Origin of the sequence: Mesorhizobium sp. AR02, assembly GCF_024746835.1 — a bacterium.
Lineage (GTDB): Bacteria > Pseudomonadota > Alphaproteobacteria > Rhizobiales > Rhizobiaceae > Mesorhizobium.
The window spans coordinates 2,286,568-2,342,235 of sequence record NZ_CP080531.1; the positions used below are offsets into that span (position 1 = coordinate 2,286,568).

The following is a 55,668-nucleotide window of genomic DNA, read 5'->3' on the forward strand; positions in this document are numbered from 1 at the left end:
TGCGGGGGAGATGCCCGGCAGGGCAGAGGGGGGTGTCTCGCGCTCACTCACGCGGTCACGCCCCTGATCGCCGGATACAGCGCCCGGTAACGGTGATAGGCATCCGCATACGCCCCAGCGAGCGCAGCGTCCGGTTCAACGGTAGCATCCGTCCTGGGCGCCGTGCACACGGCCAGCGGATCAGCACCGGTCGCCGCGATCAGGCCGAGCCGGGCCGCGCCAAAGGCCGCGCCGAAATCGCCGTCGGCGGGAATGTCCACCGGCACCTGCAGCGCGGTGGCGATGGCTTTCAGCCAGTAGCGCGAGCGCGAGCCGCCGCCGATGGCCGTCACCCGCGTCAATGTCGTGCCGGCCGTCTTCAAGGCTTCGAGGCTGTCGCGGAAGGCGAAGGCGACGCCTTCGAGCACCGCTTGCGTCAGCACCGCGCGGCTCGATTCATGCGCCAACCCGGTGAAGGACCCGCGAATGGCCGAATCATTGTGCGGCGTGCGCTCGCCCGAGAGATAGGGCAGGAAGGACACGCCGGTCGGCGCCTTCAGCGTGTCGCCGAGCTCCGAAGTCAGCTCACCGGCGCCTTTGCCTGTGATCTCCGACAGCCAGTTGAGCGAATCGGTCGCCGACAGGATGACGCCCATCTGGTGCCAGGTGTCGGGCAGCGCATGGCAGAAGGTGTGGACAGCACTTGCCGGGTTGGGCAGATAGGACGCATTGGCGGCAAACAGCACGCCCGACGTGCCGAGCGAGACAAAGGCATGGCCGGCACCGACCGTGCCCATGCCGCAAGCCGACGCCGCATTGTCGCCGGCGCCACCGGCGATCGGGATGCCAGCCTCGATGCCCCATTTCGACGCCAATTCGCCGCGCAGCCCGCCGGCCTTCTGCGTGCCCTCGACCAGAAACGGCATTTGGCTCTCGTCAAGCGAGGTGGCGGCGAGCAGGTCCAGCGACCAGCGGCGCTTGCCGACATCGAGCCAGGAGGTGCCGGCCGAATCAGACATTTCCGAAATGTGCTCGCCGGTCGCCCAAAGCCGCAAAAAGTCCTTCGGCAGCAGCACCTTCGCCACTTTGGCGAAGATAGCGGGCTCGTTGTTCTTCACCCAGGCGAGCTTTGGCGCGGTGAAGCCGGGAAAGACGATGTTGCCGGTCAGCGCGCGGAAGCGCGGATCGGCGTCCAGCGCGGCCGCCTCGATATGGCTGCGCGTGTCGTTCCACAGGATGCACGGGCGCAGCACATGATCGGCCGCATCCAGCAAGGTGGCGCCATGCATCTGGCCCGACAGGCCGATGCCTTTTACGGCCGCGAACTGCCTGGGATGGGAGGCCTTGAGTTCGGCGATCGCGTCTTCGCAGGCGCGTATCCAGTGGGACGGGTCCTGTTCGGACCAGCCGGGATGCGGCCGCGAGACGTCAAGTGCGCCATGGCCGGAGCCGACGACGGTCTGTCCGGCATCGATCAGCAGCGCCTTGACGCCCGACGTGCCCAGGTCGAGGCCGAGATACATGTTTTCCTCCCACGTCCTTATTTTTTTCGGATCCCGAAAAAATCTGGCCGAGCCAGTTTTTAAGGCAAGATCCGCTTGCGGTCAATTCTCTGACAAATCGGCCGCACGTCGTGCAAGCAGCGCCGACAGCGGGCTGTCGGGCCGCGCCATCGAACGCTCGGCCGTGAGCGCCCTGGCGAGCGCGCCGTCACCGGCCCGCAGAGCGGCTTCGATCAGCGTCAGGTCGATGACATCGCGCTGCGCGTGGCTGCCGCCGAAGCGGTGCGCAATCGCCCGGATCGGCCGGATCAGGCGCATGGCCTCGGTGTAGTTGCCCTCGCCGAAGGCCTTGATGGCCAGCGTCAAGGGATGGCCGACATCCTGGGTGAAAGCTGCATTGTCGTCACTGCCGCGCATGGCCTCACGCTGTGCTTCAAGCAAGGTCCGAGCGGGTGCATCGAGGCCGGCGCCGACGAAGGCCATCATCGCGTGCGCATCGTTGAAGGCATAGTCGCCGGCGCCGGCCTTGGGCCAATTGGCGGCGAGCGCTGTCCAGCGGTCGCCGCCATCGACGCCACCGAGATAGAGCCGCCACAGGATTGCCGACGCATCGACCATGTTGAGCGCCATCGTCGATGGTGTGCCGTAGATCGGTCCGTCATAGAGCGCCAGCACCTCATCGGTCTCGCCAAGATCATAGTGAAACAGCGCCAGGTGCCACCAATTGTGCACCTGCAGGAAGCTTTCCTTTGTCCACGCTTCGGGATTGGCGCGCATCCAGGCAATGCCATCCCTTTGCCGGCTTTGCATTTCCATGACATGCGCCACGGCGTGTTGCGCCCAGCCGTCACGAGGCTCGATCTCGACCGCCGTGCGGCCGAGCTTTTCGGCCCTGATATAGTCACCCATCTCCTCCAGCCCGAAGGCCTGCATGCCGAGGATGGCGTGGTAACCCGGCATATCGCTCTGCCATGACGGCAAGGCGCGGGCGATGCGGTCGCGCAGCATGCGGGCATTGCCGGTGAAGAAGTCGATCTGGTGCCCGACCTGCAGTGCCACCGCGTCGAGCGGGGTCTCGATGGCGATATCCTCGAGGATCCCAGCAGCGTCATGCCAGCGCCCATTGGCGAGGTGGCCGAGGGCCAAGACATGCGCCTGCTCGCGTGTTGTCGCGGCAAGCGGCAGGGCGGCCTCATGGCAGGCCCTGGCCACCGCCGTCGCCTCCCGCTCGGTGGCAAGGCCAAAGAGGTAGCCCTTGAAGACATGCGCCATGACAAAACCGGGATTTTCCACGATGGCGCGGTCGACGGAGCCGACGGGATCGCCGACGAAGCACTGCAATTGGCGCACCGCCTGGCTGTAGGGCGTGAACCCCGCTTCCGTCGCACCCGAAAATGCCAGGCCGAATGTGTCCTTGATTGGCATGCAATGTCCCTTGACCGGCGCGTTGCGGGCACGATGCCCTCGGTCCAAGGCGATCTTAAAGCATGGGCCACAGACGCGCCAACCATGCAGCGCACGCGTCTACTTCAGTAGATTTTGCAGTTCATCAACCATGACGGGCAGATTAGGCTTTGTAAAATCGAACGAATTGTGGCTTCATTGCGGCGCGGCGAGGGGCTTGTAATCGCGATCTGAGAGGGGACGCGATGCGGCATTTTGAAATACAGCTTCCGAACAGCCGTTCGGAATACGCTGACGAGGCGATTTCTTTGTTGCGGCGAAAGCCGCGGCAAATCCATCCATGGTTTATTAGCTTACTTGCAACTACAGCGCTAGTGTTGCTGCCCGGTTCCACGGCCTTGGCGGCCTGCGTGCTGGTTCCATCAGCGGGAAATACCACCTTCACCTGCGATAGTGGCGATTCGGGCGGCAGCCTCACCGATACCAGCGGCGACAACACGCTGAATTTTCCCGCTGGCGGCACCGGGCGGGTGAGCGGCAACGTCACTTTCGGCGCCGGCACGGACCGCATCAACATGCAGTCCGGCACCATCACCGGCGCGGTCGACCAGGGTGACGGCACGGATTTCTTCACCATCAGCGGCGGCACCGTCGCCGGCAATGTCCAGCAGGGTGCCGGCATCGACGATTTCAACATGAGCGGCGGCCAGATCGGGTCGCTCAACCAGGGCGACGGGCTCGACACCTTCACCATGACGGGCGGGCGCATCGTCGATTTCTTCGACGATGGCGATCATGCCGTGATGACGGGCGGCCGCATCGGCCGGGTCAACATGAAGCTCGACAAGAACTATTTCAACATGTCCGGCGGCACCATCGACCGCAACCTCGTCACCGGCTTCGACCAGGACACCATTATCCTCTCCGGCGGCACGATCGGCGGCAACATCAGCGTCAGCGGCGGCAATGACAGCGTGACAATCACCGGCGGCACGGTCGGTGGCGATGTGCTGATGAGCTTCGGTTCCGACAGTTTCGTCTGGAATGGCGGCGGCATCATCTATGGCGCGGTCGATCTCGGCGCCGACAACGACACCGCCAAGCTCAGCAACCTCACCAACGCCAATCTCGGCGGCACGGACGCCCTGAATGGCGGCCTTGGCACCGACGCGCTGACCTTCGACAACGTCAAGCTCGACGGGATCGCCAGAGTCCAGAACTGGGAAACGGTCGACGCCACCAACGACACCCAACTGACGCTCGACGGCACTCTCAAGCTCGGCGACAGCGGCACCGGCACGGGTTCGCTCAGCGTCGATGCTTCGAGCACGCTCTATGGCGGCGGCTTCAACGCGGCGATCCAGGCCTTCACGGCTGGCCAGCTGGCTCAGGTCACCAATGCCGGACGCATCGACCTGACCAACGGCACCACGGGCGCGACCGACCGGCTGACGATCTCGGGCAATTATGTCGGTGCCGGCGGCCTGCTGCTTGTCCAGACCGAACTCGGTGACGATTCCTCCGCCTCCGACAGGCTGGTGCTTTCGGGCGGCACGGCTTCGGGCTCGACCGGCATTTCCGTGGTCAATGTCGGCGGCGCGGGTGCCGCGACCACGCAGGACGGCATCATGGTCGTCCAGGCGGTCAACGGCGCCACTTCAGGCGCCACCACATTCGCACTCGACGCCCCGGTCGCCGCTGGCGCCTTCGAATATTATCTGTTCAAGGGCGGCGTCAGCGCCGGCAGCAACGAAAACTGGTATCTGCGCTCGACGCTGACCACACCGGCGACGCCGGCACCAGCCCCGCCGGCGCTCGAACCCACGCCACCGCCGGAACCCGAACCGCCCGCGGCCGAACCACCACCCCCGCCGGCATCCGAACTTCCACCGACGCCGCCACCGACCGAGGGCGATATCAACACCCCGCCGGTCGACCCGACACCGCCGGTGCAGGCCAGCGACCCGGAACCCGAACCGCCGCCGCCGCCACCGCCGCCGCCACCCGCGGATCCGCCGCCACCCCCGCCGGTGGTGCCGACAGAAGCGCCTGTGCTTCCAGTGCCGACGCTGCCGGGCCCGCCGCCGGTCCAGCCGACGCCGCCGACACCTGGGGCGACCGCGGTGCAGGCAGCCGTGATCCCGCTCTATCGCATCGAGGTGCCGGTCTATTCGGCCCTGCCGCCGGTCGCCGAGCACCTGGCGATGACGACGCTCGGCACCTTTCACGAACGGCGGGGTGAGCAAAGCCTGTTGTCGGATCTGGAACTGTCGCCGGTCTGGGGCCGCATTTTTGGTCAGGACACTGAGATGGGCTGGTCGGGAACGGTGTCGCCCTCCTTTGACGGCACGCTGTTCGGCCTTCAGGCAGGCTTCGACGTGTTCGGCCGCGAGACCGCCTCAGGCGGAATCGATCGCGCCGGCCTGTTCGTCGCCTATGCCAGCATGAAGGGTGACGTGCGCGGCCAGGCGCTGGGATGGAACGATCTGTCCGTCGGCAGCCTCGACGTCAGCGGCACCAGCGTTGGCGGCTACTGGACCCGCATCGGCCAAAGCGGCTGGTACCTTGACGGCGTCCTCATGGCCACCTTCTTCGGTGGCGACGCGACATCGTCGCGCGATATCGGCATCGATATTGGCGGAACCGGCGTCACCGCTTCGCTGGAAGGCGGCTATCCCATAGCGCTGGCGCAGGGCTGGACGCTCGAACCGCAGGCGCAACTGGTCTGGCAGCATCTGTCGCTCAACGACACCAACGACCGCTTCTCGTCGGTTTCCTTCGGCACCGACGACAGCGTCAGCGGCCGGCTGGGTGTGCGGCTGCAGGGCGAGACCACGATCAACGGCATCGCGCTGCAGCCCTACCTCAAGGCCAACATCTGGCATGATTTCGGCGGCATCAGCCATGTCAATTTCGACACCACCGACATCTCGACCGAGGGCCGATCGACCTCCTTCGAGTTCGGTGGCGGCGTGGTCGCCAGAGTGACCGACAAGGTCAGCATCTTCGCCACCGGCGACTACACCACCAATCTCGGCGGCGACAAGCGCCGCATCCTCGAGGGCAATCTGGGTATCAGCGTGAAGTGGTGAACCAGACCATCCGAAACCGGAAACCGGTTTCGGATGGTCTAATAAAAGAGGCCGCCTAATTGCCCGAGCGCATCGCCACCGTGGCGATGCCGGCGCCGACCAGCAGCGTGCCGCCGGTGCGGTTGAAGATGCGGATCGCCTTGGGATTGCGCACGACGTTGCGGGCGCGCGCCGCGATCAGCGCATAGCCGAAGGCATTGGCGAATGCGAGCGCCAGGAAAGTCGTCTCGAAGATCATCATCTGCGTCCAGAAATTGGCATGCCGGTCGAGGAACTGCGGCAGGAAGGCGACGAAGAAGGTGATGCTTTTCGGGTTGAGCGCGGTGACCAGCCAGGCATGCGCCGTCATCTTGGCGGGCGACACCACATCGGTTCGCGGCTCGGCCTTCAGCGCGCCGCCGGCGCGGAACAGCTTTACGCCGAGATAGATCAGATAGCCGGCGCCAATCAGCTTCAGGATGGTGAAGACAGTCGCCGAAGCGGCGAGCAGCGCGCCGATGCCGAGCATCGACAAGGTCATGGCGGTGAAGTCGCCGAGCGCCACGCCAACCGCCATCGGCAAGGCGGTGCGCCAGCCCTGGCCCAGCGCATAGGACACGACCAGCAGGATGGTCGGGCCCGGAATGATGAGGAGGATGGTCGAAGCGGCGGCGAAAGCGGCCCAGTTTTCGAAGGACATGTCTGTTCTCCCTTGGGTTAAGGAAAAGGATAAATCCTGAACCCCGGGAGAATGTAAAGAGGCCTGATTTTTGTTTTTTGCGCAATTGCGGGCGGAAGATCGCCACGCACTTTTTCCTGGAATTGCCGCTATCAATTGCGCCAAAGGCAGGTCGGCGTCAGTTCGCGCCGATCAGCGTGCTCAATATATCGGCGAGGCTGACATTGGCACCGAGAACCAATGCGGCCGCGACAATGGCAGCGGCAAAAAGCTTGATGTCGGTTTTTAACGTCTTGCACATGGAGGCCCCTCGCTGATCGCCTGATGGGTAGGAAAGGCCGGTGCCGGGATTATGACCCGAGCTGGGTCTTTTTGTGCAGGAGCGCTCGATTGGCGGTCAGCCAGCACCGCCTGATGCCGCCAGGAACCGCGCAAATGCAGGTAACGCAAGACATTCACGCTTTATCAACCATGAATGATGAAAATGCCCATTATCCGGCCGGACCGTGCTTCCCGCCGACAGCGTAGGGTTTGGGTATATGCGTGAGTTGCCGCAAGGTCTGACGCCGCCACGAAACGGCGACGCAATCGAAACCGATCATCATCCTTCCCGCCGCGCCATCCTGTCCGGGGCAGGTGCGCTGGCGCTGCTCAGCGCCGCCGGCTGTTCGACCTCGGGCGACGGCGGTATGCCGATGCTGCAGCTCGACAATACGGTCACTGGTTCAGTGCCGCCGATACGGCCGGCGATCAGCGTCGACAAGAACATCACCAGCGCCGATGTCATGTATGCCGCTTTGACCGACAACGGCTTCAACGTGCCGGAAGTGCCCTATCTCAAGGTCAAGCCAGAATTCCGCCGCCAGATCGTCGTCGACACCACCGGCGAAGCGCCCGGCACCATCGTCGTCCATCTCAAGGAGCGCATGCTCTATCTCGTCCAGCCAGGCGGCGACGCCATCCGCTACGGCGTCGGCATCGGCAAGGACGGCTTCCGCTGGTCCGGCCGCGCCAACATCCAGTATGGACGGGAATGGCCGACCTGGACGCCGCCGCCGGAGATGATCCAGCGCAAGCCCGAACTGGTGAAGTGGCAAGGCGGCCAGCCTGGCGGCCTCACCAACCCGCTCGGCGCGCGTGCCCTCTACATCTACCAGGACGGCAAGGACACCGGCTACCGCATCCATGGCTCGCCCGAATGGTGGAGCATCGGCCAGGCGATGTCGTCGGGCTGCGTGCGCCTGATCGACCAGGACATCATCGACCTCTACAGCCGCGTCTCGAAGAAAAACCCTGTCGTCGTCATGTGATCGTTTGGGCGGCCACCGTGGCCGCTTTTATCGTCCCGTTCGGGCAGGATCTTTGCCGAAACCGGTTTCCACCCTCGGGTCAGACCCGAGGGCATGCTTTTCGGGATCACGCCCGACTCCCCCGTTGCGCGATGCGGCAAGACAGGCCAAGGTGCCTTGAAAACCATCGCCTCGGGAGACGTCAGGAATGGCCGGAACTTTTGTCATCGCGCAGGGCGGCGGCCCGACCGCCGTCATCAACCAGACCGTGGTCGGCGCCACGCTGGAGATCCGCAAACGGCATCCCGGCGCCAAGGTGCTGGGTTCCATCCACGGCGTGCGCGGCATTCGTGACGGCAATTATGTCGACCTCTCCGCCATCCCCGAAGACCGGTTGCGACTGATTGCGGGAACGCCGAGTGCCGCACTCGGCTCGACGCGTGACAAACCGGATGCGGCGTATTGCGATGTCATCCTCAATGGGTTGAAAAAGGCCGGGGCCGATGCCTTCATCTATATTGGCGGCAACGACACGTCGGGCACGCAGCAGATCCTGACCGATGCCGCCGGCGGCAGCATCGCTTTTGTTCATGCGCCAAAAACCATCGACAACGATCTTGAGGAGAACGACCACACGCCGGGCTTTATCTCGGCCGCCGAATTCGTCGCCGGCGCCTTCCTGTCCGTCGATCTCGATTTTCGCGCCTTGCCCGGCATCTATGTCGGCATCGTCATGGGTAGGCACGCCGGCTTCCTGACGGCCGCGGCCGCGGCCTGGCAACTCGACTCCGACAGCGGCCCGCACCTGGTCTACGTGCCGGAACGGCCATTCTCGGCGGCCGGCTTCATCGATGATGTCCGCGCCACGCTCGACCGCCACAAGCGCTGCATCGTCGCCGTTTCGGAAGGGGTGAGCACCGCCGACGGCAAGGCGCTGGTCGAAAGCCTGGTGCCGCCGGACAAGCTCGAGCGCGACGCGCATGGCAACGTCAAGCTGTCGGGCAGCGACCTGCCGGCTGCACTTGAGCGCGCATTGGCCGAGGGGCTGCCGGGCAAGCGGGCGCGTGTCGACGCGCTCGGCTACATGCCGCGCGGTTATATCGGCGCCATCAGCGCGGTCGACGCGCAGGAGGCCCTCGATGCCGGCGCCTTCGCCGTCTCCGTCGCCGAACAGGGCGGCGGCTCGGTGGCGCTGCAGTATGATGGCACCAAGACGGTGCTGAAGAAGGTGCCGCTGAAGAATGTCGCCGGCAAGACCCGCCACATGCCCGACGACTTCATGAAGCCCGACGTCAACCAGCTGTCCGAGGCTGGCATGGCCTATCTCAAGCGGCTGGTGCCGGAAAAGTACAAGGTCGGGAAGCCGTTCGTCTGATGCGGGTTCAGCCATAATGCGGGGCTGGTTCAGCAAGAGCATCGTCGACGACAAGACGACGATGCTCACCGAGCCATTCGTGCATGACTATGTGCGCGCCAACATCTGGCATCTGCGCGGCCGCGACGCCGACCTTTTGGTCGACACCGGCATGGGCATCTGTCCGCTGGCTCCGGAGATCGAGACGCCTGACGGAAAGCCGCTGCTGGTCGTCGCCACGCATATCCATCTCGACCATGTCGGCTCGCTGCACGAATTTTCGTGGCGGGCGGGGCCGAGGATGAGTGCGGCACAGTTCGAGAGCATGGATGAGGCGGCGACCTACGCCTACATGTTCCACGATCTCGAAGGTGCCGTTTCGAAATTGCCGGCGCCGGGCTGGAAGTCGGCCGACTACAAGATCCCGCCGGCACCGCTGACACGGACTCTCGATGAGGGCGACGTTGTCGATCTCGGTGACCGGCAATTCCGCGTCCTGCATCTGCCCGGGCATTCGCCGGATTCGATCGCGCTGTTCGACGAGGCCGATGGCCTGTTTTTCAGCGGCGACGCCATCTACGACGACACGCTGATCGACTCGCTGCCGGATTCCGACCGGGCCGCCTATGTCAGCACCATGAAGCGGCTGCTCGAGCTGCCGATCCGCATTGGCCATGGCGGCCACGGACCGAGCTTCGACGGCAAGCGTATGCGTGAGATTGCAACGGCTTACATCAGGCAAGCCGGCGATATCTGAGCTTCACCAGCACTGCCAGCTGGCAGGAAAGGCTGGGAGCCAGCTACATTACCAATCCTCTGCAAAGAATTAAATCTTTGTAATATAACCGAAAAAACCTAATTCGCCCGCATCCGCGTCCTAGATCCCGGTTTCATCGACCTGAACGGCCGCCGCATGAAGCGAGACAGGCAGCCGCGATGGCCGGTACGCCGAATGGGCCGCACCCGTCCCGAGGCCACGGCGCCGAACCCAATGTCTCGCACGGACAACGACCATGTCATCCCTTAACATTCTTCGCAGACATCGCGTCGCCGCATTGCTGGGCGCCGCCCTCTTCATCTCTCCCTTCGTCGTCTCGTTTGCCCAAAGTGCCGGCAATACAGGCGTGAGCAACGTTGGCGCGACGACCCAGACCCCTGTCGCCGGTATCACCGCCCCCAACGGCTCGTTCGCGCCGATCGTGGCGGCCGACAAGCCGGCAGTGGTGACGGTCACCACCATCATGAAGGCACAGCCGGCAAGCGCCGATGACGGCATGCCTCTCGGCAACTCGCCATTCGACCAGTATTTCCGCCAGTTCTTCGGCGACCAGGGCATCCCCGCTCCGCAGACGCCGCCGCAACAGGCGCAACGCGCCGAGGCGCTCGGCTCCGGCTTCATCGTCAATGCCGACGGCACCATCGTCACCAACAATCACGTCGTCGACGGCGCGTCTTCGATCAAGGTGACGCTCGATGACGGCACTGAGCTTCCCGCCAAGCTTGTCGGCCGCGACGCCAAGAACGACCTTGCCGTGCTCAAGATCAAAGCCGACAAGCCCCTGCCGACAGTCAAATGGGGCGATTCCGACAGGTTGATGACCGGTGACCAGGTGCTGGCGATCGGCAATCCGTTCGGCATCGGCACCACGGTCACCGCCGGCATCGTTTCGGCGCGCGGCCGCGACCTGCATAGCGGCCCGTTCGACGATTTCATCCAGATCGACGCGCCGATCAACCATGGCAATTCCGGCGGTCCGCTGGTGGATGTGAACGGCAATGTCGTCGGCATCAACACGGCGATCTATTCGCCCAATGGCGGCAGCGTCGGCGTCGGCTTCGCTATTCCGTCCGACCAGGCGCAAAAGGTCGTCGCCAAGCTGATGAAGGACGGCTCGATCCAGTATGGCTATCTCGGCGTCGAGATTCAGCCGGTGACCCCGGATGTGGCGAGCGCCATCGGGCTCGATCATGCCGGCGGCGCGCTGGTTTCGAAGGTCAATGACAGCTCGCCTGCCGCCAGCGCCGGCGTCGAGACCGGCGACGTCATCACCAGCTTCGCCGGACAGGACGTTAAGGACCCCAAGGATCTGTCGCGGGCCGTCGCCGATGTCGCGCCGGGCGCCAAGGAAACGCTGGATGTCTGGCGCAAGGGTAAGGCCATGCAGATTTCCGTCGATGTCGGGCAAAAACAGCGACGATGTGAAGACGGCATCGACGGACAACTCCGGCGCGCCGAGCGCCGAGCAGGGCTCGCGCGCACCGGCGATCGGCCTCGGCCTGATGGACATCACATCAGACATTCGCCAGCAGATGAACCTCGCCGACAACGAGCATGGCGCGGTGGTTGCGCGCGTCAATCCCGACAAGGCGGCGGCCGCCGCCGGCGTCCAGCCGGGCGATATCATCGCCGCCGTCAACCAGGTTCCGGTGAAGAGCGCCAAGCAGGTCACGCAGGCGATCGCCCAGGCCAGCAAGTCGGGCCGCAAATCGGTGCTGCTGCTGGTTGAACGTGACGGCGGCCAAATCTATGTCGCCGTGCCGTTCGCCAACGGCTGAGACGCTGCGCGGACATGAAATGCGGATGCGGCCGGTCTGTTGCCAAGCGGTGACGGACCGGCCGCTCCGGAAGCGCTTTATTCGCGAGCGGCAATATCGGCGCGAATGAACACCGTCACCGACCGGTCCTGATACAAAATGCGGTAGCCGCGCAGCACCTCCGCGATCCCAGGCGCGTCGTGCAGCGGCGGCATGGTTTGCTGGTTCTTCAGGTTCAGCAGCACCGGCGCGCGCGGTCCTGATGTTCCGTCGTCGACGATGATATCAGGCCGTTTCGAAGCAAGTTCGCCCGCGATCGACGCCGTATATCTTTCCCTGAGGGCGGCCAGATCCTGGCGTCGCGCGGGGTCCTGTTCCATCCCCATCAATATTCCCGCGTCATTGACCATCCAGCCCGATTGCTGCCGTGCCACGAAGCGGGCGCCGGTCATGCGGGCGAGCGGGTTGCTGAACTGCAATTGCGACGCGATCGACATCATGGTCGGATGAGCGACCGCGCGCACGATCGCCGCTGTCGCGGCATCCAGGTCGCGGCGCGACTGGGTGAAGGCCATGCCTTGCTGCAGCGCCGTCAAAAGCACGATCGAAAACAGGCCGAGCGCAGCACCCGCCTTGACCGGCAGCGGCAGGCTTCTGAGCGGTTTCAGCCTGACATATTGCAGCATCAGCGCCAGGACGCCGAGCGTCAGGAAGGGCAATGCCTGATAGGTCCAGCCCTTGCCCATGATGACGAAAGCCGGAACATAGGCGGCCCCCGCCAGCAGCATTGTCCTGGCATCGCGATCGGGCCGGCCGGGAGAGGCCATCGCCAGTGTGGCGACCGCCATGGCCACGAACATCGTGACCTGCCACAGCATCAGCACATCAATCACAGGCATGCGCATCGGCAGATAGACCTGGCGCAGCAAGGGCATGACGTCGGTGAAGAAGGGCTGCATGAAGACGGCCAGCGCAATCAAATAGGCGACGGTGAGCGTGGCGCCGATCACATTCTCCGTCGTCCAAAGCGGATGCAGCGAGCGCCGCTGCAGCGCGATGACCAGGGCCGGCACCGCCAGGGCGAGGACGCTGTAGGGCGGTTTGATCATGACGAAGATACCGGCGCCGACGCCCGCGACGATCCGCTCGGCGACGCTGCCGGCCTTGAAATCGACAGTCCTGTCGCGCGCTGAAAACAGGGCCAGCCACGGCAGCAGGACGATGACGGCTATCTGTTCGCGCTGGCCGAAATCGATCGGAAACAGGAACAGCAGAATAAAGCGGCCGGCACCATCCAGAGATGCCGTTTCAGCGTTTCGTCCGCCCGCGCGGCAATACGGGCTGAAAACCAGACCGATGCTATCGCCAGCGTGGTCACGCCGATGCTCACCCAGAGTTCCGCCGAAAGCCCGGTCAGCCGCTCGAGCAGCACGAAAGGCAGATAGAGCCAGGCGGAAAAGGCCGGATTGACCTCGATGATGTCAACCGAAAGGCGCTCGCCGTCGAGCACACGTTCGCCGATCACCAGCAGCCAGGACACGTCGACATTGCCGGGCATGACAAGCAACGAGACAATGATCGCATAGGCGGCAATCAGCAGCGTCGCGGCCACCGGCCAGCCGAGCCGAACGGCGGCTGCGGCCGTGACGGAACGCAACCCGGCCGGTTGGTCGGAAGCAACGAATGGCGCGTCCATGCCAGCTATCCTCACCACCAAAGCAGCAATCGAGCAGGATATCTAGCAAACAGGCAGTTAAGGGCGTTCTAACTGGCAGTTGAATGCGGCCTGAGCCTCAGAGCTTGCGCAGTGCTACTTCCTCGATCAAGTGGTCGGCGCCCTTGCGCAGGATCAAGTCGGCGCGGGCACGCGTCGGCAGGATGTTCTCGCGCAAATTCTTCAGGTTGATGTTGGTCCACAGGCCTTCGGCAATAGCGCGCGCCGAATCCTCCGACAGCTGCGAATAGCGATGGAAGAAGGAGTCCGGATTGCGGAAGGCTGTTTCGCGCAGCCGCATGAAGCGCGAGATATACCACTCGTGGATCAGCTTCTCGTCGGCATCGATGTAGATGGCGAAATCGAAGAAGTCGGACAGGAAAGGCACAATCTTGCCGTCCTGCGGCAGCTTGCCCGGCTGCAGGACATTGATGCCTTCGAAGATCAGGATATCGGGCCGGTCGATGGTGACGAACTCGCCGGGAATGACGTCATAGGTGAGGTGCGAATAGACCGGGGCGCGGACATCGGGCAGCGCCGACTTGATGCCCGAGAGGAAGCGCAGCAGCGCGCCGACATCGTAGCTGTCGGGAAAGCCCTTGCGTTCCATCAGGTTTTCACGGCGCAGCACCTCATTGGGCAGCAGGAAACCGTCGGTGGTGATGAGATCGACCTTGGGGCTCGACGGCCAGCGCGCCAGAAGTTCCTTCAGCACGCGCGCGGTGGTCGACTTGCCGACCGCGACGGAACCGGCGATGCCGATGATGAACGGCGTCTTGACCACGTCGACGGCATTGAAGAAGGCCTGGCGCTGCCTGAACAGCAATTGGCTCGCCTCGACGTGGGCGGACAGAAGGCGCGACAGCGACAGATAGATGCGCTTGACCTCTTCGAGGTCGACCGGGTCGTTGAGCGAACGCAGGCGGCGGAATTCGTCATCGCTCAGCGTCAGTGGCGTGTCGGCGCGGAATCGCGACCATTGCTCGGCCGAAAAGAAACGAAAGGGGGAATATTTCTCGGTTGGCGCGAGCTGATCCATCGAGATACCTGCCCTCCCTCGCGGTCAGCCCTTGGGCCGTGACGCCTTCTCGGTGATGCCCGAACGCCCGGTGCGGCTTTCGAGCTCCTTGAGCACATCACTCAACGGGACACCCGAGAGGCCGAGAACGACGAGCCAATGATATATAAGATCGGCACTTTCGGAAACGAGGCCCTGCCTGTCGCCCTTGACGGCGGCAATTACCGTCTCGACGGCCTCCTCGCCAAGCTTCTGGGCCGCCTTGTCGATGCCGCGGGCGAACAGTTTCGCTGTCCAGGAGTCGGGATCACCGGAATGGGCGCGCTCATGGACGATTTTTTCCAGATCGGACAGCGAAAATTCAGCCATGGCGCCTGAGAGCCTTTTTCTTAGCCGGACAGCCTCTAGGGCCGAACGCCTGAGGAGTCCAGCCGCATCGGCAGGCCGGCCTCAGCCATATACGCCTTGGCCTGCGCTATGGTGTAGGTGCCGAAATGGAAGATCGAGGCCGCCAGCACGGCGCCGGCATGGCCGTCGCGAATGCCTTCGACCAGATGATCCAGCGTGCCGACGCCGCCCGAAGCGATGACCGGGGCGCGCACCGCATCAGCGATCGCACGCGTCAGCGCGATGTCGTAGCCGGCCTTGGTGCCGTCGCGGTCCATCGAGGTCAACAGGATCTCGCCGGCGCCGCGATCGACCATCTTTCGGGCGAATTCGATCGCATCGATGCCGGTCTTCTCGCGCCCGCCATGGGTGAAAATCTCCCAGCGGTCGGCCTCGCCGGCGCCGGACACCTTCTTGGCGTCGATGGCGACGACGATGCATTGGTTGCCGAACTTGTCGGCCGCCTCGGCGACGAAATCCGGGTTCTTCACCGCCGCGGTGTTGATCGACACCTTATCGGCGCCGGCCAAAAGCAATTTCCTGATATCGGCGACCTGGCGCACGCCGCCGCCGACGGTCAGCGGCATGAAGCATTGTTCGGCGGTGCGGGCAATGACATCGAAGATGGTTTCACGGTTGTCGGACGAGGCCGTGATGTCGAGGAAGCAAAGCTCGTCGGCACCGGCGGCGTCATAGGCCTTGGCCACCTCGACCGGATCGCCTGCATCGATGAGGTCGACGAAGTTGACGCCCTTGACGACACGGCCGTCCTTGACGTCGAGACAGGGGATGACGCGGGCTTTCAGCATCAGCGGCCCTCTATCGTGGCGATGAGATCGTTGAGCAGCTGGCCGACCAGCGGCGGAACGTCGGCCTGGGCGTCGAAGGCCGGATCGTAAGCGGAAACGGTGATGCCGACGATCGGCACCGCAAGCGCCATGGCGCAGGCCGCGTCGCGCAATTGTTCGGGGCTCGGCCCGCCTGACGTGACATAGCGGTTGGCCTGCAACTCCTTGGGGTCGTGCACGTCGAGATCGAGATGCATGTGCACGCTTTTGGCGCCTACGGCTTTCAGCTTTTCGGTTGCCGGTCCCACACCGGGACATTCCGTGCGGATCACCGGCAAGGTCTTGAGAAGCTGTTCCTCGGCCGGATCGAGATCGCGGGCGTTGACGAGCACGCAACGCGACGGATCGATCGGCTTGAAGCCTGGAATGGCCCCTGCCATCGGGCGCCAGCACAGGCCGAGCACGGTCGCCAGCGCCATGCCGTCGAGAAAGCCATATACCGATGTCTCGGGCGTGTTGAGATCGCCATGCTGGTCGGCCCAGATGATCGCATCGGCGCCCTCGCCGGCGACCGCGCCGGCTGATGTCAGGCAGTTTCCGGCCAGCACGATGGGAAACCGTCCCCTGTCGATGGCAATGCGGACCTCGCCTGAGACGGCGTTGCAGACGGCAAAGCCGGTGGCGATCTCGCGCTCCTGATCGTCGCCAACCCTGCCGATGTCCTCGACCGCGACGTCGTGGCCAGCCATGGTCAGGGCGTCGACGAGACCGCCGGCAATCAGCGCATCCGGACCTTGGCCCATGCCGCCGTGATAGTGGCCGCTGTCATAGGAGGCCAGGATGATGGTGATTTTCACGATTTGGCCTCCACCGGCCGGCCTTGCAGGATCGCCAGCGCTTCGGCCGGATCGATGCGGCCGTCATAGAGCGCGCGGCCCGAGATGGCGCCTTCGAGCTTTTGTGCGTCGGGCATAGTCATGCGCACGATGTCGGCGATCGAGGCAAGGCCGCCCGAAGCGATGACCGGGATCGATACGGCGTCGGCGAGGTCGATGGTGGCATCCCAGTTGATGCCGGTCAGCACGCCGTCGCGATCGATGTCGGTGTAGATGATGGCGGCCACACCGGCACCCTCGAATTTCCTCGCCAGTTCGATGACACCGAGGCTCGACGCCTCGGCCCAGCCCTCGACCGCCACCTTGCCGCCCTTGGCATCGATGCCGACAGCCACCTTGCCCGGGAAAGCCTTGCAGGCCTGCCTGACCAGATCAGGATCGCGCACCGCCACCGTGCCGAGGATGACGCGGGCGAGGCCGCGGTCGAGCCAGTCCTCGATCTGTTCCAGCGTGCGGATGCCGCCGCCGAGCTGCACGGGGTTCTTCGTCGCCTTGAGGATCGCGCCGACCGCCGCGCTGTTGACGCTTTGGCCCTTGAAGGCACCGTTGAGGTCGACAACATGCAGCCATTCGAAGCCCTGGTCCTCGAAGGCTTTTGCCTGTGCGGCGGGGTCATCGTTGTAGATGGTCGCGGTCGCCATGTCGCCGTGCTTCAGGCGCACGCATTTGCCGTCCTTGAGGTCGATGGCAGGAAACAGGATCACGATTCAGGCGCCCTCAACGAAAACCGGTGTCCACTTTTCGGGATCATGCTCTAGGGCCTCCAGCGCAGGAAATTGGTGATCAGCGCCAGCCCCAGCGCCTGGCTTTTCTCCGGATGGAACTGCGTACCGACAAGATTGTCGCGGGCGACGGTGGCCGTCACCGGGCCGCCATAGTCGGCCACCGCCACAACCTCGTCCGGCTTCCTCGCGTCGAGGTGGTAGGAATGGACGAAATAGGCGTGCAACCCATCCGGCCCGGTTGGAATGCCGGCAAACAGCGGATGCTGGCGCCGAAGCTCGATCGTGTTCCAGCCGATCTGCGGGATTTTCAGCGCCGGATCGGTGGGCGCGATCTCCTTGACGTCGCCCGATATCCAGCCAAAGCCGTTGGTGACGGTCTTTTCCAAGCCGCGCTCGGACATCAGCTGCATGCCGACGCAGATGCCGAGGAAAGGCCGGCCCTTGGCAATCGCGACATCCTCGACCGCTTCCCACATGCCGTCGACGGCACGCAGGCCGGCCGCGCAGTCGGCATAGGCGCCGACGCCGGGCAGGACGATGCGATCGGCCGTACGCACCCGGTCGGCATCGGCCGTCAGGTCGATCTCAGCCGATATGCCGGCTTCGCGTGCGGCACGCTCGAAGGCCTTGGTGGCCGAGCGCAGATTGCCCGAGCCATAATCGATGATTGCTACCCGCATTTCAGGGTCTTCCAGGGATGTGAGTCAGGCCCAGCGCGATGCCGGGCTGCGCCGGGCGGGCCAGGGCTGCATCGGGGACGATGCGCGGCGCGGGCGGCGCTTCCTCTGCCTGCCCCTCGACCTCGTGGGCATAGCGTATGTCGGCGTCGTCGAGCCGGCCGGCCTGAACCACGCCCCATTCGTGCCAGCCGCGCCGCCGAAGCGCCGCGATGCGCAACCCCTGCCCTTCCAGGCCGACATAGAGCGAAACCAGCAGCGACAGCAGCGAACCGGCCAATCCAAGGCCAAGGTTTTGGCCAAGCATCGAAAGCGCGCCCATGACGACGAAGGCGATCCCGGCTTCGATCCACAGCCGATGCCAGGCGAGCCATAGCGGCGGCACCAGCAGGCCGATCCAGGTGAAGCCGTCGCGGACAAAGGTCGTTGTGTCGACCTTTTCGCTGCGGCCGGGCGGTTCCATCACGACATAGGCGGCCATGGCGTTACCCCTTCAGCGAACCCTTGGTGGAGGGAACCGCGTCGAGCTGGCGCGGGTCTTGCTCCAATGCCGCGCGCAGCGCGCGCGCCACCGCCTTGAAGCAGGTCTCGGCGATGTGGTGGTTGTTGGCGCCATAGTGGTTGGTGACATGCAGCGTGATGCCGGCATTTTGGGCCAGCGCCTGGAAGAATTCCCGTACCAGTTCGGTGTCGAAGGTGCCGATCTTGGGCGACGAGAAGGGAACGTTCCAGACCAGGAACGGCCTGCCGGACACGTCGATCGCGGCGCGTGTCAGCGTCTCGTCCATGGCAAGGTCGATCGAGGCATAGCGCATGATGCCGCGCCGCTCGCCCAGCGCCTTGGTCAGCGCCTGGCCAAGCGCGATGCCAGTGTCCTCGACCGTGTGGTGGTCGTCTATGTGCAGGTCGCCCTTCGCCTTGACCGTCATGTCGATCAGGGAATGACGCGAAAGTTGGTCCAGCATGTGGTCGAAGAAACCGACGCCCGTGGCGATATCGGATTTGCCCGAACCGTCGACATGGACCGACACCGAGATGTCGGTTTCCTTGGTCTTGCGGCTGGCTTCGGCGGAACGGGGCGCCATGACCTTGTCCTTGTCTCAGGGTTCAAAGCTCGAGAGACGAGCTTCAAGCATTCACCGGCTTGAAAACGAAAGCCTTCTAGCAGCATGATCCGGCGATTGCCAGTTGCCATCCCGGCCGCTATCGAGCGGTTTGCAATCATTGGTCCCGTGCATACATATGGCCGATCAAAGTTACTCGTACCGCGCCAATCGCCTCTTTGGGATCGCGCGAATCGGAGCCAGGAATGTCAAATGAACTGACCATGCACGCCACGACCATCGTGACGGTGCGCAAGGGCAACAAGGTGGTGATCGCCGGCGACGGCCAGGTCAGCCTTGGCCAGACCATCATGAAGGGCAATGCCCGCAAAGTCCGCCGCATCGGCAAGGGCGGCAATGTGATCGCCGGTTTCGCCGGCGCCACGGCGGACGCTTTCACGCTGCTGGAACGGCTGGAAGCCAAGCTCGAACAATATCCCGACCAGTTGACCCGCGCCTGCGTCGAGCTCGCCAAGGACTGGCGCACCGACCGCTATCTGCGCCGGCTGGAAGCGATGATGCTGGTTGCCGACAAGTCGATCTCGCTGGCGCTGACCGGCACCGGCGACGTGCTCGAACCCGAATTTGGCGTCATGGCCATCGGTTCCGGCGGCAATTACGCGCTGGCGGCGGCGCGCGCGCTGATGGACACCGACAAGGATGCCGAGGAGATCGCCCGCAAGGCGATGCAGATCGCCTCCGATATCTGCGTCTACACCAACAACAATTTCGTTGTCGAAGCGCTCGATGCCGCCTGAGCCAGTGGTGCTCTATGATTTCCGGCCGGTGACTGAAAAGGACCTGCCGATGATCGCCGGCTGGCTCGCCGAGCCGCATGTGGCCGAATGGTGGGACGATCCGGAGACGGAAATCGCCGAGATTCGCGATCATATCGACTCGATTTCGGTCGAGCCGCTGATCGTCGAACTCGACGGCAAGCCGATCGCCTATCTGCAGAGCTACGACCCGCATCTGGAAGATGACCATCCCTATGCCGACCAGCCGTTCGGCACGCTCGGCATCGATTTGTCGATCGGCCGGCCGGAGCTGGTCGGCATCGGCCACGGTTCGGCAATCGTGCGCCAATTCGTCGAGCAATTGTTCGAGGAAGGTGTGCCGCGCGTCATCATCGATCCCGACCCAGCCAATCTCAGGGCCATCCGCGCCTATGAAAAAGCCGGATTCCGGGTCGTTGATCGCAGGCAATCGGTCTATGGCGACGTTGTGCTGATGGCGATCGATGCCGAAGACGGGGAAGAGGGGCAATAGAGCATGGACGCATCCGGCGAGGACAGAGACCTCTCTGCCTATGAAAACAGCTGGCGGATGGGGCTGCTGATCGTTGCCGGCCTGATCATCGTCCAGGCCGTGACGCTCTATTTGATGGGCCGGACGCCGATCTGCACCTGCGGTTATGTCAAACTCTGGCATGGCGTGGTGAACAGTTCCGAGAATTCCCAGCACATTTCCGACTGGTACACCTTCTCGCACATCATCCACGGCTTCCTGTTCTATGCCTTGGCGAGGTTTCTGTTCCCGCGTTCGCCGATCGGCTTGCGGTTGGCCTTCGCCGTCTTCATCGAGGGCGGCTGGGAATTGCTCGAGAACAGCCCGTTCATTATCGACCGCTACCGGGCCGGAACCATTTCGCTCGATTATTACGGCGACAGCATCATCAATTCGGTGTCCGATACACTGGCCATGGTGCTGGGATTTGTGATGGCGCGAAGGCTACCTATATGGGTGATCGTCAGCCTCGCCATCCTTTTCGAACTGGGTACCGGCTATCTCATCCGGGACAATCTGACACTCAACGTGATCATGCTGCTGCATCCGTTCGAGGCCATCAAGCAGTGGCAAAGTGGAATTTAGTGATATGAGCACATTTTCTCCCCGCGAAATCGTTTCGGAACTCGACCGCTTCATCATCGGCCAGAAGGACGCCAAGCGCGCCGTGGCCATCGCCTTGCGCAACCGCTGGCGCCGCCAGCAGTTGGAAGGCCAGATGCGCGAAGAGGTGATGCCGAAGAACATCCTGATGATCGGGCCGACGGGCGTCGGCAAGACCGAGATCTCGCGCCGCCTGGCGCGTCTGGCCGGTGCGCCTTTCGTCAAGGTCGAGGCGACCAAGTTCACCGAGGTCGGTTATGTCGGTCGCGACGTCGAGCAGATCATCCGCGATCTCGTCGAGATCGCCATCGGCCTGGTGCGCGAAAAGATGCGCGAGGACGTCAAGGCGCGCGCCCACCTCAACGCCGAGGAACGCGTGCTGGAGGCGCTGGTCGGCAAGACGGCGAGCCCGGCCACGCGCGATAGTTTCCGCAAGAAGCTGCGCGATGGCGAGCTCGACGACAAGGAGATCGAGATCGAGGTCGCCGACACCGGCACCGGCGGCATGCCCGGCTTCGAGATCCCCGGCATGCCGGGCGCCAATATCGGCGTGCTCAACATCAACGACATGCTGTCGAAGGCGATGGGTGGCAAGAAGATCAAGTCGCGCAAGACCACCGTCAAGGAGTCCTACGCGCTGCTGGTCAACGACGAGTCCGACAAGTTGCTCGACCAGGACGAGGTGGTGCGCCGGGCGCTGGATGCGACGGAGAATGACGGCATCGTCTTCCTTGACGAGATCGACAAGATCGCGTCGCGCGAAGGCGGCATGGGCGCCGGCGTTTCTCGCGAAGGTGTTCAGCGCGACCTGCTACCGTTGATCGAAGGCACCACGGTGGCGACCAAGTACGGGTCGTTGAAGACAGACCACATCCTGTTCATCGCCTCGGGTGCCTTCCATGTCTCGAAGCCGTCCGACCTGCTGCCGGAATTGCAGGGTCGCCTGCCGATCCGCGTCGAGCTGCGCGCGCTGGAGAAGGACGATTTCGTCCGCATCCTGACCGAGACCGAAGCCAGCCTGATCAAGCAGTATATCGCGCTGATGAAGACCGAAGGCGTCGACCTGACGTTTACAGATGACGCCATCGATTCGCTGGCCGACATCGCCGTCGATCTCAATGCCAGCGTCGAGAATATCGGCGCCAGGCGGCTGCAGACGGTGATGGAGCGGGTGCTCGACGAGATCTCCTACGACGCACCGGACCGCAACGGCACATCAGTCACCATCGATGCCGCCTATGTGGAAAAGCATGTCGGCGACCTCTCCAGAAACACAGATTTGTCGCGATTTATCCTTTAAAGAACGGCGCCGGCTGGTCCGGCGCCGGTTCAGGCAACACGTTCCGGCAGCAGAATCATGTGTGGCCAGATGGTACCATCTGGCCACCTTTCGTCTTGCCGGGTGAAGGGGCGCTCTCGACTCAACCCAGAGCACTACCCTAGTTTGCCCGCAAGGATTAGCAGGCGGCGGCGCATGAAAAAACTCATCCCAATCATTTTCGGGTCAGTCATTCTCGGCTTGACGCTGGCGGCGACGCTGTTCGCGGCTGAAGCAGCGACACTCGTGCCGCCGGGAAACCGCAATGCCGAGCAGCCCGACATTCCGGGCGCCTCGAGCCGGCGCACGCAAGCGACCAACACCACCTTCCAGGCGAAGTACCGCAAGGTCTACGCCTTGCTGCAGAACGACCCTGATCTGCGTGCCAAGATCAAGAAGGCCGCTTCCGCATACGGCATCGATCCGATGCACATTGTCGGCGCCATTGTCGGCGAGCATACCTACAATGTCGACGCCTACGACCGGCTGCAGACCTATTATGTCAAGGCGATCTCCTATCTCTCCAGCAAGCTGTCCTTCGCCTATGACGGCGAGGACATCACCGATTTCGTGCAGCGGCCGGAATTCAAGAAATGCGCCGCAATGTCCGACAGCTATGACCTGTGGGAATGCCGCGAACAGGTGTGGAACCATTCGTTCCGCGGCAAGAATGTTGGCGGCGAGGATTTTCCCGATGACCGCTTCGGCGCCACCTTCTTCCAGCCTTACTATGCCGGCCAGACCTTCGGCCTTGGCCAGCTCAACCCTTTGACGGCGCTGCAGATGAGCGATCTCGTGCACAAGGTGTCGGGCCTGCCGAAGCTCGACGTCAGCGACCCCAATTCGGTCTACAAGACCATCATGGATCCGGACCTGACGCTGCCTTATGTCGCGGCGACGATCAGGAAATCGATCGATGCCTACAAGAGCATTGCCGGCTTCGACATCTCGGGCAATCCGGGGCTGACCGCCACGCTCTACAATGTTGGCAATCCGGAGCAGCGCGCCTATGCGCTGAAGGCAGAGAACGACAAGCGCCGCGCCGCCGGCGAGCCGGAAAAACTGCCGGAGGAGAATTATTACGGCTGGCTGGTCAATGACAAACTGCCGGAGCTCAAGGCGCTGTTTTAGATCGTTTACGGAACCACAGAACCGCTCCATCTACGTTTGCCTGTCGCCGTCTTCGATTTTGGCAAATGCATTCAGGTGCGCTTCGCTGATCTCCGCGCCGTTCGAGCGGTTGAGTCCACGCCCCGGAAGGGTCGCACATACAACTTTAGATCGGACGCCATCGCTCTCTGGGCGAGCACGCTTGGATCGGATTGGGCTGTCGACAGCAGCGAGGACAAATCTCCTTCTGGGTCACCGGCTTTGGCCCTGCGTGCGAGGCGACCGGCTGATCAAATAGTCGTGATCCTCTGTGAACGTCACGGATTGGTCAACGAGGCAACGATAACTGTGCGGGTGCAAGAAAATTAGCTCTTGCTTAATTTAGGAGGACACTATGATTCGCAAGGTTCTGGTTACAGCTTCGCTTGTTGCGCTCGTCAGCATGCCGGCGTTTGCCGCCACCCAGTATTGGGCAGCGAAGGACGCCACGACCAAGAAATGCTCCGTGGTCACCACGAAGCCGGACGGCAAGAAGGTGACCGATGCGGGCACCAAGGTCTACGATTCCCAAGCCAATGCCGAAAAGGCATTGAAGCTGTTGAAGGACTGTAAGTAGTCGGCGTCTGCCAAAAGCAGCCCGCTCGGCTTTCGGTCGAGCGGGACTTGCCTGTGGCATCCCCGAAAGTCAGGATTGCTCTCCGATCTGTCAAACTCGCTGTGGTGGTCCGGAATGGTCGCAAGAACGACGGCCCGCAACAAACTCGCCGCCAACTATCTCGCCTTCATCAAGCTTGCATCCAGCCGGCTATGGCTGCGCGCTTATGAGTCGACGCCTTAGCACGGCTCAAGCCGCCAGTAGCGATTTCAGCTTCACGGCCTGTGATCCCAGCGCCTCCGGCGCGGGCTTGGCCCGCTTGCCGATCAGCATTTCGGCCAGGCGGATATCGCGAGCGACCGCATTGCCTGGACCGATGCCGCTGGCCGCCACCAGCCTGCCGTCCTCAGCCAGATGGAAGAGGATGAAGGCGCCGTCACCGAGATCGCGGCGCACGGTGCTGCGGCCTTCGTCCGAGAGTCCGGCGATCTGCAGCGACAGGCCATACTGATCCGACCAGAACCACGGCACCGCCGCATGCGCCTCGCCGGTATCAAGCATGTTCCTGGCCGCCAATGCGCCCTGTTCCTGCGCATTGCGCCAGGCTTCGAGCCGCACGCGGCGGCCGCCATAGACGGCAAGCGGAAACGAACAGCAGTCGCCGGCGGCAAAGATGTCGGGATCGCTGCTGCGCAGCTCGGCATCGACAGCGATGCCATTGTCGATGGTCAGGCCGGCTTCGGCCGCCAGCCCGGTCACCGGCACGGCGCCGATGCCGATAATGGCGAGATCGGCTGATATTTCGCGTCCGCCGGCAAGCGCCATGCGCACTTGCCTGCCGTCGTCGGTTATGGACGCGATGCCCTCGCCGCACACTATGTCGACGCCTTCGGCGACATGCGCCTGATGGATGATTTCGGCGATCTCGGCCGGGACGCCGCGCATTAGGATGCGCGGCTGTGCCTCGATGACGGTGACGGCAGCGCCGAGCTTGCGGGCCGCGGCGGCGAGTTCGAGGCCGATGAAGCCGCCGCCGATGACGGCAATGCGGTTGCCGGTGCTGAGATGGGCGCGGATGGCCAGCGCATCGGCAAAGGTTCTGAGATAGACGCAGCGCGCGCCAAGGCCAGGCATCGGCAGCTTGCGCGGGGTCGAGCCGGTGGCCAGCAGGAGCTTGTTGTAGCCAAGCACCGAACCGTCCGACAGGCGCACCGTATGCGCCGCGCGATCGATCGCCACGGCCTGGACGGAATGGATATGCCGGATCGATTTCTCGGCCAGGATCGCGTCGCTGGCGATCGCCTTGATTGCCGGCGCGTCGCTGGCCATCGCCTCCTTGGACAAAGGCGGCCGTTCGTAGGGCAGATGCGGCTCGTCGCCGACCAGCGTCACCGGCCCGTCATAGCCGAGATCGCGCAGCGCAAGTGCCGCCCGCCCGCCGCACTCTCCGGCTCCGATGATGACCATTCCCCGCGCCATATCCATCACCCGATCTGAACGAGGACTTTGCCGGCATCGACCTTGACCGGATAGGTTTTCAGGTTGACGCAGACCGGCGCGCCGCGGGCGTCACCCGTCTTGTAGTTGAAGCGGCCATTGTGCTTGGGGCATTCGATGATGTCGTCCATCACCAGGCCGTCAGCGAGATGCACCTTCTCATGCGTGCAGAGCCCGTCGGTGGCGAAGTATTCGTCATCGGGGCTGCGATAGATGGCGAAGGTGCGCCCGCCATGGTCGAAGCGCATCACATCCTCTTCGTCGATATCGCCGGCGGCACAGGCCTCAACCCAGTCGCTCATTCAGTCCTCCCCAAAAGCAATTCCAGGAAAAGTGCGTAGCGGTTTTCCCGGGAAAAGCGCGTAGCGCTTTCCCCAGGGAATTGCGCCAAAACAAAGAGTCTAGATCGGATCGCCAAGATCATTCCGCCGCGGCGGCGACGGCGTCGTTGTGGAATTCCTCGCGGTATGGCCTGGCGGTCGGCGGCAGTTCGCGCTTGAGGAAGTAATCCTCGTTGCGCAGCTGGCGCAGGAAGACCGGGATCATCTCGCGGTAGCCGGCCAGGATCGATCGCGTCGGCGCCGGCAAATCGTGCTTGATCAGTTCGTGCAGCTTGGGCAGTGCATGGTAGGGCACCATCGGGAACATGTGATGCTCGACATGATAGTTCATGTTCCAGTAGATGAAGCGGCTGATCGGGTTCATGTAGACGGTGCGGCTGTTCAGCCGATGGTCGATGACATTGTCGGCCAGGCCGCCATGCTGCAGCAGGCCGACCATGACGTGATGCCAGGCGCCATAGAGCCGGGGCAGGCCGACCAGCATGAGCGGCAGGAACGAACCGGTGTAGAGCGCCAGAGCGATGGTTGTGGCGTAGATCGCGGTCCAGATGCGGGCAATGCGGATCGCTTTCTTCTGTTCCTGCTCGGGAATGAAGGTCTTTTCGGCCGCGCTGATGTTGCCGGCGGCGTTGCGCAGCATGTCCGACATCGCATGCCAGGCATCGAGCACGCCGACAAAACCGAGGATGGCGCGCACCAGGTCCGGCGGCCGCATGACCGAAATTTCCGGGTCGCGGCCGACGATGATGGTGTCGGTGTGATGGCGCGTGTGGCTCCAGCGCCAGGTCACCGGATTGCGCATGATCATGAAGCAGGCGATCTGATAGACCGCATCATTCATCCACTGCGTCCGGAACGCCGTGCCGTGGCCGCATTCGTGCCAGCGTGAATCGGTGGATGAGCCGTAGAGGACGCCATAGACGAAGAAGAACGGCGCGCACCACCAGCTGCCCCACAACAAGGCGCCGCCGGCGCCGCTGACGACCAGCGCAGCGAGCCAGATCGCGGTATCGCGGATCGCTGGCCCGTCGGAGCGCTGCATCAGCTCCTTCATCTGCTTGCGGGGAATGTCGGTGTGATACCACTCGGCCGCCGACAGGCCGTTCTCGACGGCGAGCTTGGCGTCGCGACCGATCAGACTGTAGTCACGCCGGGACGGCGCAGTGGTCATGGTTGCCTCCCTCGGCAAGGGCATCAGCCAGAGCGAATGCCCGCTAGCCCTTCACCTTGAGGCTGAAAAATAGCGCGAGCGAATGATAGACTCAACATCACAAAGATAGTTTCTATCATTTCCTATCAGAATGATGTAGGAAGGCTCGACCACTGCATTGAGGCGAGCATGGCGAAACGGCCGACCATATCAGATCTGGCGCGCATCTCCGGCGTCAGTGTTGCCACGGTGGACCGCGTTCTCAACAGCCGCCTGCCGGTCCGCGAGGACACGGCGCGCCGCGTCTACGAGGCAGCGACCGAGATCGGCTACCACGCAGCCGGCCTGATCAAGCAGCGGATGCGCCATGAATTGCCCGAGTACCGGCTCGGCTTCCTGCTGCTGAGGGGCAATTATGTCTTCTACAGCGAGTTCGCGCGCGAGCTTGAACTGGCCATGTCGCGATCGCCGCGTTTTCGCGGCGTCGCCATCATCGACTTTGCCGACTCGCTGGCGCCCGACGAGATCGTCGAGCGCGCGCGCAAACTGGCGACCAAGTGCCGGGCCGTGGCACTGGTCGGGCCGGATCACCCGACACTGACGGTCGCGGTCGAGGAGATGAAGGCAAAGGGATTGCCGGTGTTTTCCCTGCTGTCCGATTTCGCGGCCGGCATTCGCGAGGGCTATGTCGGCCTCGACAACCGCAAGGTCGGCCGCACCGCGGCCTGGATGATTTCGAAGGCAGCAAAGCGGCCGGGCAAGGTCGCGCTTTTTGTCGGCAGCCACCGCTTCCACGGGCATGAGCTGCGCGAGATCGGCTTCCGCTCCTTCTTCCGCGAACAGGCGCCGGACTTCACCTTGCTCGAAACGCTGGTCAATCTGGAAGCCAACCAGATCACGCAGGACACGCTGCTCGAGCTTCTCGGCCGCCACCCGGATCTGGTCGGCTGTTACGTCGCCGGCGGCGGCATGGAAGGCGCGGTCGCGGCACTGAGGCAAGCCAGGCCGGCCGAAATGCCGGCGGTCATCTGCAACGAGATCACGGCGGTCTCGCGTTCGGCGCTGGCGGACGGCATCCTGACGATGGTGATCTCCACGCCGCTGCCGGCACTTTGCCGCGAGCTCATGGACCTGATGGCACATGCCATCGAGACGGGTGCCGCGAACGCGCCGGGACAGACCTTTCTGCCGTTCGAAATCTACCTGCCCGAGAATATCTAACGCTGCTTTGCACCTTCAGGCGCATTGCGCCCGCAACCGAACCGCCACGCGCATCAAATTGACGCAGAATGTGGTGGTCCATATACATGCCTGATGAGTGCGGACAGGTTTGGGTACATCGCGTTTGGCAAGGATGAGCTCTATGCGCGCGGGGCGCTGTTCAGCGCCCTTCGACTGTTGCACTACGCGCCCGGAGCCAGAATTTCGGTCCTGACCGACCGGCCAAACGTTTTCAACGGCTATCCAATCGAAGCGATCGAGCTTACCGCCAAAGAAATGACCGAGATGTCTTTTGGCGATCGGTACCTGTTCGGCATCAAGGCTGCCGGCATCATCGCGCTGCTGCGGGGTTGCGATCGCCTGTTTTTCATGGATACCGACATTTACCCTGTCGGCAACATATCGAGATGCTTCGGCAAAATCTCTCCCTCGCACTCGATCATGAGAAAATGCGAAGGGACACCAAAGGCAGCCGCCTATCGGGTAATCGCGGATAAAGGATTCTTGCTTGGGGATCAGCGGCTGTCCGGGCGCGAGCCGATGTGGAATAGCGGCGTCTTGGGCGTCCACAGTTCCAATCTTCCAGCGCTGACCGACGCTTACCAGGCCATCGAGCAAATGATTGGCGTCGTTAGAGCGCACACGGCCGAACAGTTCTGCATTGGCGTGGCGCTATCCCAACGCGGCCGCTCCATAAGCGGACATTGGCTACCCCTTCGAAACTACAACACCAGGGGTCGAAAGCTATTTGCCAGGCAGCGCATCGAAGCCTTTTTCGAGCGCGTCAGCCATCTAGGCGCGGATGAGCAGATAGAGTTGGCGGCAAAGTACAGGGTTTGGCGGGCTCCGCTGGACCTGTTGATGCAGCGGGATATCTGGCATTTCTAGGCCGGGCTCTCAGGCCCATCGCTGACATTCCCAGACTTGCCGCGGCTTGGGGTCAGCCCTCGCACAACGCACGTTCGCCCATCCGCTTCGACGCCACTTCCCCGCATCGGCCAAAATCGCGCATCCGGTTTTGGAATCGCCCTTGACGCCTCGTGGCGAAATGGAATAAATATTTCACTAGCTGTACATTTTGGTTCTTTCGTTCCGGAACGTCTGTTTCAAACAAAGGAGTTGGCGTTCCAGCCGAAGCAGGGAATGCGGAACGAAACGATATCAGGGAGAGATTCCCCGGGGAGATCGGGGATTCCGGATAGATCGGTGCAACCGGACACCAAAAGTGGAGGAGAGATACAATGAAGAAACTGCTTTTGGGCGTCGCCTTCGCGGCGCTGATGAGTTCATCGGCCATGGCCGCCAAGATCGGCGTATCGATGGCCAAGTTCGACGACAACTTCCTCACCGTGCTGCGCAACGGCATGATCGCGCAGGCCAAGGGCATGAGCGGCGTTGAGCTGCAGGTCGAGGACGCGCAGAACGACGTCGCCAAGCAACTGGACCAGATCAAGAACTTCGCCGCTTCGGGCGTCGACGCGATCATCGTCAACCCGGTCGACACCTCGGCCACGCAGGCCATGTCCGACGCTGCCGCCGCAGCGAAAATCCCGCTGGTCTATGTCAATCGCGAGCCGGTCAATGTCGACACGCTACCGGCCAATCAAGCTTTCGTCGCCTCGAACGAGTCCGACTCCGGCACGCTCGAAACCAAGGAAGTCTGCCGCCTGTTCAAGGCAGCCGGCAAGAAGGAGGCCCATGTCTATGTGATCATGGGCGAGCTGTCGAACCAGGCCGCGGTGCAGCGCACCAAGGACATCGACAACGTGATCGCTACCCCGGATTGCAGCTTCATCAAGATCATCGACAAACAGACCTCGAACTGGGATCGCGACCAGGCGCAGAACCTGATGACCAATTGGCTGTCGACCGGCAAGAAGTTTGACGGCGTGATCGCCAACAATGACGAAAGCGCCATCGGCGCCATCCAGGCGATGAAGGCTGCCAATATCGACATGAAAACTGTTATCGTTGGTGGCGTCGACGCCACCCAGGACGCGCTTGTGGCGATGAAGGCGGGTGACCTTGCCGCGACCGTGTTCCAGGATGCGGCAGGCCAGGGCGCAGGCGCCTTGGACGCGGCTTTGAAGCTGGCCAAGGGCGAGAAGGTCGAACGGAAGGTCTACATCCCCTTCCAGCTGGTCACGCCGGCCAACATCGACAAGTTCATGAAGAAGAACTGAGGCAGGCGCTTCGCTAGACGGAGCGGCGCATCCAGCCAGAACAACAGCGCCGCTCCCATTTTCCTCACCGCCCGAACGGGCGGAGGGGGAGGTGTGGCTCGACGGAGGACAAGATATGGCACAGACATCTCACGGCGTCGGCGGGCTCACCTATGATGCGAAGAAACGGGCTTGGCCGGCCGAATTCAATGTTTTCCTGGCGCTCGTCATCCTCGTTGTCATCTTCGAAGCGATCGGCCGCATCTTTCTCGGCGACAGCTTCCTGTTCAACACCCGCAGCGACGTCTCAGGCATCTTCAACGAGGCGCGCCTGCAGATCATCATCCTGCAGGTGTCGATCGTCGGCATCATCGCCATTGGCGTCACGCAAGTCATCATTTGCGGCGGCATCGACCTGTCCTCGGGTTCGATCGTTGGCGCGACCGCGATGATCGCCATGAGTTTCGCCCAGGTGGCGACGGTCAACGGCAATCCCAATCCCAAGGCGATGTTCCTGGCGCAAGGGTGGACCGACCTGCCCGTTCTCGTACCGGTGCTAGTGGCGATCGGCTGCGGGCTGCTCGCCGGCCTGGTCAATGGCTCGTTGATCGCCTACACGCGCATTCCGCCGTTCATCGCCACGCTTGGCATGATGGTGACTGCGCGCGGCATCGCCAAATGGTGGTCCAAGGGCCAGCCGATCTCGTTTCCCACCGATAGCTTCGCAGCGATCGGCAAGGGGTTGATGCCGGTCATCATCTTCCTGTCGCTGGCGATCCTGTTCCAGCTGATCATGACCTACACCAGGTACGGCAAGCATTGTTATGCGATTGGCTCCAACGAGGACGCCGCCCGCATGTCCGGCATCAAGATCGCCAACCACAAGATCCTCGTCTACGTCATCGCTGGCGTGCTTGCCGCGCTCGCCGCCGTGGTGCTCTCCTCCAAGAACCTCACCGCCCAGGCCGGCATGGGCGTGATGTACGAACTCGACGCCATCGCCATGGCGGTCATCGGCGGCGTCTCGCTGTCGGGCGGCCGCGGCTCGATCATCGGCACGGTGATCGGTTCGCTGATCTTCGGCGTCATCATCTCCGGCTTCACCTTCCTGCGCCTCGACGCCTACTACCAGGAGATGGTCAAGGGCGTGATCATCGTCGGCGCCGTCGTTCTCGACCAGTGGCGCCAACGCCTGCGGGCATTGAGGGCTTGACCATGTCAGACATCGTCCTGAAGACCGAAAACCTGACCAAGCGCTATGGCGGCGTGCATGCGCTGGAAGGCGCCAACTTCGAGCTGCGCAAGGGCGAACATGTCGCCATCATGGGCGACAATGGCGCCGGCAAGTCGACCTTCGTGCGCCAGATCACGGCTGTCGAGCAACGCACCAGCGGCAAGGTCTGGTTCGACGGCAAGGAAGTGAATTTCACAGGCCCGATCGAAGCCCGCACCGCGGGCATCGAGACCGTGTTCCAGAACCTGGCGCTGGCCGACGACCTCGACGTGCCGTCGAACCTGTTCCTCGGCCGCGAAAAGGTGCTGTTCAATCTCGGGCCGTTCTCGATCCTCGACCGCAAATACATGCGCAAGGCGACCGAAGCGGCGCTGATCCGCACGGCGGTGAAGATCCCCAATCTGTCCAACACCATCCGCCACATGTCGGGCGGCCAGCGGCAGTGCGTGGCGATCGCCAGGACGGCAACCTTCGCCTCCAAGCTGATCATCATGGACGAGCCGACGGCGGCACTCGGCGTGCAGGAAACGGCGCAGGTCGAAAACATCATCCGCACGCTGAAGGACAATGGCGAGCCGCTGATCCTGATCAGCCACAATATGCGCCAGGTGTTCGACCTTTGCGACCGCATCGTCGTGTTCCGGCGCGGCCGCATCGTCGCAAATCTGCGCAAGGAGAACACCGACGGCCAGGACATCGTCTCCTACATCACCGGCGCCAAGACCGGAGAGGCGGAACTCGCGGCCTAAGGCCGGGCGTGGAGGCGGCGGTCATCGCCTCCCTGTCGATGTCATCTTGACCGGAAAATCACCGCGCCCATGACCGGCGCCGACAGTTTCGAACCACCTTCAAAGGACATTCCATGACTCTCCGCTTCGCCCTCCTCGGTGCCGGCCGCATCGGCAAGGTCCATGCCCGCGCCGTCGGTTCCAATCCGCAGGCCAAACTGGTTGCCGTTGCCGACGCCTTCGAGAAGGCGGCAAAGGAACTGGCATCGGCCTATGGCGCCGAGGTGCGTACGATCGACGCCATCGAGAAATCCGCCGATATCGACGCCGTCGTCATCTGCACGCCGACCGACACCCATGCCGATTTGATCGAACGCTTCGCCAAGGCCGGCAAGGCGATCTTCTGCGAGAAGCCGATCGACCTGAGCGTGAAGCGCGTGGAAAAATGCCTGGCCGTGGTCGAAAAGGCCAAAGCGACGCTGATGGTCGGTTTCAACAGGCGTTTCGATCCGCACTTTGCCGCCGTGCGCAAGGCGATCGACGACGGGGCCATCGGCACAGTTGAAATGGTGACCATCACGTCGCGCGATCCCGGTCCGCCGCCGCTGGACTATATCGCCCGCTCGGGCGGCATTTTTCGCGATATGACCATCCATGATTTCGACATGGCGCGCTTCCTGCTCGGAGAGGAGCCGGTGGCAGTCAGCGCGCACGCCTCGGTGCTGGTCGACAAGAAGATTGGTGCCGCGGGCGATTTCGACTCGGTCAGCGTCATCCTCGAAACCGCCTCCGGCAAGCAGGCCGTCATCTCCAACTCGCGCCGCGCCACCTATGGTTATGACCAGCGCATCGAGGTGCATGGCTCGAAGGGCATGGTCGCGGCCGAGAACCAGCGGCCGGTGTCGATCGAACTGGCCAATGAGAAGGGCTATACGCGCCCGCCGCTGCACGACTTCTTCATGACCCGCTACCTCGACGCCTATGCCAATGAGATCGCTGCCTTCATCGCTGCGGCGACCTCGGGCAAGAAGGCGGCGCCGAGCGGCGCCGACGGCCTCGTGGCGCTGAAGCTGGCCGATGCGGCGCTGAAGTCGGCGACCACGGGCAAGACTGTCCGTCTCGACAAGTAAGAGCACTTAGAAACCGCAGGAGCAAAGCGATGAGCGCATCAGCCGATCGCAATTCGAAAACACGCGCCATCGTCACCGGCGGCGCGCAAGGTATCGGCTTTGCCGTCGCCGAGGCGCTGGCCGACGAGGGCTGCCGGGCGCTGGCGCTCATCGGCCGCTCGCAGGAGAAGGGCGACAAGGCTGTCGCCACCCTCAAGAAGTCAGGCGTTGACGCCATCTTCATCAGCGCCGACGTTTCAAAGGTGGCCGACTGCAAGCGCGCGGTGGCGACCGCGCTCTCGCATTTCGGCACGCTGAACGCGCTGGTCAACGCCGCCGCCACGTCGGCGCGCGGCTCGCTGGTCGAAACCTCGGAAGAACTTTTCGACCAGATCTTCGACACCAATGTGCGTGGACCCTTCTTCCTGATGCAAGGGCTGGTGGCCCATCTCCTGGAGCGCAAGGCACCGGGCTCGATCGTCAACGTGCTGTCGATGTCGGCGCATGCCGGCCAGTCCTTCCTGACGCCCTATTCGACCAGCAAGGGCGCGCTGATGACGCTGACCAAGAATGTCGCGAGCTCCTATCGAAAGAACCGAATCCGCTGCAACGCCGTGCTGCCCGGCTGGATGGACACAGAGGGCGAGGCGATCGTGCAGAAGAAGTGGCATGACGCGCCGGATGACTGGCTGGAAAAGGCCGAGGCTGCGCAACCGATGGGCCAGTTGGTGAAACCGGCACAGCTCGCCCGGCTGATCACCTACATGATCAGCCCGCAGGCCGGCGTCATGACCGGGTCGCTGGTCGACTACGACCAGAACATCGCCGGGGTAATCGGCGAGTAGCAGTTCTGCCATTCGTCGGCCGAGGCGACCTGAAAATACTAGTGCAGACGTGACCCGTCCGCACCAAGCAACGCATGCGGGTTTCAAAAAGCCCCTGTTGCCGCAGTATCGCCATTCCCGCATATTCACGTAGTCAGAACACTTATGAGGGTGGAATGCTGTCTGGGGCCAAAGATACCAATTGGACTGTCACGGGGGCAAAAGCCCGGTTCTCAGAGGTTATTAAGCGGGCGCAGTCCTTGCCGCAGACGATAACCAGAAACGGCAAACCAATCGTGGTTGTCGTCGCGGCCGAAGAATGGCACCGGAAAACGGCGCGAAAGGGTACCCTTGCGGAGTTCCTTCTGGACTCCCCGCTGCGCGGCGCCGATCTCCTATCATCAGACAGGTGACAAACGCCTCGGCATCGACTATATGAGCCGCATGATCAACCTGTCCGCCACGTATTGGTACTTTAGGAGCTCGCTGGCGGCGGGAGGATTGCGCTCGATCTGAAGATTGCAGCAACAAGATCCGAACAGCCGCCAGACCTGGCGGCTTTTTTGTTTCAGCCGGCAGGTCTCCTAAACCAGGAGCAGAAAGCCGTGTTGACCACCACAGATGACCTTCGGGTCAAGGAAATCCGAGAACTGAGTACACCGGACCAGGTGATGCGGGAGATTCCGCGCACGCTGACGGCGACGCGCACCGTGAGCGCCTCACGCAATGCGATCCACGCCATCCTGAACGGGACCGATGACAGGTTGCTTGTCGTCGTCGGCCCGTGTTCGATCCACGATCCGGTCGCGGCCGTTGACTATGCCAGCCGTCTGGCGGCGCTGCGCGAGACCCTGTCCGACCGGCTCGAGATCGTGATGCGCGTGTATTTTGAGAAGCCGCGCACGACGGTCGGCTGGAAGGGCCTGATCAACGATCCAGACCTCGACGGCAGTTTCAACATCGACAAGGGGCTGAGGATGGCGCGCAACGTGCTCTCGGCCGTCAACAATCTCGGCCTGCCAGCGGCGACCGAATTCCTCGATATGACCACGCCGCAATACATTGCCGACCTCGTCGCCTGGGGCGCCATCGGCGCGCGCACGACCGAAAGCCAGATCCATCGCGAACTGGCATCGGGTCTGTCCTGCCCGGTCGGCTTCAAGAACGGTACAGACGGCAATCTCAGGATCGCCGCCGAGGCGGTGAAATCCGCCGCCCAGCCGCACCATTTCATGGCGGTGACCAAGGGCGGACGCAGCGGCATCGCGACCACCACGGGCAATGAGGACTGCCATGTCATCCTGCGCGGCGGCGTTCAGCCCAACTATGATGCGACGAGCGTCGAGGCGGCTAGCGTCGAACTCGCCCGCATCGGTGTCGCACCGCGGCTGATGATCGATGTCAGCCACGCCAACTCCAGCAAAAAACCGGAGAACCAGCCCAAGGTCGCGGCCTACGTGGCGGGCCAGGTGGCGGCGGGCGACGAGCGCATCATCGGCCTGATGATCGAGAGCAATCTCGTCGCCGGCCGGCAGGACGTGGTGCCCGGCAAGCCGCTCGTCTACGGCCAGAGCATCACCGATGGCTGCATCGACTGGGCGACCACCGAGACCGTACTGCACGGCCTTGCCGGCGCCGTCGAGTGGCGCCGGTCGGCCTGCCGCGCCATGCTGGAAAGCCGGCAGGGCGCCGCCTGATTGGATGGCTATGTGGGAAGGGCGGCGCCAAGGAGAATTACGCCGCCCTCAGCCCTTCCCAGGCGGCGAACACCGAGACCGCAAAAAGCAGCAGCCCGGCCGCCCGGCCTGCCAGGATGGTTGCCCGCGGATTGGCGATCAGAAGGTTGCGGCTGCGACCGGCAGTGATCGCAAGCCCGCCATAGATCGCGGCCTGAGTCAGGACCGTCATCATTCCCATGACAGTTGCTTGTATCCAGATCGGGCCGTAGTCCGGCTTCAGGAACTGCGGATAGACGGCCAGCACGAACAAATAGGCCTTGGGATTGATCAGGCAGGTCACCAGCCCCTGGCGAAACGCCTTCCAGGCGGAGCGGCTGCCGGCGGGCCCGTCCTGACCGACGGTGATGGAACTGCGCATCAGCGTGATGCCGATGAAGGCCATGTAGGCGGCGCCGGCGAGCAGCAGCGGCGTGAACAGGATCGGCACGAAATGCATGAGCAGGCCGACGCCGATGGCGCCGTTCAGCGTGTGCACCATGCCGCCGACCATGATGCCGCCGGTCGCGGCCAGGCCCCTGTCGCGCCCGCCGGTCAGCGCATTGGCCAGCACGAACAGCATGTCCATGCCCGGAACGACGATGATGCCGAACAGCAGGATAAAGAAAAGCCAGAGATTTTCGGCATAACCCATGTCAGTTGCCTGTCGCCTCGCCGCAGCGGAACCTGTTGATTTTCAATTCGATAGGCGATCCTGTAGGTCGACCCAACTGACGATGGTGTGTCAGTTGTGATCGGCACCGGTGAGAAAAAAATGCGCAAGGCGTCACGCCTGTTCGAGATCATCCAGATCCTGCGGCTGGCGCGGCAGCCGGTGACGGCGGCAATGATTGCCGAGCGGCTGGAAGTGACGATACGGTCGATCTACCGCGACATCGCAGCGCTGCAGGCGATGCGCGTGCCGATCGAAGGCGGACGCGGCATCGGCTATATATTGCGCCCCGGCTTCGACCTGCCGCCGCTGATGTTTTCGATCGAGGAGATGGAGGCGATCGTGCTGTCGCTGGCGCTGCTGGAGCGCACGGGAGACGACGAGCTCAAGCGGGCGGCCAAGCGTGTCAGCGCCAAGATCGCCGGTGCTGTGCCGCCGCCGCTGCGTCAGACATTCGAAGCCAATGCACTGCATGCCTGGGGTTTCGCGGCACCCTCGGCCGGCACGATCGACCTGGCGCTGGTGCGCCGCGCTATCCGCGACGAAGAGAAGCTCGACCTTTCCTATCGCGACGAAATGGGACGCGCCTCCGAGCGGCTCATCCGCCCGATCGCGCTCATCTACTATGCCGAAACCGCCAACATCGTCGCCTGGTGCGAACTGCGCCAGGCGATCCGCAATTTCCGCAGCGACCGCATCGAGGATTGCCAGCCGACGGGCCTGCGCTTCAAGGGCGAAGGCGATCGCTTGCGGCAGATCTGGGTGAGCGGCTGGGAGACGAACGCCGCTGCCGGTGGTTGAGGCGGTCCTGCAGAAGGGGTCTCTCGAAGGCAACCGGCTTGCCGCAGACCATGGTCATGTGGCCTGGACGCTTTCGGCGGCAAGACGCTGGCCGCGCAGCAGTGCCAATCCGATTTCGGCCATCGCAAACAAGAGGACGGCTATCAGGAAGCCGTCGGTCCCGACATGGACGATCAGCCATCCGCCGAGCATTGGAAACCCGAAAATACCCAGGAAATAGGCAACGACGAACCATGTCAGCGCGGCGTTGCGGTGTTCGGCTGGAGCATCGTTCACCGCCTGCGTCTGGATGACCGAATAGACCAGGCCGTAGCCAACACCCAGCAGGATCGCGCTGGCGATCTGGACCACCACGCCATAGGCGAGGCCGAAGGCGACAATGACGCCGGCGATCATGATCGCCAGCAGAATGACAGCAACATGGTCGCCCTTGGCGCGGCCAATCACCGGCGCGAGCAAGAACCGGGACGCGACAACGGTGATTGCATAGACGGCAAAGAATGTGCTGGCCTGCAATCCGGTGCCGCGGACCAGTGACGTCTGAAAGGTCAGCAGTCCGCTGAACACACAGGCGCCTAGTCCGACCATCAGTATGGGGTACATTGCGCGTGTACGCAGCAACGCCGGCAGAGCCCGCACCCAGGCGTTGCCCGCTGCCTTGATCGCCGCCGCGACCGGCCGTACCGCGATGGCTTCAAACACGGCCAAAAGCAATGCGGCCAGCAGGCAGACCAAGGTGACGGCGCCAAATGCCTGCCCGGTCGTGAGCCCGACCTCGTTGATCAGCGCACTCGCCACGATCGGGCTCAGCCCAATTCCGCCCATCTGGAACGCGCCATAGCGCGTAAACCAGAAACCGCGATCCTGATCGGCCACGCGCATCGAAAGCGCCATCGGCGCGGCCAGGAAGAAAATGCCCCAGCCAAGGCCAATGAAGAAGCCGGCGACGCCGATCAACGGCGTCAGCGTGGATAACGCCGCCAGGCCGAGATAGCCGCAGGCAACCAGCACCGCGCCAAGTCCGGCCATGCGGCCCGCGCCGAGACGCCAGGCAAACCAGCCAACAAGGGGAACGCCGACAAGCGTGCCCAGCATGGCGCCACCAAGCGTCGTGCCGGTTTCGATCTCGCTGCCGCCGAGCGCTCGAAAATGCTCGGTGAGAAGGAATGTCGCGCCATAGCCCATCGATGTGAGCAAGGTGGCGATAAAGAGCAAATAGGCGTGCGATGTGCGCATGGAGCTGCACCTTTCCTGCGAAGAAACGTCCTGCATGTTGCGGACAATGTGGTATATCGATCTATCAAATTCCGATCGACTTACAGGTCCTCTTGAAACTGACCGCGGGGACCACTTGGGAGGGAGCGCCATGGCCGAAAAGGCATCGCGCCGGCATGAAGGCGCCACGCATCTGGTCGACATCGCCATCGACCGCGCATCGCAGGCCTCGATCGGCCGGCAGCTCTATTTCGCCCTGCGCGACGCGATTGTCGCCGGCAGGATGCCAGCCGGCGCACGCTTGCCCTCGACGCGGGCGGCAGCCGGGCTTTGGGGCGTATCACGCGGTGTCGTGGTCGAAGCCTATGAAACGCTGTTGAGCGAGAGCTATGTCGTCGGCCAGCACGGGTCCGGCACCTTTGTTTCGGCTGACGTGCCAGGGCGGCCGGAGCGCGCGCGCCGAACCACTGCCGCACATACAATGGCAAAAGGCGACATCTCGTCTGCCGCTCGCTCGGTCATCGGCAACGCGTTGCTCGATCCGCAGCCCCAGGTTCCTTTCGCCACCGGACGGGCCGCACCGGACGACAGGACGCGTGCCATTCTCAAGCGCATAGGCCATCGGCATCTTGACGCGCTCTGCGATCATTACCGGGATCCGCAAGGCGAGGAACGGCTGCGCACCGAGGTGGTAACCTATCTCGCGGCGGCGCGAGGCGTACGCTGCGAACCAGACCGCGTCTTCATCACCTCCGGCTCGCAGCAGGCGATCGATCTTGCCATTCGCACCCTGATAGACCGGGGAGACAATGTTGCGATCGAAGAGCCGGGCTACCCGCCGGCACGGCTGGCCTTCACGGCCGGCGGCGCCAGACTCATTCCCATCCCGGTTGATCCGCATGGGATCAATGTGGAGCTGCTCGCTGAACGCACGGAAAACGTCAGGGCCGTCTATGTGACGCCTTCACATCAATATCCTACCGGCACGGTGCTTTCGATGGCGCGCCGCCTGGCCTTGATCGATTGGGCCGCGGCGAAGGGCGCATGGATTCTCGAGGACGATTATGACAGCGAGTTTCGCTACGATGATCGCCCGCTGGCCGCGCTGCAAGGCGTAGACGAGCACGAGAGGGTCATCTATCTCGGCACGTTCAGCAAGGCGCTGCTGCCCGGTCTTCGGCTGGGCTATTTGGTGGTCCCGGCAGAGCTCGTGCCGGCCATCCGTGCGATGCGTGTGCTGCTCGACCGGTTCCCTGCGCCATTTCACCAGCTGGTGGTCGCCGACTTCCTGAGCGAGGGGCATTTTTCCAGCCACCTCAGGCGGCTGCGGGAAAGCTATCGCGCGTCGCGCGACATGCTGGTGGCGCTGTTGCGTGAACAGTTTATCGATCAGCCGGGAATCGGGATTGAAGTGCCCATGCAAGGCGTGCATCTCCTCGCCCGATTGCCCCTGGGCTTCAACGATGTCTCAATCGCACAGGCAGCTCGCCGATCCGGTGTCACCGTGCTGCCGATCTCTTCGATGCATCTGGCTCCGGTGGCCGGCCACGGTCTTCTTCTCGGCTTCTCCGCCTTGCACAGCGAGGATGCGGCGCCCGCTGTCAGGCGATTGGCCCTGGCTATCCGTCAAGGACACGCCGGGAATGGATGACCATAACTGTCTTCCGGTTTGATCGGCCTACCGCACATCCACCCAGCGCTTTTCCTGGAACGAGCGCGCCATTGCGTGCACGGTGCGCTCGATCTCCAGCCCTTCGGCGAACTCGATGAGCCGCGCCGGTCTGCCGGCGAGCCGCGTCAGCAATTCGTGGCACTCGATGATCTTGAGGTCGTTGAAGCCGAGGCCGTGCCCCGGTGCCGGCAGGAAGGCGTCGTAGGGCTTGTGGTGCGGCGCCATCAGGATGGTGCGGTAGCCCTGTTCGGTCGGGCGATCCGATGTGAGATAGAGCTGCAATTCGTTCATCCGCTCCTGGTCGAACAGGATCGACCCCTTGGAGCCGAAGATCTGGATGGCGATGCGGCCCTTGCGGCCCCAGGCCGAGCGGTTGACCTGGAGCGTGCCGGCAATGCCGTTTTCCAGATGCATCAGGACGCTGGCGATGTCGTAGGTCTCAACCGCGCGGCGCCCGCCGGCCGCCAGCTTGCGGTCGGCATAGGGCTTGGCCATGTCGCAGATGACGCTGGCGACGCGGCCGAACAGCGCCGAGACCAGCGACAGCGGATGCACGGCGAAATCGTCGAGCGCGCCATAGCCGGAAGCCGCCTCGTGCTTCCAGAAGAAAAATGCCTCGGGATCGGCCATGAAATCCTCGTCCATCTCGATGCGCAGATGGTTGACCTCGCCGATGATCTTCTCGTCGAGCAGCGCGCCGATGTGACGGATGGCCGGGCTTTGGATGTAATTGTAACCAAGAGCGGCGATCTTGCCTGACTTTTTCGCGGCGGCCGCCATGGCCTCGGCCTCGGCAAAGCTAGGTGCCATCGGCTTTTCGCACCACAGGTGCTTGCCGGCTTCGAGGATGGCGATGGCCATTTCCGGATGGAACTGGTTCGGCGTGGTCAGCGAGACGATGTCGACCTCCGGGTCGTTGACGACGGTGCGCCAGTCGCCGGACGCCTTGGCGAAGCCGAACTCGCCGGCCTTGCGCTGGGCGAGATCCTCATTGACCTCTCCTAGATGGACGAGTTTCGGCTTGGCGACATCCGGAAAGACGGCGCCAACGGCACTCCACGCAATGGCGTGACATTTGCCCATGAAACCCGTGCCGATAAGACCGACGCCGACCATTTTCCGTTTCTCCATTGCCTGAAGCGCTGGATGGATGAATTAGTCCATTTTCTCCTAGAATGGAATGTCTGCCTCATTTTTTATGGCGTTCTTGCGCAGGCTCGCTATGATGGGGCAGAGAGGACCTCCCTAGAGCCGGATGATTTCAGGTCGAATCGACCTGAAATCTGAATCCGCCTCTAGGTCAAAGAGATAGAGCATGATGTCGTCCGAAAACCGCTACACACTTTTCGGCATCATGCTCTAGATGAGCCTGGACAGAGCGACGATGGACGAACAGGTACCTCGCGACTTCGAGACGCTGCGCGCCACGATCCTGGACCGGCGCGAAAGCCTGCCGAAACGTATCGCCCAGATCGCCGCCTATGCGCTCGACAATCCCGACGACATCGCCTTCGGCACCGCCGCCAGCATCGCCGCCTCGGCCGGTGTTCAACCGTCGACCCTGATCCGCTTTGCCCAGCAGCTTGGCTTCGACGGCTTCACCAGCCTGCAGCAGGTGTTTCGCGAGCGGCTGCGCGAGCGCAACTCGTCCTATGACGAAAGGCTGCAGGCGCTGCGCGTCAAGGCCGAGGGCGGCGCCGGTCATCGTGCGATCTTCGACGGCTTCGTCGCCGCCGCCAGCACCTCGCTCAACGATATTTCGCGCACGCTGGACGATGCGCATCTGGAAGATGCGATTTCGCTGCTGGCGAAGGCGCAGACCATCTATGTCTTGGCCAAGCGACGCTCCTACCCGGTGGCGTCCTACATCGCCTATGCGCTGGGCAAGCTGAAGATCCGCAACCAGCTGATCGAATCGGCCGCTGGCCTCAACGCCGAAATGGTCAGCTTTGCCACGCCAGCGGACGCCGTCATCGCCATCAGCTTCTCGCCCTATGCGCCCGCCACCATCGAGGAAGCGCGCACCATTTCGGAACAGGGCGTGCCGATCGTCGCCATCACCGACAGCTCGTTTTCGCCGCTTGCGCAGTTCGCCAGGGTCTGGTTCGAGGTTGCCGAGGCGGACTTCGCCGGCTTCCGTTCGCTGTCGGCGACGATGGCCCTGGCCATGGCGCTGACTGTCGGCGTCGGCGAGAAGCGGCGCGACGCTAGCCGCAAGCGCAAAGCCTGAGCCTGCACTCCTTTCTTCTTTGACCATGACCTTTTCCGAAAACCGGCAACCACTTTTCGGGATCATGATCGGGCAATTTTAGGCCGGGAATGCTCATTCCATATTGACTATGGATTGGAATTATTATTTCATATTCCCGGCACCACGCTGCCGCTCGCGCGTGTTACCCAAATAATGTTGTTCCTGACAACAAGACTGACGGGAGGTTCCAATGAGCGAAGCCGTGGACGCGAAACAGGCGCCGCTCGACGTCATCACCATCGGTCGCGCCTCCGTCGACCTCTACGGCCAGCAGATCGGCTCGCGGCTGGAGGACATTACGTCTTTCGCCAAGTCGGTCGGCGGCTGCCCGGCCAACATTTCGGTCGGCACGGCGAGACTTGGCCTGCGCTCGGCGCTGCTGACGCGCGTCGGCGACGAGCAGATGGGCCGCTTCATCCGCGAGCAGCTGAAGCGCGAAGGCGTCAACACCGACGGCCTGAAGACGGACAAGGAGCGGTTGACGGCTCTGGTGCTGCTTTCGGTCGAAAGCGAAGGCGTTTCACCGATGATCTTCTATCGCAGCGACTGCGCCGACATGGCGCTGGCGCCGGAGGATATCGACGAGGCGTTTATCTCTTCGGCGCGCGCGATCGTCGTCACCGGCACGCATTTTTCGCGTCCCAATAGCGACGCCGCCCAGCGCAAGGCGATCCGCATCATGAAGGCCAAGGGCGGCAAGGTCGTCTTCGACATCGACTACCGGCCGAACCTGTGGGGCCTCGCCGGCCATGCCGAAGGCTTCGAGCGCTATGTCAAATCGGACCGGGTCTCCGCCCAGTTGAAGACAGTGCTGCCCGATTGCGATCTCATCGTCGGCACCGAGGAAGAGATCATGATCGCCTCGGGCGCCGACGACTGCCTGAGCGCGCTGAAGACGATCCGCGCGCTGTCTGCGGCCACCATCGTGTTGAAGCGCGGCGCCATGGGCTGCATCGTCTATGACGGACCGATCAGCGACGATCTCGAAGACGGCGTCGTCGGCAAGGGTTTCCCGATCGAGATCTACAATGTTCTGGGTGCGGGTGACGCCTTCATGTCGGGTTTCCTGCGCGGCTGGCTGGGTGGCGAAGACCATGCGACGGCGGCGACCTGGGCCAATGCCTGCGGCGCCTTTGCCGTGTCGCGGCTGCTGTGCGCGCCGGAATATCCGACCTTCGAGGAGCTGCAGTTCTTCCTCAAGAACGGCAGCAAATACAGGGCGTTGCGCAAGGACGAGGCGATCAACCACATCCATTGGGCGACGACCCGCCGGCGCGACATCCCCTCGCTGATGGCGCTCGCCTGCGACCACCGTGTCCAGCTCGAGGACGTCGCGGCCAAGACCGGTGCCGATCCGGCGCGCATCCGCGATTTCAAGGTGCTGGCGGTCAAGGCGGCCGCCAAGGTCGCCGCCGGTCGCGACGGCTATGGCATGCTGATCGACGAGAAGCATGGCCGCGAGGCGATGTTCGAATTCGCCAGGCATCCCTTCGCCTGGCTTGGCCGCCCGGTCGAACTGCCGGGCTCGCGGCCGCTGCGCTTCGAATTCTCGCAGGACATCGGTTCGCAGCTCACCGAATGGCCCGTCGACCATTGCATCAAGTGCCTGTGCTTCTATCACCCCGACGATCCAGCGGCCTTGAAGGAAGAGCAGCAGCAGAAATTGCGCTCGCTGTTCGAGGCCGCGCGCAAAGTCGGCCGGGAATTGCTGGTCGAGATCATCGCCGGCAAGCACGGCAAGCTCGACGACACGACCATTCCGCGCGCGCTGGAAGAACTCTATGCGCTCGGCATCAAGCCCGACTGGTGGAAGCTCGAGCCGCAGGCGTCGGCCGGTGCCTGGACCAAGATCGAAGCGGTGATCCTGAAGCATGATCCCTGGTGCCGTGGTATCGTGCTGCTTGGGCTGGAAGCGCCACAGGACGAGCTGGAAGCGGCTTTTGCCGCCACCGCCAAGGCGCCGATCGTCAAGGGCTTTGCCGTCGGCCGCACCATCTTCGTGCACGCGGCCGAACAATGGCTGGCCGGCAAGATGTCGGATGACGAGGCTGTCGCCGACATGGCCTCGCGCTTCGAGCAACTGACCGAAGCTTGGCTTGCCGCGCGCGGCCGCAAGGCGGCATAAGAAGGCGCGGCATAAGGACTGCGGAGAAAACACCATGAGCAAGACAATCCGCCTGACGATGGCGCAGGCGCTGACCCGCTTCCTGTCCCGCCAGATGACCGAGATCGACGGCAGGACAGTGCCTGTTTTCGGCGGTGTGTGGGCGATCTTCGGCCACGGCAATGTCGCCGGCATCGGCGAGGCGCTCTACCAGGTGCGCGACGAACTGCCGACCTTCCGCGCCCACAACGAGCAGGCGATGGCGCATGCAGCAATCGCCTACGCCAAGGCCAATTTCCGCCGCCGCTTCATGGCGGCAACCTCCTCGATCGGCCCAGGCGCGCTCAACATGGTGACGGCGGCAGCCCTTGCGCATGTAAACCGGTTGCCTGTGCTGTTTTTGCCTGGCGACGTCTTCGCCAATCGCATTCCGGATCCGGTGCTGCAGCAGGCCGAGGATTTCTCCGACGGGACGGCGACGGTCAATGACTGCTTCCGTCCGGTGTCACGCTATTTCGACCGCATCACCCGGCCGGAGCAGATCATCCCGGCGCTCAGCCGTGCCATGCAGGTGCTGACCGATCCCGCCGATTGCGGTCCGGTGACGCTGTCGCTCTGCCAGGATGTGCAGGCCGAGGCCTATGATTATCCCGAGAGCTTCTTCGCCGAGCGGGTCTGGCACCAGCGCCGGCCGCGCGCGGACCGCCATGAGCTTGCCGCCGCTGTCGCAGCGCTCAAGGGTGCGAAGAAGCCGCTGGTCATCGCCGGCGGCGGTGTTCTTTACTCGCAGGCCTCCGATGAGCTGGCCAAATTCGTGCAAGGTGTCGGCATTCCGGTCTGTGAGACGCAAGGCGGCAAATCCTCACTGCCCGACGATCACCCGCTCAACATGGCCGCGGTCGGCGTCACCGGCACTTCTGCGGCGAACCGGCTTGCCGAAGAGGCCGATGTCGTGCTCGCCATCGGCACGCGCCTGCAGGATTTCACCACCGGTTCGTGGGCGCTGTTCAAGAATTCCGGCAAGACCATTATTGGGCTCAACGTGCAGCCTTTCGACGCCGGCAAGCACCGCGCGCTGCCGCTGGTCGCCGACGCGGCCGAGGGGCTCGCCGAACTCGGTGCGGCTCTGAAGGGCTGGAAGGCGCCTGCCGCCTGGACCGACAATGCGGCCACCGGCAAGAAGGCCTGGCAGGCCGATGCGGCCAAGGTGACGGCGTCGACCAACGCCGCTTTCCCGTCCGACGCGCAGGTGATCGGCGCCGTGCAGCGCGCCATGGGATCCGGCGTGACGCTGTTGCATGCCGCGGGCGGTCTGCCCGGCGAATTGCACAAGCTTTGGCAGGCGGGCGCGCCGGGCTCCTACCACGCCGAATACGGCTTCTCGACCATGGGTTACGAAATTGCCGGCGGGCTCGGCACCAAGATGGCGAAACCCGGCGAAGAGGTCGTCGTCATGATCGGCGACGGTTCCTATCTGATGCTGAATTCCGAGATCGCCACCTCGGTGATGCTTGGCCTCAAACTCACCATCGTGCTGCTCGACAACCGTGGCTATGGCTGCATCAACCGGCTGCAGATGGCAACCGGCGGCGCCAACTTCAACAATCTCCTGAAGGACTCGCGCCACGAGATCCTGCCAGACATCGACTTTGCCGCGCATGCGGCGAGCATGGGCGCAATCGCCGAGAAAGTGCCGTCGATCGCCGGCTTGGAAAACGCGCTCCAGAAAGCCAAAAAAGAACGACCGCACCACCGTGCTGGTCATCGACACCGATCCGCTGGTCTCCACCGATGCCGGTGGCCATTGGTGGGATGTGGCGGTGCCGGAAGTCTCCGCGCGGCCGCAGGTCAACGCGGCGCGCAAGGCCTATGACGAGAAGCGGCAGATGCAGACCATCGGCGATTGATGCTAAGTCAGCGCCGCCCCCTACCTCCCCCTTGTGGGGAGGTCGGACCGAAGGTCCGGGTGGGGTCTGGCGCCGCACCCCCACCCCGCTGCTTCGCAGCGACTTGCCGGGGCGAGCCGCGGGTCTCGCCGGTCCTTCGGACCCCCCACAAGGGGAAGGTAGATACGAACTAAGACTGGAGTGACGACTTGAAAGCCAAACTGGGCATGTCCCCCATTGCGTGGTGGAACGATGATCTTGCGGAACTCAGCGATGACGTGTCGCTGGAGGAGTGCCTGCGCCAGTCGCGTTCGGCCGGCTTCACCGGCATGGAGATGGGCCGGCGTTTTCCCAACGACCCCGCTGTCATGCTGCCGATTTTGAAGGCAGCCGACGTGACGCTGTGCGGCGGCTGGTTTTCGGGCACGCTGGTCGATGAGGAGATGGGCAAGAACAAGGATCGCATCCAGCCGATGATCGACCTGTTCAAGGCAGTCAACGCGCCTTGTATCGTCTATGGCGAGGTCGGCCGCTCGATCCAGGGCGACCGCTCCAAGCCGCTCGCCACCAAGCCGAAACTTTCTGGCGACGAGATGAAGGCCTATGCAAGGCGCCTGACGGAATTCGGCGAATGGTGTGCGGAGCAAGGCATGCCGCTGTCCTACCACCATCATATGGCGGCTGTGGTCGAGACCGAGCCGGAGCTCGACGCCTTCATGCGCCATTCCGGCGAAGGCATTCCGCTGCTGCTCGATGCCGGTCATCTGGCCTTCGCCGGCGGCGATGTGCTGCGCGCCATCAACAACCACCACAAGCGCATCAGCCATGTGCATGTGAAGGATGTGCGCATGGGCGTGATTGACGGGCTCGACCGCACCAAGCAGTCCTTCCTCGATGCCGTGGCGCTCGGCGCCTTCACCGTGCCGGGCGACGGCTCGCTGGATTTCGGCGCCATCGTGCAACGCTTCGCCGACCATGGCTATGAAGGCTGGTTCGTGGTCGAGGCCGAGCAGGACCCCAAGAAGAACCCGCCGCTCAAGATGGCGCAGGTCGGCCACAAGGAATTGATGCGTGTGATGACCGCCGCCGGCTACACCGTCGAAACCCAAGGGTTCCCGAATGCCTGACGCGATGGGTTCACGGCGAAGCAGGTTGCTGTAGATTGGCGCGATGAAAGATTCCGAGCACCCGTTCTTCCGGCCCTTATGGCGGCGTGTCGCTGTCGTCGCCGTCTGCGTCATCTGGTCGATCATCGAGTTCGCCACCGGCACACCATTCTGGGGCGTCATCGCGCTAGGCTTCGCCGGCTATGGCGTCTGGCAGTTTTTCTATCTCTACAAGCCGGCCGACGAGAACAAGGCGACGGCCGAGGCCGAACCGAAGGAGTAACCCGATGTCGAAGCTGCTGGTAAAGGCCGACAAGGGCCATGGCCGCGTCGCCCATGTGACGCCGAAAAGCGCCGGCTGGACCTATGTCGGTTTCGACCTGCATCGGCTGCGACCCGGCGAAAGTGCCTCGGGAAAGACGGACGATCGCGAAGTCTGCCTGGTGTTCGTCACCGGCAAGGGCACGGCGAAAGCCGGCGGCAAGGATCTCGGCCTGCTCGGCGAACGCATGTCACCCTTCGAAGGCAAGCCGTGGTCCGTCTATGTACCCGAGGGATCGGACTGGTCGGTGACAGCCGATACGGACCTCGAACTCGCGGTCTGCTCGGCGCCCGGCCTCGGCGGCGGGCTGCCGGTCCGGGTGATCGGACCCGACGATCTCGGCCAGGAGGTGCGCGGTAAGGGCACCAACACGCGCTACGTCACCAACATCCTGCCGGAAGGCAAGCCGGCGGACTCGCTGCTGGTGGTCGAGGTCATCACGCCCGGCGGCCACACGTCGAGCTATCCGCCGCACAAGCACGACCAGGACAATCTGCCAGCTGAATCCTATCTCGAGGAGACCTATTACCACCGCCTCAACCCGCCGCAGGGCTTTGCCTTCCAGCGCGTCTATACCGACGCCGACAAGGATGGCCATCGGGCGCTCGACGAAGCGATGGCGATCGAGGATGGCGATGTCGTGCTGGTGCCCAAGGGTTATCACCCCTGCGCCGCCTGCCATGGCTACGACCTCTATTATCTCAACGTCATGGCCGGACCGAAGCGGACGTGGAAATTCCACAATGCACCCGAGCACGAATGGTTGATGAAGGCCTGACCGGTCCGGGATTCCGATTGAACCTATTGGTCCAGCTGGGAAAAATCGTCGGCTAAGGACCTGTGGGGTCGATTTGCCTTCGAAAACCCTTCAAAGCTTCGTCAATCCGTCATGGAAATCACCTATGGCAGCGGGCTGACGAGGATTTTCGATGCGCTACGCCATCTATTTTACCCCGAGGCAGGACGAACCGCTGGCGCGGATCGCCGCCAACTGGCTGGGCCGCGACCCGTTCGGCGCGGCGACAAGGCCGGTCGAGGCCGTGGCCGATTTGTCGGCGGCGGAAGTCGCCTTCCACACCGCTTCGGCACGCCGCTATGGCTTCCACGCGACGCTGAAAGCCCCCTTCCGCCTGGCAGCCAACGAGACCGAGACCTCGCTGCGCGCGGGGCTCGACCATTTTGCCGAAGCGACCCCGGTGGTGACGATCCCGCGGCTCGTCGTCAGCCAGATCGACAGCTTCTTCGCGCTGGTGCCGGAGGGGCCGTTGCCTTCGCTCAACCGCTTCGCCGACGACGTCGTGCGCGATTTCGACCGGTTCCGCGCGCCGCTGACCGAGGCCGAGATCGAGCGGCGCAGCCCGGATTCGCTGAAGCCGGCCGAGTTCCGCAATCTCTGCCAGTGGGGCTACCCCTATGTCTTCGAGACCTTTCGTTTCCACATGACGCTGTCCGGCCGGGCGGGGCCACAGGAAAGCCCCCGTTTGCGCGCAGCAATCGACAGCCTGTTCGCGGAGGTTCTGCGGCAGCCTGTGCTGGTGGACGCGCTGACACTGTTTGTCGAACCCGAACCCGGTGCGCCGTTCATGGTGCTTTCCCAGCACGCGCTGGGACGCCGCCCGGCCAGAAGAATCGCCTGAATAACTCCAGCCGGAATTGCTCCGGCCAGGAATAACCAAGGACTGCCTGAAATGACCGCCGAGACCGTTCTTTCCAACGCCCGCATCGTGCTTGCCGACGAGATCGTCGAGGGTTCGCTGGTGCTGCGTGACGGCTTTATCGCCGGCATCGATGCAGGTTCTGGCCGGACTGGCGAGGATATGGGCGGCGACTATGTCATTCCCGGGCTGGTCGAACTGCACACCGACCATCTCGAAGGCCACTATGCGCCACGGCCGAAAGTGCGCTGGAACCCGATCGCCGCGGTGCTTGCCCATGACGCGCAGGTGGCGACCGCCGGCATCACCACCGTGCTCGACGCCTTGCGCGTCGGCATGGACGAGGACGCAGATCTGACATCGACCGACATCCGCAAGCTGGCCGACGCGATCGAGGATAGCGTCGCGCAGGACCGGTTGCGGGCCGACCATTTCATTCATCTGCGCTGCGAGGTTTCGGCGCCGGACTGCCTGCAGGCCTTCGCCAATTTCGATCAGGACGACCGGGTCAAGCTGGCATCGCTGATGGACCATGCCCCCGGCCAGCGCCAGTTCGTCAATCTCGAAACCTATGCCTACTATTACCAGCGCAAGCTGAAGCTGACCGACCGCGACTTCAAATTGTTCTGCGAAAAGCGAATGGCGGAATCAGCGCGCAATTCGGCGCCGAACCGCGCGGTGATCGCCGCCGCCTGCCACGAGCGCGGCATCGTGCTGGCCAGCCATGACGACGCCACATCAGGCCATGTCGACGAGGCGATCGAGCAAGGCGTGCGCGTTGCCGAGTTCCCGACCACCGAGGAAGCCGCGCGTGCTTCGAAGGCTGCCGGCCTCGGCGTGCTGATGGGCGCGCCCAACGTCATGCGCGGCGCCTCGCATTCGGGCAATGTCTCGGCACGCACGCTGGCCAGCGACGGCCTGCTCGACATCCTGTCGTCCGACTATATTCCCTTCAGCCTGATCCAGTCGGCCTTCTTCCTCGGTGATATGGTCGAAGGCATTTCGCTGCCGCAGGCGGTCGCCATGGTGTCGAAGAACCCGGCCGAAGCCGTTGGCCTCAACGACCGCGGCATCATCGAGCAAGGCCGCCGCGCCGATCTGGTGCGCGTGCGCGTCGATGACCATGTTCCGGTCGTGCGCACCGTCTGGCGGCAGGGACGCCGGGTCGCATGATGGTGTCGGCCTTGATCGAGCGTGAATTGTCCGCTGAAACGTTTCCAATCCGCCATGGCGTCTTTGTTGCCGTCGTGGGCCCAAGTGGCGCCGGCAAGGACACGGTGATCGGCTACGCCCGCGCCCTCTTTGCCGACGAGAGCCGGCTGGAGTTCGTCCGCCGCGTCATCACCAGGCCGAGCGATGCGGCGAGCGAGGATCACGACACGCTGGCCGACGCCGCCTTTGTCGAAGCCGAGGCCGATGGCGCCTTCGCCATCTCCTGGGAGGCGCATGGTCTGCGCTATGGCCTGCCGGCCGATGTCGACTGGTCGGTCGCCAATGGCCATGTCGCGGTGGCGAACGTATCGCGGGCGATCATCCCCTCCTTGCGCGAGCGCTATGCCAATCTGGCCATTGTCGAGATCACCGCCTCGCACGGCGTTCTTGCCGAGCGGCTGGCGATGCGCGGCCGCGAGTCGCGCGGCGAAGTGCTGGCTCGCCTGGCACGCAGCGCCAATGTGACCCTGTCCGGTCCCGGCGTCACCACGATCGACAATAGCGGCCCGCGCGAGGTGGCCGGCGAACGCTTCGCCGAGCTGCTGCGCAAGGCGATGGCCTTCTCCGACATGTCGGGTCTGATCTGATTTAGACGTGCATCCATGGACCTCAGCGCGTGTGGCTCGCCATTGGCGCTTCGCTTGCTTTCCCGTTGCCTCCCGCGCGCTATGTTGTGCTGACCACACAAGTGATTCCGGTGATTCCGGGTTACGCTTTCCGGGAAACCGGCTCAGAAAATCCGGGTCGAACGAGACATTACAGGAAGCCTTGATGCAAACACTGACACCCATCCTCTCGACGGTCACGGCGGCATTTCTCGCCTCCTTCGTCGAGGTCGTCGAAGCCTTCACCATCGTGCTTGCGGTCGGCGTCACGCGCAGCTGGCGCCCGGCGCTGACTGGCGCCGCATTGGCGCTGGCGGTGCTGGCGGCGCTGGTTCTGGCGTTCGGACCGCTGCTGGCGCTGGTGCCGATCACCACACTGCAATTCGTCGTTGGCGTGCTGCTGATCCTGTTCGGCATGCGCTGGCTGCGAAAGGCCATCCTGCGCAGCGTCGGCGTCATCGCGCTCCATGACGAGGAAGCGGCCTTCTCCAAGGAGACCGCCGCCCTGAACCAGCAGGCCAATGACCGCCGCGCCGACTACCTCGCCGGGTTGGCGTCGTTCAAGGCGGTGCTGCTCGAGGGCGTCGAGGTGGTGTTCATCGTCATTGCCGTTGGTGCGGCCCATGGGCAGACGCTGTACGCCAGCCTGGGCGCGCTGGCGGCGTTCGTCCTGGTGATGCTTATCGGCTTGGCGGTCCACCGGCCGCTGGCGCGCGTGCCGGAGAATGCACTCAAATTCGTGGTCGGGCTGATGCTGACCAGCTTCGGCATCTTCTGGACCGGCGAAGGCATCGGTGCCGATTGGCCGGGCGCCGATCTCGCTCTGCTCGCCATCTTCGCCATCGTCGCGCTGGCGTCCTTTGCCATGGTGCGCTGGCTGCGCAGCGCCTACCCCGTATCAGTTGGAGGGCTCGCCCGATGAACGCCATTCGTCTTGTTGCCAGGGAATTCTTCGGCATGTTCGTCGATGATGGCAATCTGGCGCTGCTGGCGCTGGTGCTGGTGGCCGCTGTCGCGGCGGCGGTGAAGCTGCTGTCCCTGCCGCCGCTGCTCGGCGGCGCGCTGCTGCTGGTCGGTTGCCTCGCCATCCTGCTGCAAAGCGTTCGCCGCGCGGCACGCGGGGCTAATCGGTAAAGACGGCTCGCATACTTGGTGTCGTTTCGCTCCCGGAACGATGCCCCATCTCGGAGGCTTATCTCGCCCTTTGCGTCGTCATCCTCGGGTCTACGCTGCGTCGCTTCGCTCCTTGCTTCGCCCGTGGATGACGAAGGTGGGGAACGCTATCCCTTGAAAGGCGGCAGGGTCAGGCCCTTGACGCCGACGTCGAGCGCGAACAGCCCACCCGGATTCTTCTGGCGAACGAAATGGCTGGCCGGGCGCTTGAGCACGGCGGAGGTGACATAGAGGATGTCGAGGTCCTTGCCGCCGAATTCGCAGCAGGTCGGCAGGTCAGTCGGAAGCTGCACGGTCTGCATCAGCTCGCCGTCCGGATCGTAACGACAGACCTTGCCGGTCACCGGAATGGTCACCCAGTAGCAGCCCTCGGCGTCGACCGTGGCGCCATCGGCGACGCCGCCGGTCACCGTCATGTCGATGAAGGTGTGGCGGTTCTCGATGTCACCGGTGGCGGGATCGAAATCATAGGCCCAGACCGCTCCGGCATGGCTGTCGGAGAAATACATGGTTTTCGAATCCGGGCTCCACGCCAACCCGTTGGAGCAGCCGATGCCGTCGATCATCTTGTGCACCGAGAGGTCGGGGTCGAGGCGGTAGAGCGCGCCGATGAATTCGATCGGCCGGCCCGGCACCTCGAACATCGAGCCCGACCAGAAGCGCCCTTGGCGGTCGGGCTTGCCGTCGTTGAAACGGGTCTTTGGCATATGCGCTTCGGGGTCGACGATCACCTCGAACGTGCCGGTCGCCGGATCGAAGAAATGGAAGCCGTTGGCCATGGTCAGCACGAGGCCGCCCTTTTCGCGCAGGCCAAGGCAGCCTAGATATTCTGGTGTGGCGAAGACCTCATCCTTGCCGGTCGCGGGATCGTAGCGGTGGATCAGCTTCTTCCAGATGTCGATCCACCACAGCACGCCGGCCTTGGGATCCCACAGCGTGCCTTCGCCGAGTTCGGCCCTGGCGTCGACGACACAAGAAATTTCGACCATGGTCAGCCCTCTTTTCTGCGCAGCTTGCCGCCGAGACCGGCAAAGGTTTCGCTGCCTATCGAGACGGTAAGCAGGATCACCGCGCCATAGACGATGAGCAGCGCGCCGCTCGACAGGTTCAATGCAGGCAGCAGGCCGGTGAGGATGGTCAGCACCATGGCACCGGCTACGGTGCCGAGATAGTGGCCGCTGCCGCCGAGGATGGAGGCGCCGCCGATGGCGACCGCGGCGATCGAGGTGAACAGATAGGCGTCGCCCATGCCGAGATAGGCCTGGCCGGAATAGCCGGTCAAAAGCATGCCGGCGAAGGCGGCGGTGAGGCCTGAGATGACATAAGTCAGGATGGTGGTGCGCGCCGTCGGCACGCCGGAGAATTCGGCGACGGTGGCGCTAGTGCCGAGCGCATAGAGATGGCGGCCGAACGCGGCCTTGGAAAGCAGCAGCGTGGCCACCAGCGCCAGCACCAGCCAGATCAGCGCGATGACCGGAAACCCGCCGACGCGTCCGACCGACAGGAACTGGATCAGGGCCGGCGCCGAGGGGGTCGGCGAGCCGCCGGTCAACACCAGGATCAGGCCTTGCAGGATGACGTTGGTGGCCAGCGTCATGATGATCGGCGGCACGCCGAATTGAGCAACGCCGACGCCGTTGATCAGGCCGATGAAAGCACCGCCGCCAAGCAGCAGCGGCATGACCCAGACCAGCGGCAGATCCTGCCCGCCGCACAGCAGCGCCATGATGATGGCCGCTGAGTTCAGCACCCAGGGCACCGACAGGTCGATGCCGCCGCCGATGATGACGAAGGTCTGGCCGAGCGCGACGATGCCGACGAAGGCGGCCAGCACCACGGTCGAGCGCATGTTGGAGACCGACAGGAAGCCCGGCGAGAACAAAGCCGTGACCAGGAGCAGCACGACCATGCCGGCATAGGCAAGCACGATGAGGCGGTTGCGGGCGAGGAAGGCGCTCATTGGACGCGGTTCCTTGCGGCTTTCTCGGCGACGGAACTGGCCAGCACCGAGAGCAGCAGGATGACGCCGGACGCGACCGGCTGCCAGTAGCTCGACACATGCAGGACAAAGACGAGATTGCCGATAAGAGTGAGCACGAAGGCGCCGATCAGGGTGCCGGCGAGATGGCCACGGCCGCCGAACAGGCTGACGCCGCCGATGACGGCTGCAGCCACCGAGGGCAGGATATAGTCCTTGCCGATGGTCGGCGAGCCGGCGCCGGTCTGCGTCACCAGAAACAGCGCCGCTCCGGCCGCGAACAGGCCGGACAGGCCGTAGGTGATGAGGTTGACGCGGGTGATCGAGACGCCGGACAGGAAGGCCGATTTCTCGTTGGAGCCGGTCGCCTGAATGGCAATGCCGACGCGGGTCGCGCGAAACCACCACCAGAACAAAAGCAGCGCCAGCAGCATCCAGACCGGGCTGGTCAGGCCGAGGAGTTGTGCGGAGGCGAAGCCGACCCACCAGCCGGGAATGCTACCGCCATCCGTCGGCAGGATGATCATGGCGACGCCGTTAAGGATCGACCAGGTGGCGAGCGTCACCAGGAAGGGCTGCAACTTGAGCAGCGAGATCAGCAGGCCGTTGAGCGCGCCGATGAGGAAACCTAGCGCGAGTATGGCCAACGTCCAGAGTGCGGTCGTCGCGGGATCATCGGTAAAGCGCGTCGCCGCGATCACCGTGCCGAGGCTGATCATGCCGCCGATCGACAGGTCGATGCCGCCGCGCACCAGCACGATGGTCTGTCCGGTTGCCGCCAGCATCAGCGTCATCGCCGCCGCTGTATCGAGATTGAGCTCGTCCAGCGTGAAGACGCCGGACTGCAGGCTGCCGTAGATGGCAACGATCAAGGCCAGCATCAGGCAGGCAACGAGGAACGGCGCGCGGTCGAGCAAGCGGCCGCGCCAGTCGATAGCTGGCGAGCCTGACTTCGTTTCAGCCGGCCTCTGTGCCATGTCTACAGCTTGCTCCGCGGACA

The 55,668-nt window shown here is 63.5% G+C and carries 54 protein-coding genes and 3 pseudogenes; 34 read left to right on the top strand and 23 right to left on the bottom strand.

The window, feature by feature from the left end:
* Positions 1-47: 47 nt before the first annotated feature.
* Together xylB and DBIPINDM_RS15040 are read right to left on the bottom strand one after the other, a co-directional pair.
* The gene (gene xylB / locus DBIPINDM_RS15035) at positions 48-1,502 is read right to left on the bottom strand and encodes a xylulokinase (protein WP_258587986.1); all 1,455 of its coding nucleotides are present in this window, start codon (positions 1,500-1,502) and stop codon (positions 48-50) included.
* 81 nt (positions 1,503-1,583) lie between these two features.
* The gene (locus tag DBIPINDM_RS15040) at positions 1,584-2,906 is read right to left on the bottom strand and encodes a tetratricopeptide repeat protein (protein WP_258587987.1); all 1,323 of its coding nucleotides are present in this window, start codon (positions 2,904-2,906) and stop codon (positions 1,584-1,586) included.
* 224 nt (positions 2,907-3,130) lie between these two features.
* Here DBIPINDM_RS15040 and DBIPINDM_RS15045 point away from each other — a divergent pair, with 224 nt between their 5' ends.
* Positions 3,131-5,977, top strand: coding sequence for an autotransporter outer membrane beta-barrel domain-containing protein (locus DBIPINDM_RS15045; protein WP_258587988.1), 2,847 nt, complete (start codon positions 3,131-3,133; stop codon positions 5,975-5,977).
* A 55-nt stretch (positions 5,978-6,032) separates the two neighbouring features.
* On the opposite strand, the gene DBIPINDM_RS15050 is transcribed toward DBIPINDM_RS15045, so the two are convergent.
* Together DBIPINDM_RS15050 and DBIPINDM_RS15055 are read right to left on the bottom strand one after the other, a co-directional pair.
* Positions 6,033-6,656 carry a LysE family translocator gene (locus DBIPINDM_RS15050; protein ID WP_258587989.1) on the bottom strand — a complete coding sequence of 208 codons (624 nt, stop codon included), beginning with the start codon at positions 6,654-6,656 and terminating at the stop codon, positions 6,033-6,035.
* A 157-nt stretch (positions 6,657-6,813) separates the two neighbouring features.
* Entirely contained in the window at positions 6,814-6,936 is a 123-nt protein-coding gene (locus DBIPINDM_RS15055) for a hypothetical protein (RefSeq protein WP_258587990.1), read from the bottom strand.
* A gap of 238 nt (positions 6,937-7,174) precedes the next feature.
* Between DBIPINDM_RS15055 and DBIPINDM_RS15060 the strand changes: the two genes are divergently transcribed.
* The 4 genes and pseudogenes from DBIPINDM_RS15060 (at position 7,175) to DBIPINDM_RS15075 (ending at position 11,834) form a co-directional block, all read left to right on the top strand.
* Entirely contained in the window at positions 7,175-7,945 is a 771-nt protein-coding gene (locus DBIPINDM_RS15060) for a L,D-transpeptidase (protein ID WP_258587991.1), read from the top strand.
* A gap of 187 nt (positions 7,946-8,132) precedes the next feature.
* On the top strand, positions 8,133-9,299 hold the full coding sequence (locus tag DBIPINDM_RS15065) for a diphosphate--fructose-6-phosphate 1-phosphotransferase (protein WP_258587992.1): 1,167 nt from the start codon (positions 8,133-8,135) through the stop codon (positions 9,297-9,299).
* A gap of 16 nt (positions 9,300-9,315) precedes the next feature.
* A complete protein-coding gene (locus DBIPINDM_RS15070; RefSeq protein WP_258587993.1) occupies positions 9,316-10,035 on the top strand; it encodes an MBL fold metallo-hydrolase in 720 nt (239 codons plus the stop codon).
* 256 nt (positions 10,036-10,291) lie between these two features.
* Positions 10,292-11,834 (top strand): annotated as a pseudogene (locus tag DBIPINDM_RS15075) (DegQ family serine endoprotease).
* A 77-nt stretch (positions 11,835-11,911) separates the two neighbouring features.
* Here DBIPINDM_RS15075 and DBIPINDM_RS15080 read toward each other — a convergent pair.
* From DBIPINDM_RS15080 to hisB, 10 genes are all read right to left on the bottom strand, one after another.
* Entirely contained in the window at positions 11,912-12,922 is a 1,011-nt protein-coding gene (locus DBIPINDM_RS15080; RefSeq protein ID WP_258587994.1) for a hypothetical protein, read from the bottom strand.
* 119 nt (positions 12,923-13,041) lie between these two features.
* Positions 13,042-13,509: a hypothetical protein gene (locus DBIPINDM_RS15085; protein WP_258587995.1), complete on the bottom strand. Its 468-nt coding sequence runs from the start codon at positions 13,507-13,509 to the stop codon at positions 13,042-13,044.
* 97 nt (positions 13,510-13,606) lie between these two features.
* Positions 13,607-14,566 (bottom strand): type I pantothenate kinase, encoded by a 960-nt coding sequence (gene coaA, locus DBIPINDM_RS15090; protein ID WP_258587996.1) that lies wholly within the window; start codon positions 14,564-14,566, stop codon positions 13,607-13,609.
* Positions 14,567-14,590: 24 nt separating this feature from the next.
* Positions 14,591-14,914, bottom strand: a complete 324-nt coding sequence (locus DBIPINDM_RS15095) for a phosphoribosyl-ATP diphosphatase (RefSeq protein ID WP_258587997.1) — start codon at positions 14,912-14,914, stop codon at positions 14,591-14,593.
* Between the two features lie 35 nt (positions 14,915-14,949).
* Positions 14,950-15,744, bottom strand: a complete 795-nt coding sequence (gene hisF, locus DBIPINDM_RS15100) for an imidazole glycerol phosphate synthase subunit HisF (protein WP_258589273.1) — start codon at positions 15,742-15,744, stop codon at positions 14,950-14,952.
* Positions 15,741-16,577: an arginase family protein gene (locus DBIPINDM_RS15105; protein WP_258587998.1), complete on the bottom strand. Its 837-nt coding sequence runs from the start codon at positions 16,575-16,577 to the stop codon at positions 15,741-15,743. Before DBIPINDM_RS15105 ends, hisF begins: the two co-directional genes overlap by 4 nt.
* Complete coding sequence (hisA, locus tag DBIPINDM_RS15110; RefSeq protein ID WP_258587999.1) at positions 16,574-17,320, bottom strand: 1-(5-phosphoribosyl)-5-[(5-phosphoribosylamino)methylideneamino]imidazole-4-carboxamide isomerase; 747 nt, start codon at positions 17,318-17,320, stop codon at positions 16,574-16,576. The genes DBIPINDM_RS15105 and hisA overlap by 4 nt, the downstream gene beginning before the upstream one ends.
* Positions 17,321-17,370: 50 nt before the next feature.
* The gene (hisH, locus tag DBIPINDM_RS15115; RefSeq protein WP_258588000.1) at positions 17,371-18,021 is read right to left on the bottom strand and encodes an imidazole glycerol phosphate synthase subunit HisH; all 651 of its coding nucleotides are present in this window, start codon (positions 18,019-18,021) and stop codon (positions 17,371-17,373) included.
* A 1-nt stretch (position 18,022) separates the two neighbouring features.
* Positions 18,023-18,499 carry a DUF2628 domain-containing protein gene (locus DBIPINDM_RS15120; protein ID WP_258588001.1) on the bottom strand — a complete coding sequence of 159 codons (477 nt, stop codon included), beginning with the start codon at positions 18,497-18,499 and terminating at the stop codon, positions 18,023-18,025.
* 4 nt (positions 18,500-18,503) lie between these two features.
* Complete coding sequence (gene hisB, locus DBIPINDM_RS15125) at positions 18,504-19,103, bottom strand: imidazoleglycerol-phosphate dehydratase HisB (RefSeq protein WP_258588002.1); 600 nt, start codon at positions 19,101-19,103, stop codon at positions 18,504-18,506.
* Positions 19,104-19,327: 224 nt separating this feature from the next.
* Here hisB and hslV point away from each other — a divergent pair, with 224 nt between their 5' ends.
* From hslV to DBIPINDM_RS15160, 7 genes and pseudogenes are all read left to right on the top strand, one after another.
* On the top strand, positions 19,328-19,879 hold the full coding sequence (gene hslV / locus DBIPINDM_RS15130; RefSeq protein WP_258588003.1) for an ATP-dependent protease subunit HslV: 552 nt from the start codon (positions 19,328-19,330) through the stop codon (positions 19,877-19,879).
* Positions 19,869-20,390 (top strand): GNAT family N-acetyltransferase, encoded by a 522-nt coding sequence (locus DBIPINDM_RS15135; protein ID WP_258588004.1) that lies wholly within the window; start codon positions 19,869-19,871, stop codon positions 20,388-20,390. Before hslV ends, DBIPINDM_RS15135 begins: the two co-directional genes overlap by 11 nt.
* Positions 20,391-20,393: 3 nt before the next feature.
* Positions 20,394-20,993 carry a DUF2585 domain-containing protein gene (locus tag DBIPINDM_RS15140; protein WP_258588005.1) on the top strand — a complete coding sequence of 200 codons (600 nt, stop codon included), beginning with the start codon at positions 20,394-20,396 and terminating at the stop codon, positions 20,991-20,993.
* Between the two features lie 4 nt (positions 20,994-20,997).
* Complete coding sequence (gene hslU / locus DBIPINDM_RS15145) at positions 20,998-22,311, top strand: ATP-dependent protease ATPase subunit HslU (protein ID WP_258588006.1); 1,314 nt, start codon at positions 20,998-21,000, stop codon at positions 22,309-22,311.
* Positions 22,312-22,485: 174 nt separating this feature from the next.
* Complete coding sequence (locus tag DBIPINDM_RS15150) at positions 22,486-23,460, top strand: DUF1402 family protein (RefSeq protein ID WP_258588007.1); 975 nt, start codon at positions 22,486-22,488, stop codon at positions 23,458-23,460.
* Between the two features lie 373 nt (positions 23,461-23,833).
* Positions 23,834-24,055, top strand: a complete 222-nt coding sequence (locus DBIPINDM_RS15155; protein WP_258588008.1) for a hypothetical protein — start codon at positions 23,834-23,836, stop codon at positions 24,053-24,055.
* Positions 24,056-24,184: 129 nt separating this feature from the next.
* Positions 24,185-24,277: pseudogene (locus DBIPINDM_RS15160) on the top strand (IS5/IS1182 family transposase); the annotation flags it as partial.
* 6 nt (positions 24,278-24,283) lie between these two features.
* On the opposite strand, the gene DBIPINDM_RS15165 reads toward DBIPINDM_RS15160, so the two are convergent.
* From DBIPINDM_RS15165 to DBIPINDM_RS15175, 3 genes are all read right to left on the bottom strand, one after another.
* Complete coding sequence (locus DBIPINDM_RS15165) at positions 24,284-25,519, bottom strand: NAD(P)/FAD-dependent oxidoreductase (RefSeq protein ID WP_258588009.1); 1,236 nt, start codon at positions 25,517-25,519, stop codon at positions 24,284-24,286.
* Entirely contained in the window at positions 25,519-25,833 is a 315-nt protein-coding gene (locus DBIPINDM_RS15170) for a MocE family 2Fe-2S type ferredoxin (protein ID WP_258588010.1), read from the bottom strand. Before DBIPINDM_RS15170 ends, DBIPINDM_RS15165 begins: the two co-directional genes overlap by 1 nt.
* 118 nt (positions 25,834-25,951) lie before the next feature.
* Positions 25,952-27,043 carry a fatty acid desaturase family protein gene (locus tag DBIPINDM_RS15175; protein WP_258588011.1) on the bottom strand — a complete coding sequence of 364 codons (1,092 nt, stop codon included), beginning with the start codon at positions 27,041-27,043 and terminating at the stop codon, positions 25,952-25,954.
* A 168-nt stretch (positions 27,044-27,211) separates the two neighbouring features.
* Here DBIPINDM_RS15175 and DBIPINDM_RS15180 point away from each other — a divergent pair, with 168 nt between their 5' ends.
* From DBIPINDM_RS15180 to DBIPINDM_RS15220, 9 genes are all read left to right on the top strand, one after another.
* Positions 27,212-28,243 carry a LacI family DNA-binding transcriptional regulator gene (locus DBIPINDM_RS15180; RefSeq protein WP_258588012.1) on the top strand — a complete coding sequence of 344 codons (1,032 nt, stop codon included), beginning with the start codon at positions 27,212-27,214 and terminating at the stop codon, positions 28,241-28,243.
* Positions 28,244-28,336: 93 nt separating this feature from the next.
* On the top strand, positions 28,337-29,131 hold the full coding sequence (locus tag DBIPINDM_RS15185) for a hypothetical protein (protein ID WP_258588013.1): 795 nt from the start codon (positions 28,337-28,339) through the stop codon (positions 29,129-29,131).
* Positions 29,132-29,484: 353 nt separating this feature from the next.
* Positions 29,485-30,426, top strand: a complete 942-nt coding sequence (locus DBIPINDM_RS15190) for a sugar ABC transporter substrate-binding protein (protein WP_258588014.1) — start codon at positions 29,485-29,487, stop codon at positions 30,424-30,426.
* 115 nt (positions 30,427-30,541) lie between these two features.
* Positions 30,542-31,618, top strand: a complete 1,077-nt coding sequence (locus DBIPINDM_RS15195; RefSeq protein WP_258588015.1) for an ABC transporter permease — start codon at positions 30,542-30,544, stop codon at positions 31,616-31,618.
* 2 nt (positions 31,619-31,620) lie between these two features.
* Positions 31,621-32,388, top strand: a complete 768-nt coding sequence (locus tag DBIPINDM_RS15200; RefSeq protein ID WP_258588016.1) for an ATP-binding cassette domain-containing protein — start codon at positions 31,621-31,623, stop codon at positions 32,386-32,388.
* A 113-nt stretch (positions 32,389-32,501) separates the two neighbouring features.
* On the top strand, positions 32,502-33,497 hold the full coding sequence (gene iolG, locus DBIPINDM_RS15205) for an inositol 2-dehydrogenase (protein WP_258588017.1): 996 nt from the start codon (positions 32,502-32,504) through the stop codon (positions 33,495-33,497).
* 29 nt (positions 33,498-33,526) lie between these two features.
* The gene (locus tag DBIPINDM_RS15210) at positions 33,527-34,321 is read left to right on the top strand and encodes an SDR family oxidoreductase (protein ID WP_258588018.1); all 795 of its coding nucleotides are present in this window, start codon (positions 33,527-33,529) and stop codon (positions 34,319-34,321) included.
* Positions 34,322-34,476: 155 nt separating this feature from the next.
* Complete coding sequence (locus tag DBIPINDM_RS15215; RefSeq protein ID WP_258588019.1) at positions 34,477-34,713, top strand: type II toxin-antitoxin system Phd/YefM family antitoxin; 237 nt, start codon at positions 34,477-34,479, stop codon at positions 34,711-34,713.
* Positions 34,714-34,905: 192 nt separating this feature from the next.
* Positions 34,906-35,997, top strand: coding sequence for a 3-deoxy-7-phosphoheptulonate synthase (locus DBIPINDM_RS15220; protein ID WP_318036940.1), 1,092 nt, complete (start codon positions 34,906-34,908; stop codon positions 35,995-35,997).
* A gap of 37 nt (positions 35,998-36,034) precedes the next feature.
* Here DBIPINDM_RS15220 and DBIPINDM_RS15225 read toward each other — a convergent pair whose 3' ends face one another.
* Complete coding sequence (locus DBIPINDM_RS15225; protein WP_258588020.1) at positions 36,035-36,670, bottom strand: LysE family translocator; 636 nt, start codon at positions 36,668-36,670, stop codon at positions 36,035-36,037.
* 120 nt (positions 36,671-36,790) lie between these two features.
* On the opposite strand from DBIPINDM_RS15225, the gene DBIPINDM_RS15230 reads away from it, so the two are divergent.
* Positions 36,791-37,489, top strand: coding sequence for a helix-turn-helix transcriptional regulator (locus DBIPINDM_RS15230; protein WP_258588021.1), 699 nt, complete (start codon positions 36,791-36,793; stop codon positions 37,487-37,489).
* Between the two features lie 54 nt (positions 37,490-37,543).
* Here the strand turns inward: DBIPINDM_RS15230 and DBIPINDM_RS15235 are convergent, their stop codons facing one another.
* Positions 37,544-38,725 (bottom strand): MFS transporter, encoded by a 1,182-nt coding sequence (locus DBIPINDM_RS15235; RefSeq protein WP_258588022.1) that lies wholly within the window; start codon positions 38,723-38,725, stop codon positions 37,544-37,546.
* Between the two features lie 262 nt (positions 38,726-38,987).
* Here DBIPINDM_RS15235 and DBIPINDM_RS15240 point away from each other — a divergent pair, with 262 nt between their 5' ends.
* Positions 38,988-40,355: a PLP-dependent aminotransferase family protein gene (locus DBIPINDM_RS15240; RefSeq protein WP_258589275.1), complete on the top strand. Its 1,368-nt coding sequence runs from the start codon at positions 38,988-38,990 to the stop codon at positions 40,353-40,355.
* Between the two features lie 27 nt (positions 40,356-40,382).
* On the opposite strand, the gene DBIPINDM_RS15245 is transcribed toward DBIPINDM_RS15240, so the two are convergent.
* Positions 40,383-41,492, bottom strand: coding sequence for a Gfo/Idh/MocA family protein (locus DBIPINDM_RS15245; protein WP_258588023.1), 1,110 nt, complete (start codon positions 41,490-41,492; stop codon positions 40,383-40,385).
* 268 nt (positions 41,493-41,760) lie between these two features.
* On the opposite strand from DBIPINDM_RS15245, the gene DBIPINDM_RS15250 reads away from it, so the two are divergent.
* From DBIPINDM_RS15250 to DBIPINDM_RS15300, 11 genes and pseudogenes are all read left to right on the top strand, one after another.
* Complete coding sequence (locus DBIPINDM_RS15250) at positions 41,761-42,606, top strand: MurR/RpiR family transcriptional regulator (protein WP_258589276.1); 846 nt, start codon at positions 41,761-41,763, stop codon at positions 42,604-42,606.
* A gap of 211 nt (positions 42,607-42,817) precedes the next feature.
* Positions 42,818-44,752: a bifunctional 5-dehydro-2-deoxygluconokinase/5-dehydro-2-deoxyphosphogluconate aldolase gene (locus DBIPINDM_RS15255; protein ID WP_258588024.1), complete on the top strand. Its 1,935-nt coding sequence runs from the start codon at positions 42,818-42,820 to the stop codon at positions 44,750-44,752.
* Between the two features lie 34 nt (positions 44,753-44,786).
* A pseudogene (iolD, locus tag DBIPINDM_RS15260) lies at positions 44,787-46,638 on the top strand (3D-(3,5/4)-trihydroxycyclohexane-1,2-dione acylhydrolase (decyclizing)).
* A 188-nt stretch (positions 46,639-46,826) separates the two neighbouring features.
* On the top strand, positions 46,827-47,744 hold the full coding sequence (iolE, locus tag DBIPINDM_RS15265; protein WP_258588025.1) for a myo-inosose-2 dehydratase: 918 nt from the start codon (positions 46,827-46,829) through the stop codon (positions 47,742-47,744).
* A gap of 43 nt (positions 47,745-47,787) precedes the next feature.
* Positions 47,788-48,006, top strand: a complete 219-nt coding sequence (locus DBIPINDM_RS15270) for a DUF3329 domain-containing protein (protein WP_258588026.1) — start codon at positions 47,788-47,790, stop codon at positions 48,004-48,006.
* 4 nt (positions 48,007-48,010) lie between these two features.
* Positions 48,011-48,823, top strand: coding sequence for a 5-deoxy-glucuronate isomerase (iolB, locus tag DBIPINDM_RS15275; protein ID WP_258588027.1), 813 nt, complete (start codon positions 48,011-48,013; stop codon positions 48,821-48,823).
* A 151-nt stretch (positions 48,824-48,974) separates the two neighbouring features.
* A complete protein-coding gene (locus DBIPINDM_RS15280) occupies positions 48,975-49,682 on the top strand; it encodes a DUF1045 domain-containing protein (protein ID WP_258588028.1) in 708 nt (235 codons plus the stop codon).
* A gap of 51 nt (positions 49,683-49,733) precedes the next feature.
* On the top strand, positions 49,734-50,873 hold the full coding sequence (locus DBIPINDM_RS15285) for an alpha-D-ribose 1-methylphosphonate 5-triphosphate diphosphatase (RefSeq protein ID WP_258588029.1): 1,140 nt from the start codon (positions 49,734-49,736) through the stop codon (positions 50,871-50,873).
* Positions 50,870-51,499: a phosphonate metabolism protein/1,5-bisphosphokinase (PRPP-forming) PhnN gene (gene phnN, locus DBIPINDM_RS15290; RefSeq protein WP_258588030.1), complete on the top strand. Its 630-nt coding sequence runs from the start codon at positions 50,870-50,872 to the stop codon at positions 51,497-51,499. The genes DBIPINDM_RS15285 and phnN overlap by 4 nt, the downstream gene beginning before the upstream one ends.
* A 184-nt stretch (positions 51,500-51,683) precedes the next feature.
* Positions 51,684-52,439 (top strand): COG4280 domain-containing protein, encoded by a 756-nt coding sequence (locus DBIPINDM_RS15295; protein ID WP_258588031.1) that lies wholly within the window; start codon positions 51,684-51,686, stop codon positions 52,437-52,439.
* Positions 52,436-52,651 carry a hypothetical protein gene (locus DBIPINDM_RS15300; protein ID WP_258588032.1) on the top strand — a complete coding sequence of 72 codons (216 nt, stop codon included), beginning with the start codon at positions 52,436-52,438 and terminating at the stop codon, positions 52,649-52,651. The genes DBIPINDM_RS15295 and DBIPINDM_RS15300 overlap by 4 nt, the downstream gene beginning before the upstream one ends.
* A 146-nt stretch (positions 52,652-52,797) precedes the next feature.
* On the opposite strand, the gene DBIPINDM_RS15305 is transcribed toward DBIPINDM_RS15300, so the two are convergent.
* From DBIPINDM_RS15305 to DBIPINDM_RS15315, 3 genes are read right to left on the bottom strand one after another with little or no spacing between them, the layout of a single operon-like run.
* Positions 52,798-53,679 carry an SMP-30/gluconolactonase/LRE family protein gene (locus DBIPINDM_RS15305; RefSeq protein WP_258588033.1) on the bottom strand — a complete coding sequence of 294 codons (882 nt, stop codon included), beginning with the start codon at positions 53,677-53,679 and terminating at the stop codon, positions 52,798-52,800.
* Positions 53,680-53,681: 2 nt separating this feature from the next.
* Positions 53,682-54,650 (bottom strand): ABC transporter permease, encoded by a 969-nt coding sequence (locus DBIPINDM_RS15310; protein WP_258588034.1) that lies wholly within the window; start codon positions 54,648-54,650, stop codon positions 53,682-53,684.
* Positions 54,647-55,645, bottom strand: coding sequence for an ABC transporter permease (locus DBIPINDM_RS15315; protein ID WP_258588035.1), 999 nt, complete (start codon positions 55,643-55,645; stop codon positions 54,647-54,649). The genes DBIPINDM_RS15310 and DBIPINDM_RS15315 overlap by 4 nt, the downstream gene beginning before the upstream one ends.
* Positions 55,646-55,668: the final 23 nt, after the last annotated feature.

Bases quoted from the DNA above. Each gene is read 5' to 3' on its own strand.
- xylB (WP_258587986.1), bottom strand. From the start codon at position 1,502: ATGTATCTCGGCCTCGACCTGGGCACGTCGGGCGTCAAGGCGCTGCTG.
- DBIPINDM_RS15040 (WP_258587987.1), bottom strand. From the start codon at position 2,906: ATGCCAATCAAGGACACATTCGGCCTGGCATTTTCGGGTGCGACGGAA.
- DBIPINDM_RS15045 (WP_258587988.1), top strand. From the start codon at position 3,131: ATGCGGCATTTTGAAATACAGCTTCCGAACAGCCGTTCGGAATACGCT.
- DBIPINDM_RS15050 (WP_258587989.1), bottom strand. From the start codon at position 6,656: ATGTCCTTCGAAAACTGGGCCGCTTTCGCCGCCGCTTCGACCATCCTC.
- DBIPINDM_RS15055 (WP_258587990.1), bottom strand. From the start codon at position 6,936: ATGTGCAAGACGTTAAAAACCGACATCAAGCTTTTTGCCGCTGCCATT.
- DBIPINDM_RS15060 (WP_258587991.1), top strand. From the start codon at position 7,175: ATGCGTGAGTTGCCGCAAGGTCTGACGCCGCCACGAAACGGCGACGCA.
- DBIPINDM_RS15065 (WP_258587992.1), top strand. From the start codon at position 8,133: ATGGCCGGAACTTTTGTCATCGCGCAGGGCGGCGGCCCGACCGCCGTC.
- DBIPINDM_RS15070 (WP_258587993.1), top strand. From the start codon at position 9,316: ATGCGGGGCTGGTTCAGCAAGAGCATCGTCGACGACAAGACGACGATG.
- DBIPINDM_RS15080 (WP_258587994.1), bottom strand. From the start codon at position 12,922: ATGATCAAACCGCCCTACAGCGTCCTCGCCCTGGCGGTGCCGGCCCTG.
- DBIPINDM_RS15085 (WP_258587995.1), bottom strand. From the start codon at position 13,509: ATGGACGCGCCATTCGTTGCTTCCGACCAACCGGCCGGGTTGCGTTCC.
- coaA (WP_258587996.1), bottom strand. From the start codon at position 14,566: ATGGATCAGCTCGCGCCAACCGAGAAATATTCCCCCTTTCGTTTCTTT.
- DBIPINDM_RS15095 (WP_258587997.1), bottom strand. From the start codon at position 14,914: ATGGCTGAATTTTCGCTGTCCGATCTGGAAAAAATCGTCCATGAGCGC.
- hisH (WP_258588000.1), bottom strand. From the start codon at position 18,021: ATGCGGGTAGCAATCATCGATTATGGCTCGGGCAATCTGCGCTCGGCC.
- DBIPINDM_RS15120 (WP_258588001.1), bottom strand. From the start codon at position 18,499: ATGGCCGCCTATGTCGTGATGGAACCGCCCGGCCGCAGCGAAAAGGTC.
- hisB (WP_258588002.1), bottom strand. From the start codon at position 19,103: ATGGCGCCCCGTTCCGCCGAAGCCAGCCGCAAGACCAAGGAAACCGAC.
- hslV (WP_258588003.1), top strand. From the start codon at position 19,328: ATGTCAAATGAACTGACCATGCACGCCACGACCATCGTGACGGTGCGC.
- DBIPINDM_RS15135 (WP_258588004.1), top strand. From the start codon at position 19,869: ATGCCGCCTGAGCCAGTGGTGCTCTATGATTTCCGGCCGGTGACTGAA.
- DBIPINDM_RS15140 (WP_258588005.1), top strand. From the start codon at position 20,394: ATGGACGCATCCGGCGAGGACAGAGACCTCTCTGCCTATGAAAACAGC.
- hslU (WP_258588006.1), top strand. From the start codon at position 20,998: ATGAGCACATTTTCTCCCCGCGAAATCGTTTCGGAACTCGACCGCTTC.
- DBIPINDM_RS15150 (WP_258588007.1), top strand. From the start codon at position 22,486: ATGAAAAAACTCATCCCAATCATTTTCGGGTCAGTCATTCTCGGCTTG.
- DBIPINDM_RS15155 (WP_258588008.1), top strand. From the start codon at position 23,834: ATGATTCGCAAGGTTCTGGTTACAGCTTCGCTTGTTGCGCTCGTCAGC.
- DBIPINDM_RS15165 (WP_258588009.1), bottom strand. From the start codon at position 25,519: ATGGATATGGCGCGGGGAATGGTCATCATCGGAGCCGGAGAGTGCGGC.
- DBIPINDM_RS15170 (WP_258588010.1), bottom strand. From the start codon at position 25,833: ATGAGCGACTGGGTTGAGGCCTGTGCCGCCGGCGATATCGACGAAGAG.
- DBIPINDM_RS15175 (WP_258588011.1), bottom strand. From the start codon at position 27,043: ATGACCACTGCGCCGTCCCGGCGTGACTACAGTCTGATCGGTCGCGAC.
- DBIPINDM_RS15180 (WP_258588012.1), top strand. From the start codon at position 27,212: ATGGCGAAACGGCCGACCATATCAGATCTGGCGCGCATCTCCGGCGTC.
- DBIPINDM_RS15185 (WP_258588013.1), top strand. From the start codon at position 28,337: ATGAGTGCGGACAGGTTTGGGTACATCGCGTTTGGCAAGGATGAGCTC.
- DBIPINDM_RS15190 (WP_258588014.1), top strand. From the start codon at position 29,485: ATGAAGAAACTGCTTTTGGGCGTCGCCTTCGCGGCGCTGATGAGTTCA.
- DBIPINDM_RS15195 (WP_258588015.1), top strand. From the start codon at position 30,542: ATGGCACAGACATCTCACGGCGTCGGCGGGCTCACCTATGATGCGAAG.
- DBIPINDM_RS15200 (WP_258588016.1), top strand. From the start codon at position 31,621: ATGTCAGACATCGTCCTGAAGACCGAAAACCTGACCAAGCGCTATGGC.
- iolG (WP_258588017.1), top strand. From the start codon at position 32,502: ATGACTCTCCGCTTCGCCCTCCTCGGTGCCGGCCGCATCGGCAAGGTC.
- DBIPINDM_RS15210 (WP_258588018.1), top strand. From the start codon at position 33,527: ATGAGCGCATCAGCCGATCGCAATTCGAAAACACGCGCCATCGTCACC.
- DBIPINDM_RS15215 (WP_258588019.1), top strand. From the start codon at position 34,477: ATGCTGTCTGGGGCCAAAGATACCAATTGGACTGTCACGGGGGCAAAA.
- DBIPINDM_RS15225 (WP_258588020.1), bottom strand. From the start codon at position 36,670: ATGGGTTATGCCGAAAATCTCTGGCTTTTCTTTATCCTGCTGTTCGGC.
- DBIPINDM_RS15230 (WP_258588021.1), top strand. From the start codon at position 36,791: ATGCGCAAGGCGTCACGCCTGTTCGAGATCATCCAGATCCTGCGGCTG.
- DBIPINDM_RS15235 (WP_258588022.1), bottom strand. From the start codon at position 38,725: ATGCGCACATCGCACGCCTATTTGCTCTTTATCGCCACCTTGCTCACA.
- DBIPINDM_RS15240 (WP_258589275.1), top strand. From the start codon at position 38,988: ATGCCAGCCGGCGCACGCTTGCCCTCGACGCGGGCGGCAGCCGGGCTT.
- DBIPINDM_RS15245 (WP_258588023.1), bottom strand. From the start codon at position 41,492: ATGGTCGGCGTCGGTCTTATCGGCACGGGTTTCATGGGCAAATGTCAC.
- DBIPINDM_RS15250 (WP_258589276.1), top strand. From the start codon at position 41,761: ATGGACGAACAGGTACCTCGCGACTTCGAGACGCTGCGCGCCACGATC.
- DBIPINDM_RS15255 (WP_258588024.1), top strand. From the start codon at position 42,818: ATGAGCGAAGCCGTGGACGCGAAACAGGCGCCGCTCGACGTCATCACC.
- DBIPINDM_RS15270 (WP_258588026.1), top strand. From the start codon at position 47,788: ATGAAAGATTCCGAGCACCCGTTCTTCCGGCCCTTATGGCGGCGTGTC.
- iolB (WP_258588027.1), top strand. From the start codon at position 48,011: ATGTCGAAGCTGCTGGTAAAGGCCGACAAGGGCCATGGCCGCGTCGCC.
- DBIPINDM_RS15280 (WP_258588028.1), top strand. From the start codon at position 48,975: ATGCGCTACGCCATCTATTTTACCCCGAGGCAGGACGAACCGCTGGCG.
- DBIPINDM_RS15285 (WP_258588029.1), top strand. From the start codon at position 49,734: ATGACCGCCGAGACCGTTCTTTCCAACGCCCGCATCGTGCTTGCCGAC.
- phnN (WP_258588030.1), top strand. From the start codon at position 50,870: ATGATGGTGTCGGCCTTGATCGAGCGTGAATTGTCCGCTGAAACGTTT.
- DBIPINDM_RS15295 (WP_258588031.1), top strand. From the start codon at position 51,684: ATGCAAACACTGACACCCATCCTCTCGACGGTCACGGCGGCATTTCTC.
- DBIPINDM_RS15300 (WP_258588032.1), top strand. From the start codon at position 52,436: ATGAACGCCATTCGTCTTGTTGCCAGGGAATTCTTCGGCATGTTCGTC.
- DBIPINDM_RS15305 (WP_258588033.1), bottom strand. From the start codon at position 53,679: ATGGTCGAAATTTCTTGTGTCGTCGACGCCAGGGCCGAACTCGGCGAA.
- DBIPINDM_RS15310 (WP_258588034.1), bottom strand. From the start codon at position 54,650: ATGAGCGCCTTCCTCGCCCGCAACCGCCTCATCGTGCTTGCCTATGCC.
- DBIPINDM_RS15315 (WP_258588035.1), bottom strand. From the start codon at position 55,645: ATGGCACAGAGGCCGGCTGAAACGAAGTCAGGCTCGCCAGCTATCGAC.